The organism is Paenibacillus terreus (assembly GCF_042138595.1).
Taxonomy (GTDB): Bacteria; Bacillota; Bacilli; order Paenibacillales; family Paenibacillaceae; genus Paenibacillus; species Paenibacillus terreus.
In genome coordinates this window covers 1-57671 of record NZ_JBHIRX010000029.1, presented here as the reverse complement: position 1 = coordinate 57671, position 57671 = coordinate 1, and the positions used below count along the sequence as shown (strand labels likewise).

The 57671-nt window shown below is 48.2% G+C and carries 52 protein-coding genes and 1 pseudogene (1 of these 53 running past the window's edge); 39 read left to right on the top strand and 14 right to left on the bottom strand.

Annotation, left to right across the window (positions count from 1 at the left end):
* From pyrB to iolI, 6 genes are all read left to right on the top strand, one after another.
* Positions 1–465 carry the end of an aspartate carbamoyltransferase gene (gene pyrB, locus ACE5KN_RS29945; RefSeq protein WP_375528842.1) on the top strand. Its footprint begins 465 nt before the window's first position, so 465 of the gene's 930 nt are visible here — the last part of the coding sequence; its start codon lies beyond the left edge, outside the window; it ends in the stop codon at positions 463–465.
* Positions 466–512: 47 nt separating this feature from the next.
* Positions 513–1646 (top strand): DUF6155 family protein, encoded by a 1134-nt coding sequence (locus ACE5KN_RS29940; protein WP_375528841.1) that lies wholly within the window; start codon positions 513–515, stop codon positions 1644–1646.
* Positions 1647–2309: 663 nt separating this feature from the next.
* Complete coding sequence (gene iolE / locus ACE5KN_RS29935; protein WP_375528840.1) at positions 2310–3245, top strand: myo-inosose-2 dehydratase; 936 nt, start codon at positions 2310–2312, stop codon at positions 3243–3245.
* On the top strand, positions 3226–4662 hold the full coding sequence (locus tag ACE5KN_RS29930) for a sugar porter family MFS transporter (protein WP_375528845.1): 1437 nt from the start codon (positions 3226–3228) through the stop codon (positions 4660–4662). Before iolE ends, ACE5KN_RS29930 begins: the two co-directional genes overlap by 20 nt.
* A gap of 51 nt (positions 4663–4713) precedes the next feature.
* On the top strand, positions 4714–5754 hold the full coding sequence (iolG, locus tag ACE5KN_RS29925; protein ID WP_375528839.1) for a bifunctional inositol 2-dehydrogenase/D-chiro-inositol 1-dehydrogenase: 1041 nt from the start codon (positions 4714–4716) through the stop codon (positions 5752–5754).
* Between the two features lie 59 nt (positions 5755–5813).
* Entirely contained in the window at positions 5814–6659 is an 846-nt protein-coding gene (gene iolI / locus ACE5KN_RS29920; RefSeq protein WP_375528838.1) for a 2-keto-myo-inositol isomerase, read from the top strand.
* A gap of 127 nt (positions 6660–6786) precedes the next feature.
* On the opposite strand, the gene ACE5KN_RS29915 is transcribed toward iolI, so the two are convergent.
* Both ACE5KN_RS29915 and ACE5KN_RS29910 read right to left on the bottom strand, forming a co-directional pair.
* On the bottom strand, positions 6787–7176 hold the full coding sequence (locus tag ACE5KN_RS29915) for a tautomerase family protein (RefSeq protein WP_375528837.1): 390 nt from the start codon (positions 7174–7176) through the stop codon (positions 6787–6789).
* Positions 7177–7202: 26 nt separating this feature from the next.
* Positions 7203–7952: a DeoR/GlpR family DNA-binding transcription regulator gene (locus tag ACE5KN_RS29910; RefSeq protein ID WP_375528836.1), complete on the bottom strand. Its 750-nt coding sequence runs from the start codon at positions 7950–7952 to the stop codon at positions 7203–7205.
* Positions 7953–8290: 338 nt separating this feature from the next.
* Between ACE5KN_RS29910 and iolA the strand changes: the two genes are divergently transcribed.
* From iolA to fba, 6 genes are read left to right on the top strand one after another with little or no spacing between them, the layout of a single operon-like run.
* Positions 8291–9769, top strand: coding sequence for a methylmalonate-semialdehyde dehydrogenase (gene iolA / locus ACE5KN_RS29905; protein ID WP_375528835.1), 1479 nt, complete (start codon positions 8291–8293; stop codon positions 9767–9769).
* A 17-nt stretch (positions 9770–9786) separates the two neighbouring features.
* Positions 9787–10605: a 5-deoxy-glucuronate isomerase gene (gene iolB / locus ACE5KN_RS29900; protein ID WP_375528834.1), complete on the top strand. Its 819-nt coding sequence runs from the start codon at positions 9787–9789 to the stop codon at positions 10603–10605.
* A 20-nt stretch (positions 10606–10625) separates the two neighbouring features.
* Positions 10626–11615: a 5-dehydro-2-deoxygluconokinase gene (gene iolC, locus ACE5KN_RS29895; protein WP_375528833.1), complete on the top strand. Its 990-nt coding sequence runs from the start codon at positions 10626–10628 to the stop codon at positions 11613–11615.
* 37 nt (positions 11616–11652) lie between these two features.
* Positions 11653–13566 carry a 3D-(3,5/4)-trihydroxycyclohexane-1,2-dione acylhydrolase (decyclizing) gene (gene iolD / locus ACE5KN_RS29890; RefSeq protein ID WP_375528832.1) on the top strand — a complete coding sequence of 638 codons (1914 nt, stop codon included), beginning with the start codon at positions 11653–11655 and terminating at the stop codon, positions 13564–13566.
* Between the two features lie 37 nt (positions 13567–13603).
* Positions 13604–14470, top strand: a complete 867-nt coding sequence (locus ACE5KN_RS29885) for a sugar phosphate isomerase/epimerase family protein (protein WP_375528831.1) — start codon at positions 13604–13606, stop codon at positions 14468–14470.
* Between the two features lie 30 nt (positions 14471–14500).
* Positions 14501–15373, top strand: a complete 873-nt coding sequence (gene fba / locus ACE5KN_RS29880; RefSeq protein WP_375528830.1) for a class II fructose-1,6-bisphosphate aldolase — start codon at positions 14501–14503, stop codon at positions 15371–15373.
* Positions 15374–15453: 80 nt separating this feature from the next.
* On the opposite strand, the gene ACE5KN_RS29875 is transcribed toward fba, so the two are convergent.
* The gene (locus tag ACE5KN_RS29875) at positions 15454–16206 is read right to left on the bottom strand and encodes a DeoR/GlpR family DNA-binding transcription regulator (RefSeq protein WP_375528829.1); all 753 of its coding nucleotides are present in this window, start codon (positions 16204–16206) and stop codon (positions 15454–15456) included.
* A gap of 242 nt (positions 16207–16448) precedes the next feature.
* Between ACE5KN_RS29875 and sigK the strand changes: the two genes are divergently transcribed.
* The 3 genes and pseudogenes from sigK to ACE5KN_RS29860 form a co-directional block, all read left to right on the top strand.
* Positions 16449–17150 (top strand): RNA polymerase sporulation sigma factor SigK, encoded by a 702-nt coding sequence (sigK, locus tag ACE5KN_RS29870; RefSeq protein ID WP_375533315.1) that lies wholly within the window; start codon positions 16449–16451, stop codon positions 17148–17150.
* 239 nt (positions 17151–17389) lie between these two features.
* Positions 17390–18970, top strand: coding sequence for a leucine-rich repeat domain-containing protein (locus tag ACE5KN_RS29865; RefSeq protein ID WP_375528908.1), 1581 nt, complete (start codon positions 17390–17392; stop codon positions 18968–18970).
* 246 nt (positions 18971–19216) lie between these two features.
* Positions 19217–19453: pseudogene (locus ACE5KN_RS29860) on the top strand (sigma factor); the annotation flags it as partial.
* A gap of 474 nt (positions 19454–19927) precedes the next feature.
* Here the strand turns inward: ACE5KN_RS29860 and ACE5KN_RS29855 are convergent.
* From ACE5KN_RS29855 to ACE5KN_RS29845, 3 genes are all read right to left on the bottom strand, one after another.
* Positions 19928–20281 (bottom strand): hypothetical protein, encoded by a 354-nt coding sequence (locus ACE5KN_RS29855; RefSeq protein ID WP_375528722.1) that lies wholly within the window; start codon positions 20279–20281, stop codon positions 19928–19930.
* Positions 20282–20642: 361 nt separating this feature from the next.
* Complete coding sequence (locus ACE5KN_RS29850) at positions 20643–22031, bottom strand: glycoside-pentoside-hexuronide (GPH):cation symporter (protein WP_375528723.1); 1389 nt, start codon at positions 22029–22031, stop codon at positions 20643–20645.
* Positions 22032–22034: 3 nt separating this feature from the next.
* Positions 22035–24434, bottom strand: a complete 2400-nt coding sequence (locus ACE5KN_RS29845) for a hypothetical protein (protein ID WP_375528724.1) — start codon at positions 24432–24434, stop codon at positions 22035–22037.
* A gap of 241 nt (positions 24435–24675) precedes the next feature.
* Here ACE5KN_RS29845 and ACE5KN_RS29840 point away from each other — a divergent pair, with 241 nt between their 5' ends.
* Positions 24676–25548, top strand: a complete 873-nt coding sequence (locus tag ACE5KN_RS29840; protein WP_375528725.1) for an AraC family transcriptional regulator — start codon at positions 24676–24678, stop codon at positions 25546–25548.
* Between the two features lie 106 nt (positions 25549–25654).
* On the opposite strand, the gene ACE5KN_RS29835 is transcribed toward ACE5KN_RS29840, so the two are convergent.
* The 3 genes from ACE5KN_RS29835 to ACE5KN_RS29825 all read right to left on the bottom strand — a co-directional run bounded on the left by ACE5KN_RS29835 (position 25655) and on the right by ACE5KN_RS29825 (position 26937).
* The gene (locus tag ACE5KN_RS29835) at positions 25655–25975 is read right to left on the bottom strand and encodes a hypothetical protein (protein ID WP_375528726.1); all 321 of its coding nucleotides are present in this window, start codon (positions 25973–25975) and stop codon (positions 25655–25657) included.
* 65 nt (positions 25976–26040) lie between these two features.
* Positions 26041–26328 carry a hypothetical protein gene (locus ACE5KN_RS29830; RefSeq protein ID WP_375528727.1) on the bottom strand — a complete coding sequence of 96 codons (288 nt, stop codon included), beginning with the start codon at positions 26326–26328 and terminating at the stop codon, positions 26041–26043.
* A gap of 54 nt (positions 26329–26382) precedes the next feature.
* Positions 26383–26937, bottom strand: coding sequence for a hypothetical protein (locus ACE5KN_RS29825; RefSeq protein ID WP_375528728.1), 555 nt, complete (start codon positions 26935–26937; stop codon positions 26383–26385).
* A gap of 371 nt (positions 26938–27308) precedes the next feature.
* Between ACE5KN_RS29825 and nrdI the strand changes: the two genes are divergently transcribed.
* The 12 genes from nrdI (at position 27309) to ACE5KN_RS29765 (ending at position 41070) form a co-directional block, all read left to right on the top strand.
* Positions 27309–27668 carry a class Ib ribonucleoside-diphosphate reductase assembly flavoprotein NrdI gene (gene nrdI / locus ACE5KN_RS29820; RefSeq protein ID WP_375528729.1) on the top strand — a complete coding sequence of 120 codons (360 nt, stop codon included), beginning with the start codon at positions 27309–27311 and terminating at the stop codon, positions 27666–27668.
* Positions 27655–29739, top strand: coding sequence for a class 1b ribonucleoside-diphosphate reductase subunit alpha (gene nrdE / locus ACE5KN_RS29815; RefSeq protein ID WP_375528730.1), 2085 nt, complete (start codon positions 27655–27657; stop codon positions 29737–29739). Before nrdI ends, nrdE begins: the two co-directional genes overlap by 14 nt.
* A gap of 35 nt (positions 29740–29774) precedes the next feature.
* Complete coding sequence (nrdF, locus tag ACE5KN_RS29810) at positions 29775–30743, top strand: class 1b ribonucleoside-diphosphate reductase subunit beta (RefSeq protein ID WP_375528731.1); 969 nt, start codon at positions 29775–29777, stop codon at positions 30741–30743.
* A gap of 185 nt (positions 30744–30928) precedes the next feature.
* On the top strand, positions 30929–31654 hold the full coding sequence (locus ACE5KN_RS29805; RefSeq protein ID WP_375528732.1) for a FadR/GntR family transcriptional regulator: 726 nt from the start codon (positions 30929–30931) through the stop codon (positions 31652–31654).
* Positions 31655–31672: 18 nt separating this feature from the next.
* Complete coding sequence (locus ACE5KN_RS29800; protein WP_375528733.1) at positions 31673–32863, top strand: M20 metallopeptidase family protein; 1191 nt, start codon at positions 31673–31675, stop codon at positions 32861–32863.
* A gap of 12 nt (positions 32864–32875) precedes the next feature.
* A complete protein-coding gene (locus ACE5KN_RS29795; protein WP_375528734.1) occupies positions 32876–34438 on the top strand; it encodes an ABC transporter substrate-binding protein in 1563 nt (520 codons plus the stop codon).
* 148 nt (positions 34439–34586) lie between these two features.
* A complete protein-coding gene (locus tag ACE5KN_RS29790) occupies positions 34587–35504 on the top strand; it encodes an ABC transporter permease (RefSeq protein WP_375528735.1) in 918 nt (305 codons plus the stop codon).
* A 22-nt stretch (positions 35505–35526) separates the two neighbouring features.
* Positions 35527–36477, top strand: coding sequence for an ABC transporter permease (locus ACE5KN_RS29785; RefSeq protein ID WP_375528751.1), 951 nt, complete (start codon positions 35527–35529; stop codon positions 36475–36477).
* A 30-nt stretch (positions 36478–36507) separates the two neighbouring features.
* A complete protein-coding gene (locus ACE5KN_RS29780; RefSeq protein ID WP_375528736.1) occupies positions 36508–37485 on the top strand; it encodes an ABC transporter ATP-binding protein in 978 nt (325 codons plus the stop codon).
* A complete protein-coding gene (locus ACE5KN_RS29775; protein ID WP_375528737.1) occupies positions 37482–38576 on the top strand; it encodes an ABC transporter ATP-binding protein in 1095 nt (364 codons plus the stop codon). The genes ACE5KN_RS29780 and ACE5KN_RS29775 overlap by 4 nt, the downstream gene beginning before the upstream one ends.
* Positions 38577–38630: 54 nt before the next feature.
* Complete coding sequence (locus ACE5KN_RS29770; protein WP_375528738.1) at positions 38631–40619, top strand: S9 family peptidase; 1989 nt, start codon at positions 38631–38633, stop codon at positions 40617–40619.
* A gap of 16 nt (positions 40620–40635) precedes the next feature.
* A complete protein-coding gene (locus ACE5KN_RS29765) occupies positions 40636–41070 on the top strand; it encodes a hypothetical protein (RefSeq protein ID WP_375528739.1) in 435 nt (144 codons plus the stop codon).
* A gap of 132 nt (positions 41071–41202) precedes the next feature.
* Here the strand turns inward: ACE5KN_RS29765 and ACE5KN_RS29760 are convergent, their stop codons facing one another.
* Positions 41203–41766 (bottom strand): TetR/AcrR family transcriptional regulator, encoded by a 564-nt coding sequence (locus ACE5KN_RS29760; protein WP_375528740.1) that lies wholly within the window; start codon positions 41764–41766, stop codon positions 41203–41205.
* A 133-nt stretch (positions 41767–41899) separates the two neighbouring features.
* Between ACE5KN_RS29760 and ACE5KN_RS29755 the strand changes: the two genes are divergently transcribed.
* The 7 genes from ACE5KN_RS29755 (at position 41900) to ACE5KN_RS29725 (ending at position 49303) form a co-directional block, all read left to right on the top strand.
* Positions 41900–43150 (top strand): acyl-CoA dehydrogenase family protein, encoded by a 1251-nt coding sequence (locus ACE5KN_RS29755; RefSeq protein ID WP_375528741.1) that lies wholly within the window; start codon positions 41900–41902, stop codon positions 43148–43150.
* A gap of 17 nt (positions 43151–43167) precedes the next feature.
* Positions 43168–43725, top strand: coding sequence for an NADPH-dependent FMN reductase (ssuE, locus tag ACE5KN_RS29750; RefSeq protein WP_375528742.1), 558 nt, complete (start codon positions 43168–43170; stop codon positions 43723–43725).
* 63 nt (positions 43726–43788) lie between these two features.
* Complete coding sequence (locus ACE5KN_RS29745) at positions 43789–44820, top strand: DUF3231 family protein (RefSeq protein ID WP_375528743.1); 1032 nt, start codon at positions 43789–43791, stop codon at positions 44818–44820.
* A gap of 195 nt (positions 44821–45015) precedes the next feature.
* Positions 45016–45813, top strand: a complete 798-nt coding sequence (locus ACE5KN_RS29740) for an SDR family oxidoreductase (protein ID WP_375528744.1) — start codon at positions 45016–45018, stop codon at positions 45811–45813.
* A gap of 614 nt (positions 45814–46427) precedes the next feature.
* Positions 46428–47237, top strand: a complete 810-nt coding sequence (locus ACE5KN_RS29735; RefSeq protein ID WP_375528745.1) for a C40 family peptidase — start codon at positions 46428–46430, stop codon at positions 47235–47237.
* 131 nt (positions 47238–47368) lie between these two features.
* Entirely contained in the window at positions 47369–48391 is a 1023-nt protein-coding gene (locus ACE5KN_RS29730) for an AraC family transcriptional regulator ligand-binding domain-containing protein (protein ID WP_375528746.1), read from the top strand.
* A gap of 117 nt (positions 48392–48508) precedes the next feature.
* Complete coding sequence (locus tag ACE5KN_RS29725) at positions 48509–49303, top strand: SDR family NAD(P)-dependent oxidoreductase (protein ID WP_375528747.1); 795 nt, start codon at positions 48509–48511, stop codon at positions 49301–49303.
* 93 nt (positions 49304–49396) lie between these two features.
* On the opposite strand, the gene ACE5KN_RS29720 is transcribed toward ACE5KN_RS29725, so the two are convergent.
* Entirely contained in the window at positions 49397–50038 is a 642-nt protein-coding gene (locus ACE5KN_RS29720; protein WP_375528748.1) for a hypothetical protein, read from the bottom strand.
* A gap of 231 nt (positions 50039–50269) precedes the next feature.
* Between ACE5KN_RS29720 and tnpA the strand changes: the two genes are divergently transcribed.
* Both tnpA and tnpB read left to right on the top strand, forming a co-directional pair.
* A complete protein-coding gene (gene tnpA / locus ACE5KN_RS29715) occupies positions 50270–50671 on the top strand; it encodes an IS200/IS605 family transposase (protein WP_375528749.1) in 402 nt (133 codons plus the stop codon).
* Between the two features lie 4 nt (positions 50672–50675).
* Complete coding sequence (gene tnpB, locus ACE5KN_RS29710; RefSeq protein WP_375533314.1) at positions 50676–51779, top strand: IS200/IS605 family element RNA-guided endonuclease TnpB; 1104 nt, start codon at positions 50676–50678, stop codon at positions 51777–51779.
* A 109-nt stretch (positions 51780–51888) separates the two neighbouring features.
* Here the strand turns inward: tnpB and ACE5KN_RS29705 are convergent, their stop codons facing one another.
* The 3 genes from ACE5KN_RS29705 to ACE5KN_RS29695 form a co-directional block, all read right to left on the bottom strand.
* The gene (locus ACE5KN_RS29705) at positions 51889–52011 is read right to left on the bottom strand and encodes a hypothetical protein (RefSeq protein ID WP_375527445.1); all 123 of its coding nucleotides are present in this window, start codon (positions 52009–52011) and stop codon (positions 51889–51891) included.
* A 182-nt stretch (positions 52012–52193) separates the two neighbouring features.
* Positions 52194–54452 (bottom strand): alpha-galactosidase, encoded by a 2259-nt coding sequence (locus tag ACE5KN_RS29700; RefSeq protein ID WP_375527446.1) that lies wholly within the window; start codon positions 54450–54452, stop codon positions 52194–52196.
* Between the two features lie 52 nt (positions 54453–54504).
* Positions 54505–55491, bottom strand: a complete 987-nt coding sequence (locus tag ACE5KN_RS29695; RefSeq protein ID WP_375527447.1) for a LacI family DNA-binding transcriptional regulator — start codon at positions 55489–55491, stop codon at positions 54505–54507.
* A 203-nt stretch (positions 55492–55694) separates the two neighbouring features.
* Here ACE5KN_RS29695 and ACE5KN_RS29690 point away from each other — a divergent pair, with 203 nt between their 5' ends.
* Both ACE5KN_RS29690 and ACE5KN_RS29685 read left to right on the top strand, forming a co-directional pair.
* On the top strand, positions 55695–56387 hold the full coding sequence (locus ACE5KN_RS29690) for a FadR/GntR family transcriptional regulator (protein WP_375527448.1): 693 nt from the start codon (positions 55695–55697) through the stop codon (positions 56385–56387).
* Positions 56384–57592: a CynX/NimT family MFS transporter gene (locus ACE5KN_RS29685; protein WP_375527449.1), complete on the top strand. Its 1209-nt coding sequence runs from the start codon at positions 56384–56386 to the stop codon at positions 57590–57592. Before ACE5KN_RS29690 ends, ACE5KN_RS29685 begins: the two co-directional genes overlap by 4 nt.
* Positions 57593–57671 lie beyond the last annotated feature (79 nt).

Below are 57671 nucleotides of genomic sequence, written 5' to 3'. Positions count from 1 at the left end.
CTCGGGGATTTGAAAAACGGACGAACCATCCATTCCCTGCTGAAAGGGCTGGCCCTGTACAGCGATATCGAGGTGTTCGGCCTGAGCCGCAAGGGGCTGGAGCTGCCTGACGAATATATTCATTATTTAAATGAGCGCGGTATAACCTACCATGCGCTCTCTTCTCTTGAGGATATCCCCGCGTCCGTCGATATGCTGTATCATACGAGAACGCAGACGGAGCGAATGAACGGAGAACAGGCAGGCTCAGGAGAGATTATCATCGACCAGGCAGCCATGAACCGCTTTTCCGATCAGTCGCTGCTCATGCATCCTCTGCCGAGAAATCAGGAGATAACGCCGGAGGTGGATTCCGATCCCCGGGCCATTTATTTCAAGCAAAGCGAGAACGGGCTGTTTATTCGGATGGCTTTGCTGTATTCACTTCTGACAGATGAAGGCAAGAAAATGCGCGAGGAAGAGTGAAATTAATTAGACGGTTACAGAGTATTCGAAAAGGAGAACAGGTGATCATGGTTTATACATGCAGAATTGAACTGAACGAGATTACTCCGAAGATTTGGCGGGAATTTCAATATCATCCGGATGTAACGTTTCATCAGCTCCACAACATCATCCAAACGGTCATGGGATGGGAAAATTATCATTTGTACCAGTTTCATGTCAATGGACAAGTTATCGGGCTGCCCGATCCGACATTTGAAGATATAGAAGGGCGCAAGGAGTTGAATGCAAGGAGAGAAATGGTTCAGAAGCATGTTAACAAGGAAAATTCCGTGTTTACATACGTCTATGATTTTGGTGATGATTGGCAGCATACGATTACGTTGATCAAAAACGATTCATCGACATCCGATCCGGCGCCCTTGTGCTTGGATGGAGCTCGCAGTTGTCCCCAGGAAGACGTGGGAGGAGTTTGGGGATATCAGCATATGCTGGAAGTCTTGCTTACTCCCAACCATCCGGAACGGGATCAGTTTATTGACTGGATCAGAGAGGGATATGATCCTGAATCTTTTTCCTGTGAGGAAGTGAACCTTGAGCTTCAAAGGCAAAAGGGCAGGCTTATTCCCAAATCACTTGTCAAGCTGTCAGAGAGCAAGAAGCCTGTGAAGCTTACGAAGTCCGTTCTGAATAAACATCTGAAACAATTAAGTAATGACCAACTGATTGATTTGGTGAAGGCTTGTTATGGCGCCAGCAAAGAAATGGAGAAGTTTCTTGCAGTAAGAATATTAGGCGACGAAGCGGTGGAATCTCTGTTTCATGAGTATCGAAAAAAGGTGGAAAACGAATTTTTCCCTGAACGCGGTCATGGGAAGTTAAAACTTCAAGAGGCGAAACAAGCGATATCGGAATTCGAAAGATTGACCGGAAATGTCAAGTACAGTCTGGAACTGAAGCTGATCTATGTTGAAAATGGAGTTGATTTTACACTAACCTATGGGGATATTGATGAACGCTTCTATAACAGCATGGTGTCCATGTATGCCGATATCATTGATATCTTGAATGAGGATGAAACAGCGGAGCTGTTCGACGAATACGAGGAGCGCATCGAAGCGATTATGTTAAAAACGGATGGGATCGGTTGGGGTTTTCATGACGTATTGACTGATCTGCACGCTCAAATACGATGGTTTTAGGCGGAGAACATTAAAACGAAATGTGTCTGTATTAATGTTTCAGGACGCAGCAGCCATTGTTACAGAGAAATCCGCCCATACATTGTCTATATATCACCAGACGGTCAGTTTATAAAAGAACATAGCAATGGCAAGATTGAGCGAATCAATGAACAGGAACTTCACCGTGAGTGATCCGAGTGCAACGATGTTTATTTTCGCAGGTAACAATGGTAGTGGAAAGAGTACGATTCGAAATCTACTTATGGCGATTTTACCGGATTGGGTGCAAATTATTGATCGCCATTTGCAAAATAAAATTATCGATCATTAATAAACAGGCAATTGTCTAATCACAGTTGTCTGTTTATTCATGAGGTCCTGAGCCATTTTCAATGACTAAGGGACTGCCTCTTTTTTTGTATATCTTCTCACTATAAAATGATCATCTTTTGATTAAATTAAACCATTTAATCATTCAACAACTGATCAAGTTGTTTAATCGGATAGATGATAGGGAGTAAATTTAAAGGATAAACAAAGAAATTGTATTGACTGTAAGCGCTTTTAATATTACTATATAATCACATGATATTCAAAAGTTAATCATAACATCACCAACAGGCAGAAACAGAAGTTCAATGAGGCCAGGTCACATCAATTTTCACGAGAGGGAGAGCGTATATGGAGCAACAAGAAATCATATGGGGAATTGCTCCCATCGGTTGGCGGAATGACGACATTCCTGAAATCGGAGCGGGCAATACGCTGCAGCATCTGCTGAGCGATATTGTCGTTGCAGGGTTCCAGGGAACGGAGGTTGGCGGCTTTTTTCCGGAGGCAGAGGTGTTGAACAAGGAGCTTCAGCTTCGCGGGCTGCGGGTGGCCGGACAATGGTTCAGCAGCTATATTATCCGGGACGGCCTGGAACGGGTGGTTGAATCTTTCCGCACTCAATGCCGGTATCTGCAGGAAGTCCGCGCGGATGTGATCGTTGTGTCCGAGCAGACTGGCAGTGTGCAGGGCTTGGAGAAGAATGTGTTCACTGACAAGCCGCATTTTACGGATGCCGAATGGGAGGCCTTGTGTCAAGGGCTGAACCAGCTGGGGATTACAGCTGAAGAATATGGCCTGAAACTGGTGTATCATCATCATCTGGGCACAGGCGTTCAGACAACTGATGAGGTTAACCGGCTGATGGCCGGAACCGATCCGGAGCATGTACATCTGCTGTACGATACTGGCCATATCTTCGTATCTGATGGTGATTACATGACATTGCTGCGCCAGCACATCGGCCGCATCAAGCATGTGCATTTCAAGGACGCCAGGCTCCAGGTCATGAATGAATGCAAAAGTGCAGGCAAATCGTTTCTTCAATCTTTCCTGAGCGGGATGTTCACGGTTCCTGGCGATGGCTGCATTGATTTTACAGAGGTTTATAATGAGCTGCTGGCCAATCATTACCGAGGGTGGATTGTCATTGAAGCCGAACAGGACCCGGCCATAGCCAATCCACTTGAATATGCGCTGATCGCCCGGAAGTATATTAACGACTCACTGCTTGTTCAAACTCCAAATCAGGAGAGAGGCGATGAAAATGCAGCAGGAAGCGTCTAAGAAATCATTTTTGACGAAGATCATCTTAATTTCAACGCTGGGCGGACTGCTGTTCGGTTATGATACCGGAGTCATTAACGGTGCGCTTCCTTTTATGTCCGCTGAAGACCAGCTGAACCTGACTTCCTTCACAGAAGGGCTTGTCGCCAGCTCGCTTCTTTTCGGTGCTGCTTTGGGCGCTGTGCTGGGAGGCCGCCTGTCGGACTACAACGGGCGCAGAAAGAACATCATGTATCTGTCCATCCTGTTTTTCTTTGCTACGGTTGGTTGTGCGCTTGCGCCAAACGTAACGGTGATGATTATTTGCCGTTTTTTGCTCGGTTTGGCCGTCGGCGGCGCTTCCGTTACCGTTCCTTCCTACCTTGCCGAAATGGCTCCCGCTGACCGGCGCGGCGGTATTGTAACGCAGAACGAGCTGATGATCGTAAGCGGTCAGCTGCTGGCCTTTGTTATCAATGCGATTCTGGGCACAACGCTGGGGGATATCAGCCATGTGTGGAGATTCATGCTGATTGTTGCGGCCGTTCCGGCAGTTTTCCTGTTCATCGGCATATTCCGTGTTCCTGAAAGCCCGCGCTGGCTGATCTCCAAGCAGAAGAACGAACAGGCCCGGGGTGTGCTTAAGAAAATCCGCAGCGAAGACCAGGCTGAAGCAGAAATGACAGAGATTCAGGCCACCGTCAGCCAGGAGAAGCAGCTGCAGAAAGCCGGCTTCAAGGATTTAGCGACTCCATGGATTCGCCGGATCATGTTCATTGGCATCGGGATTGCGGTCGTTCAACAGATCACAGGCGTAAATTCCATCATGTATTATGGAACGGAAATTTTGAAAAATGCGGGCTTTGCCACCCAGGCTGCCCTGGTCGGTAATATTGCAAACGGTGTCATTTCAGTACTGGCTACCTTTGTGGGCATCTGGCTGCTGGGCAGGGTTGGCCGCAGGGCGATGCTGATCACGGGTTTGGCTGGAACGACATCGGCACTGCTGCTGATTGCCATCCTGTCCTCGGTTCTGCAAGGGTCGCCTGTGCTGCCATACATTGTACTGGGGCTGACGGTTACTTTTCTGGCCTTTCAGCAGGGAGCCATTTCACCTGTGACCTGGCTGATGCTGTCTGAAATTTTCCCGCTGCGTCTTCGCGGTTTTGGCATGGGACTTACCGTTTTCTTTCTGTGGATGGTGAACTTTGTGATTGGATTACTGTTTCCGGTGCTGCTCGGCAGTTTCGGGCTTTCGGCAACGTTCTATGTGTTCGTCATACTGGGTGTTCTGGCCATCCTGTTCGTGAAAAACTTCCTTCCTGAAACCAAAGGATTATCCCTTGAGCAATTGGAGCAGCATTTCCGCCGTTACGGAAGCAAAGAGCAGGGTGAATCAAAGCAGGGGTATGCGACCAAAGCAGCGTCAGCAGATTAAAACATTAATTTTGAAAGCGCTACTATTAAATGAACCAGGAGGAAGATAGAGATGACTTTAAAGATCGGTGTAATTGGAACAGGAGCGATTGGACGGGAGCATATCCGCAGAATTACCAATAATCTGTCCGGAGGAAAAATCGTAGCCGTAACGGATGTGAACAGCGAAGCAGCCAAAGCGGCTGTTGAACAATTTCAATTGGACGCGGAAGTATACCCGGATGATAAAACATTGATTGCATCCGAAAATGTGGATGCCATCCTGGTAACCAGCTGGGGACCTGCTCATCAGCAAAGTGTCATGGCAGGCATTGAGGCGGGCAAATATGTGTTCTGCGAAAAACCTTTGGCAACAACCGCCGAGGGGTGCATGGAGATTGTCCAGGCAGAGGTAAAGCATGGCAGGCGTCTCGTTCAAGTCGGATTCATGCGCCGTTATGACAGCGGTTACCAGCAATTGAAGGAAGCGATCGATAATCGTTTCATCGGCGAGCCGCTTATGATTCGCTGCGCTCACCGCAACCCCGAGGTCAACGACAGTTACACCACTGACATGGCGATCACGGATACGCTCATTCATGAAATCGATGTGCTGCATTGGCTTGTGAACGATGATTATAAATCCGTACAGGTGGCTTATCCGAAGAAAACCAGGCATGCATCCAGCCATTTGCGTGACCCCCAGGTCGTTACTTTGGAGACACAGGGAGGCATCCTGATCAACGCGGAGATCTTCGTGAACTGCAAATACGGTTACGACATTCAGTGTGAAGTCATTGGAGAGGAGGGCATTGTCAAGCTGCCTGAAGTGGCAAGCTTGCAGTACCGGAAAAACGGCCAGCTCGGGACGCATATTCTGATGGATTGGAAGGACCGCTTCTTGGATGCATACGACCGTGAACTGCAGGACTTCATGGATTCCATTCGGACGACAGGCGAACCGCAGGGGCCAACAGCATGGGACGGGTACATTGCGGCTGTCACCGCGGATGCGTGCGTCAAAGCCCAGGATTCCGGACAGCACGAAGCTGTTGAGCTTGGCGAGAAGCCGGAACTGTACCGCGGCACCGTCAACCGCGGCGTACAAGTCTAATTTTTAGCCGAGTTCCGGCATGGAGCCACTTCACAAACCACAGATAGGGGAGAAACCGCATGAAGCTTTGTTTTAACCAGGCAACCACATTGAACAACTCGAACCTGGTCAAGGATTTGGAGTATTGTGAAAAGCACGGCTATGATTATATTGAAATCCGCACGATGGATAAATTGCCGGAGTATTTGCAGGAGCATTCTCTCGATGATTTGGCCGATTATTTTCGAACCCATCATATCAAACCGTTGGCCTTTAATGCCCTGGTATTCTTCAACAACCGGGATGAAGAGGGTTATCAAGAGATCATCCGTGAATTTCGGCAGATGCTCGAAATGGGCTCAAAGCTGGGCGTTAAGTACATTGTTGCCGTCCCGCTGGTCACCGAGCAGAAAATCCTCAAATCAGACATCAAAGCAAGTTGTGTGGAAGTGCTGAAGGAGCTATCGGATCTGGCGGAGCCTTATGGCATAAGGATTGCCGTGGAATTTGTGGGCCACCCGCAGTGCACGGTGAATACCTTCGGCCAGGCGTACGAGATCGTTGAAGAGGTGGCGCGCGACAATGTGGGATTGGTGCTGGATTGCTTCCATTTTTATGCGATGGGCTCGAAGCGTGAGGATCTGGAGCGGACAGACGCCTCCAAAATATTCATTCTGCATATCGACGATACCGAGGATTATCCCATTGGCTTCCTGACGGACGAAGACCGGGTGTGGCCCGGGCATGGCGTTATTGATCTGGATTTCATACTCTCAACCATTCAGCGCAAGGGTTACTCCGATGTCGTATCGGTCGAGCTTTTTCGGCCGGAGTATTACCAGCTGGATGCCGAGGAAGCGATCCGCACAGCCAAAGAAACTACACTGCAGGTCATCTCAAAACATTACAACCTGCAGTTGACTTAATACTGGGGGAAATGGAACTTAGAAGTTTGAATAGTATTTGAAAGGAATTATGGAAAAATGTAAAATCCGGGGAAGTCTGAACCGTACAGGGACTGACCCGGATTTTTGAGCTGCAGAGATGGCAAGCCTAGAGGTCTCCTGTCAGGAATTGCGCCCGCCCAACCCCGAAGCTCCAATCGGCTTGTCCGTTTTCGACAATGGATACCATGACATCTGTCGGCTCAATACCGCATTCCTGCTGCAAACGCTCAGCCAGAAGTTTGTATAAGCGTTCTTTTTGTGCTGACGTTCGTTCCTTGCTGACAATGCTGATTACGACGACCTGCTTTGTACGCGGATATCCCAAACCGGTGTCTTCAATAATCATTTCATGGGCAGGATGCTGATGCACGATTTGGTACCGGTCTGTCACGGGCACCTGAAAGGCTTCAACCATCGCGTGATGGGCGGCGTCCAGCATTTTTTTCAATTGCTCCGGGCTGCGGCCCTCGATCACATCAAAACGCAATAATGGCATTTCAATCTCCTCCTGTAATTTAGCGGTCAGGACGTTCTGACTTCGATAGAGTGGGTTTTGCAAAAAGCCTGATAATTTCCTGGAAGCGGCTCAGAGGATATAATCATGTCCACATCCTCGAGCGATGCATACGTAAGAAGCGTGGATTTGTCAAATTTACTGGGGTCTGCCAATAAAATCAGTTTTTCAGCTTTTTGGGAAACCGCTTGTTTGATTTCATATTCCAGCAAATCCGAATTGGTAAGACCATGGGTCATGCTCACACCCGTGGCCGCCATAAACGCTTTGTTGACATTGTATTTTTCCCAAGCGCGTGGGCCGTCCATACCGACAAACGATTTGGTCTTCTGCTTAAAGGTATTGCCGATCACCAGCAGGTTCACATTGGCCAACCCGGCGGCTCCATTAATAATATCAAGACTGTTTGTCAGGATCGTCAGCGGAATGCTGTGTGGTAAAAAGTCGGCCATGTGACGGGTGGTTGTGCCTGAATCGATAAATACGAGGTCGTTTTCTTCGATGCAGGAGGCGGCGATGCGTGCGATGCCGTACTTCTCGGACGAATGTTTGCTGCCCCGGTTCTCGAACGGGATGAGTTCTGTTGCAGAGGTGACGCCACCATACACCTTCTCAATGGAACCCTTGCTGAGAATCTCGTTGATATCTCTCCTGATCGTATTTTTGGATACATCGAATTTCAGACACAGCTCATCCAGCGTGACGTTTTTGCGGGAGTGGATATATTGTTCGATATCCTGCAGACGTCTCGTTTTCATAAGGCATTCTCCTGTTAAATTTAATAATTTAAATATAATTTATAACCAAGACTTTATCAACACTTTATTTAAAATGCCCAAAAACATGCCAAAACAAACGATCGTATCCATACATGCCTGCAGTTCCGCAGTCCGTCTCCTTAGCGGTACAAATTGCTTGGGACATTGACGAAGCCATTTCCATTCCCTTTCGAGAAAGATTGATAACATTTACCCTTTTATAAGACTTGACGGCTAAAATCTTATTGGATATCATAAAAACATAACCAAAATATAATCAAAACCGTCCTTTTTTGTAACATCCGTTCCTAACAATAAGCTGCGAGAGGGGCTTGGCTATGTCAACTGTAGTGAAAACAACAGCAAGAAAACTGAAGAATTACATTGGCGGCAAATGGGTGGAGAGCCGGACAGACAATTATGAAGACGTTTACAATCCGGCAACGAAAGAGCTGATCTGTCAGGTTCCCATTTCAACCAAAGAGGATATTGAGCACGCGGCTCGGGTCGCCAAGGAAGCGTTTGATAAGTGGAAAAAGGTGGCCGTTCCAAGACGCGCGCGCATCCTGTTCAACTATCAGCAGCTGCTGATGAAGCATAAGGATGAATTGGCTCGCTTGATCACGATTGAGAATGGCAAAAGCTTAAACGAAGCATTGGGCGAGGTACAGCGCGGAATCGAGAATGTCGAGTTTGCGGCAGGCACACCTTCCCTGATGATGGGGGATTCGCTTTCTTCCATTGCCACAGACGTGGAGGCAGCAAACTACCGCTATCCCATTGGGGTTGTTGGCGGGATTGCTCCCTTTAATTTCCCGATGATGGTGCCATGCTGGATGTTCCCGATGGCCATTTCCCTGGGCAACTCCTTCATATTAAAGCCTTCCGAGCGGACACCGCTCCTGACGGAGAAGCTTGCCGAACTCTTCACCGAAGCGGGCCTGCCGGATGGCGTGTTCAACATCGTATACGGGGCGCATGATGTGGTGAACGGCATTTTGGAACACCCAGATATTAAAGCGATTTCATTTGTGGGATCGAAGCCTGTTGGCGAGTATGTGTATAAAAAAGGCAGCGAGCATTTAAAGCGGGTTCAGGCGCTGACGGGCGCGAAGAACCACACGATAGTACTGAATGACGCGAATCTGGATGACACGGTCACCAATGTGGTATCTGCAGCCTTCGGTTCAGCCGGCGAGCGGTGCATGGCCTGTGCAGTGGTTACGGTGGAAGAGGGGATTGCCGATGAGTTTATCGCCCGTCTCAAGGAGAAAGCGCAAAGTATCAAAATCGGAAACGGCTTGGACGACGGCGTGTTCCTGGGGCCGGTGATCCGCGAAGAGAACAAGGAGCGGACCATCCGCTACATCGAGAAGGGCATCGAAGAGGGAGCCAGACTGTTGATTGATGGACGTGATCAGATGCCGGAGGACGGTTATTTTATCGGCCCTACAATCTTTGAAGGTGTGACAACGGATATGACCATTTGGAAGGATGAAATTTTCGCGCCGGTATTATCGGTGATCAGGGTCAAAGACCTGAAAGAGGCCGTTGAAATTGCCAATCAATCGGAATTCGCCAATGGTGCGTGCCTGTTTACAACAAACGCTCATGCCATCCGTTATTTCCGAGAAAATATCGATGCAGGCATGCTGGGCATCAATCTGGGCGTACCGGCACCGATGGCATTCTTTCCGTTCTCGGGCTGGAAATCGTCATTTTACGGAACATTGCATGCCAACGGCAAAGACAGCGTAGATTTCTACACCCGCAAAAAAGTGGTAACCGCACGTTACACAGAACCTGCATTCGAATAAACGAGGAGGAATCATTCGTGGCCAGTCATCTGCTGCGCAAACCGGCTCAAGCTCAAGAAGGCGATGTCACAATTATCCATAACCTGCTGCCCCGGGACACCCGGCTGGAATATGTCGGCTTTAAAATGATTGATTTGAAGCCGGGGGGACGTTATGAAGAGACGCTGCAGGATCAGGAATGCTGTATCGTAGCGTTGACAGGCAAGATTAGCGTAACCGAAGGCGAACAGACCTTCAAGGAAATCGGGACAAGAGAGAGTGTGTTCGAGAAAAAGCCGACGGATAGTGTGTTTGTTTCCGGCGGCAAGCTGTTCGGGATCGAAGCGGTAACAAGCGCAACAGTCGCCCTTTGTTACGCTCCTTTCCTGGAACCGCTTCCGACCAGATGGATCAAGGCCGGTGATGTGGGTGTGGAGCAGCGTGGAAAATATCAGAACAAACGGATGGTGCACAACATTCTGCCTGACAGTGATCCCACGGCAAGCAGCCTGCTCGTCGTGGAAGTGTACACCGAAGGAGGGAACTTCTCCAGTTACCCGCCGCACAAGCATGATCAGGATCGCCTGCCGGATGAGTCGTTTCTTGAGGAAACCTACTACCATGAAATGGATCCAGGCTCGGGGTTTGTTTTTCAAAGAGTATATACCGATGACCGCAGGCTGGATGAGACGATGGCCGTGGAGCACAGGGATGTGGTGCTCGTTCCGGCTGGATACCACCCCGTGGGTGTGCCGGACGGATATACCTCTTACTATTTGAATGTCATGGCAGGGCCCAAGAGAATATGGAAATTCCACAACGATCCGGATCATGAGTGGATTTTGGAGCGTCAATAACCTAAAGGAGCTGGGAGACCATGAGCGGTGGAGCAAGCGCGGAAAAAAAGTTTGATTTAATTGCAATTGGAAGGGCCTGTATTGACCTGAATGCCGTGGAATATAACCGGCCGATGGAAGAAACGATGACGTTCTCCAAGTACGTTGGCGGTTCTCCCGCCAATATTGCCATTGGCGGTGCGCGGCTGGGGCTCAAGGCGGGGTTTATCGGCAAAATTGCGGACGATCAGCATGGCCGCTTTATCCGCAATTATATGAAAGAGGCGGGCATTGATACTTCACAGCTGAAGGTGGATCTTGAAGGACACAAGACCGGTCTGGCCTTTACGGAGATTAAAAGTCCGGAGGAGTGCAGCATTCTGATGTACCGTGACCAAGCAGCGGACCTGTATCTTCGGCCGGAGGAAGTGGATGAGGAATATATCAAACAGACGGGAATATTGCTCGTGTCGGGCACAGCCCTTGCGCAAAGTCCGTCCAGGGAGGCTGTATTGAAAGCTGTGCAGCTGGCCAAGCGCAACGGAGTTCAAGTTGTATTCGAGCTGGACTACCGCCCATATACGTGGAAGTCCACTGAAGAAACCGCCGTATACTACTCGCTGGTGGCGGAGCAATCCGATATTGTGATTGGCACGCGCGATGAATACGATATGCTGGAAAACCGGGAAGGCGGCTCAAACGAGGAGACGATCCGCTACTTGTTCAGTCACCGGCCCGAAATCGTGGTGATCAAGCACGGTGTTGAAGGCTCTTATGCATACACCAGATCCGGCGGTGTATTCCGGGCGCAGGCGTACAAAACAAAGGTGCTCAAAACGTTCGGTGCCGGCGACTCATATGCTTCAGCGTTCCTGTATGCCATCATTCGCGGCAAGGATATCGAAACCGCGCTGAAGTATGGCAGCGCTTCCGCTTCTATTGTTGTCAGCAAGCACAGCTCATCGGAAGCCATGCCAACCGTGGAGGAGATTGAATCATTAATGGCCAATCAGCCTGTCATCCATTCCTGAATCAAGATAACACTTCAATCCAAAGGTGGAGTTGTTCATGGGCAATAAAATCAGACTGACCACAGCACAAGCACTGATCAAGTTTCTTAATCAGCAGTATATTCACGTTGACGGCCGCGAGACCCTGTTTGTGGAGGGGATATTCACGATATTCGGTCACGGTAACGTGCTTGGCATTGGGCAGGCCTTGGAACAGGATGCCGGCCATTTGAAGGTATTTCAGGGCAAGAATGAACAAGGCATGGCGCATGCGGCCATTGCATACAGCAAAGAAAAGCTGCGGCAGAAAATTTATGCGGTCTCTACCTCGTCAGGTCCGGGATCGGCCAACCTGGTAACGGCGGCGGGCACGGCGCTGGCCAATAACCTTCCTGTTCTGTTCCTGCCTGCGGATACGTATGCAACAAGGCAGCCTGATCCGGTTCTGCAGCAGATTGAGCAGGAATACAGTACGGCCGTTACGACGAACGATGCACTGAAGCCGGTTTCCCGCTACTGGGACCGGGTTACCCGGCCGGAACAGCTGATGAGCAGCCTGATCCGGGCTTTCGAGGTGTTGACCGATCCGGCCAAGAGCGGCCCGGTCACGATCTGCATTTCCCAGGATGTCGAAGGGGAGGCCTTTGATTTCGAAGAAGCGTTCTTTCAGAAGCGTGTCCATTATGTAGATCGTCTGCAGCCGAGCGAAAGGGAACTGGCGGCCGCGGAGCAGCTGATCCGCAGCAGCCGGAAGCCGCTCATCCTTGTGGGAGGCGGTGTTAAATACTCGGAAGCGGGTGAGGAACTCAAGGCCTTCTCGGAAAAATACGGGATTCCGCTGGTGGAGACGCAGGCCGGCAAATCGGCGGTGGAAAGCACGTTTGTCAATAATTTGGGGGGCATGGGCGTTACAGGGACACTGGCTGCGAACAAGGCGGCCCGTCTGGCGGATCTGGTCATCGGCATTGGTACCCGCTATACCGATTTCGCCACCTCATCGAAGACTGCCTTCGACTTTGACCGCACGAAATTCCTGAATATTAACGTCAGCCGGATGCAGACTTATAAGCTGGATGGCCTGCAGGTTGTGGCGGATGCCAAAGCCGCGCTGGGCAAGCTGCATGACCGCCTGGAGGGTTACAGCAGCGAGTTTGGTCCGCTCATTCCGGAACTGCGTGAGGAATGGAATGCTGAGCGTGAACGGTTGAGCCGGATTGAATTTAAACGTTCGGGTTTTGTGCCTGAAATCAAAAAGCAGTTCACACAGGAGACCATGAACGAATATGCGGACGCCCTTGGAACGGAGCTGACGCAGACGACAGCGTTAGTTGCAATCAATGACACCATCGACAAGGACAGCATCATTATCTCCTCCGCCGGCTCGCTTCCAGGCGACTTGCAGCGTCTCTGGCATGCTGATGTGCCGAATACGTACCATCTGGAGTATGGCTACTCCTGTATGGGTTACGAGGTATCGGGAGCACTGGGCATCAAGCTCGCCCATCCGGATCGGGAGGTCTACTCCATCGTTGGCGACGGCAGCTTCCTGATGCTGCACTCCGAGCTGGTCACCGCTATTCAATATGGTCAGAAGATCAACATCCTGCTCTTTGACAACTCGGGTTTTGGCTGTATTAACAATTTGCAAATGGACCATGGCTCCGGCAGCTATTACTGTGAGTTCAGAACGGAAGACAACCGCATTATGAATATCGACTATGCCAAAGTGGCAGAAGCTTATGGAGCCAAGGTCTATCGTGCCCATACCGCCAGAGAGCTCAAGGAGGCCCTGCAGAATGCGAGGGAGCAAACAACCTCTACGCTGATCGATATGAAGGTGCTGCCAAAGACGATGACCGACGGATATGACAGCTGGTGGAATCTCGGGGTCGCTGAAGTGTCGAACAGGGAGAGCACTCAGAGGGCTTATCAACACAAAGTGGAGATGCTAAAAAAATCCAAGCAGTACTAATAGGTGAATAATTATTTGCATGGGGAGAGGAATAAGCATGAAGCTGGCGTACGATCCGACACATTTCAGAGATTCACTGTCACTGGAAGAAATGATCTTCAAGGTAGCCGATCTGGGCTATGAATACATTGAGCTGTCCCCGCGGGATGATTTCTGTCCATTCTATAAGTATCCGAAGGTCGACAAACAGAAGATCAAGCAGGTCAAGAAATGGATGAGCGAAGCGGGGGTGAAATTCTCCTCCCTGCTGCCGCTGTATCACTGGGCAGGCCCGGATGAAGAGAGAAGACAGGCGGCGGTACGCAACTGGAAGCGGGCGATTGAGATCGCCGTTGAACTGGACATTGATCTGATGAACAGTGAATTCAGCGGTTCCAAATACGAGCCATTCATTTGTGAAGAGAAGTTTGTGAAATCCATGGACGAGCTGATTCCGGTATTTGAAAAGGAAGGGATACGCCTGAATCTGCAGGCTCATCCGTATGATTTTATCGAGACAAACACAGGAGCCATTGATATGATCCGCGCGCTTGATCGTCCATGGATCAAGCTGGTGTATTCCGTTGCTCATACCTTCTTCTATGATGACGGCGTGGGCGATATAGCCAAAATGCTGGATGATGCGGGAGACCTGCTGGATCATGTGCTGTTCGCGGATACCTTTAACCATAAAGCGGCTTACGGGTTGCGCTACATCGTCAATCCGCCGGATGCCCAGGTAACGGTACATCAGCATCTGAATATCGGTGAAGGCGACGTAGATTTTGATACACTGTTCCGTAAGCTGCGTGAGATGAAATTCGACGGAATTGCAACCAATGCCGTATTTGCATACAGCGATAAAGCGGAAGAGTCGAGTGCCATCATGCTGAAGAAGATGAAGGAAGGGTTAGGCCTCAGCTAGAAGCGAAGATCAGGGATGGAGGTGTTGGGCATGCCCTTGGTATCCATGAAAGAAATGCTGCTGCAGGCCAAGCGGGAACAATACGCAGTCGGCCAATTCAATGTGAACGGGCTGTCCTGGGTTCATGCGATTCTGGATGCGGCGCAACAGGAGGAAGCGCCGGTCATTGTGGCGGCATCGGACCGGCTGATTGATTTTCTCGGGGGATACCGGACCGTTGCTGCAATGGTGAATGTGCTGCTGGAGGAAAAGAACATCCAGGTACCGGTGGCGCTGCACCTGGACCACGGCAAAACAGTAGAAAATTGCCTGCGGGCGATTGATGCGGGTTTCTCTTCCGTCATGTTCGACGGCTCTCACGGGCCGATCGAGGACAACATCAGAGATACGAAAAAAGTAACGGCATATGCCGCGAGCCGCGGCGTATCCGTGGAAGCCGAGGTGGGAACCGTTGGCGGTATGGAAGATGGCTTGATCGGCGGGATTCAGTATGCGGATCTGAACGAATGCATCCGGATTGTGGAAGAGACGGGAATTGACGCTCTTGCCGCTGCCCTGGGCTCCGTGCACGGCAAATATGCGGGCGAACCCAAGCTTGGCTTCACGGAGATGGAGGCGATTTCCCGAGCTGTTGGCATTCCGCTGGTGCTTCACGGGGCTTCCGGTATTCCGCTCCATCAATTGAAGAGGGCGATTGAGCTCGGTCATGCCAAAATTAATATCAACACCGAATGTGTCACCGCCTGGTCACTGCAGCTGCGAAAAACACTGGCGGAGAACTTGGAGATCACGGAGCCGAGACTCATCCTGACGCCTGCCAGGGAGGCGATCCGCGAGACCGTCCGCACCAAGATTCGCCAGTTTGGCTCCAGCGGCAAAGCTGCCAGTCTGCAAAACAAATAGAAGTTTAACGAAAAAGCGGCACAGCCCCGATATACTCTTGACGAGTTGGCGGGGTTGTGCCGCTTTCTTTGCTGCATGAATCAAGGCGTTACAATCGTAATGCCGTTTTCCGAAGCGTACTGCAGATAGCTGCTGTTCGGTACACTGTTTGTAATGAGGTAATCAATATCACTGAGAGCACAGTAGGTTGTGAGCGCATATTTGTCGAATTTGCTGTCATCAATCATTAAATAAACGTTTAAGCTTTTCTCTACCACCGTACTCTTGAGATCTGTTTCCAGTGGCGACGAGTTAGTCACACCATTCGTAAGGGAGATTCCGGTAGAAGCGACAAATGCTTTATTGATGTTATATTTTTTTAACAATTCGATGCTCTGAAAGCCTACAAAAGAATTGGTTTTGCGTTCCAGCATACCTCCGGTAGAAAAGATGGTCAGCGATGGGTAAGCTTTGGCTTCGTGAATAAAGTCAAAATTATTTGTAATCACTGTAAGCTGTTTGTCGTGTACATAAGGAAGAAGCTCCAACGTTGTTGTTCCGGAATCAACAAAGATCACATCCCCGTCCTCCACGAATTGGGAGGCAAGTTTGCCGATTTCCTGTTTTTTGGTCAGGTTTTGATCCCTTCGTTCATTGAAAACAACAAGAGTTGAATGATTTACGGAAACTCCCCCATATACTTTTTTTAAAATCCCTGATTCAACCAAAGGCTGTATGTCTCTGCGTATTGTATTCATGGAAACGCCAAATTTTTCAACAAGCTCCTCCAATGACACAGACTCATGTTCGAATACATATTCTTTAATCTGGTTAATGCGCTGCGATTTGATCATTTTTTGATTCTCCTAGTGATAAATTCAGTGAAACTCCTGATCAAGTATTAGTTAATTTTATTGTAAGCGAGAACAAGAAAAAAATCTAGAACAGACCCTCGGTACCTTGTTTTGGACAAAAGAAAAATTTTACTTTTTTCTAATACGTACAGGCACGGATGGGCAGGGGCCCACATACAATGAACAGACCGCAAAATGATACGAAAGGCCGGTATCATGCAAAAATTCAGGAGGTGTCATCCGTGCCCGGACTGTTTACTGCAATTGCCTTGTTTATCAAAGAACTGACGCTGCTTGTGTCGTATGTCAAAAACAATGCGTTTCCCCAGCCGCTCAGCGAGCAGGAAGAAGCCAAGCATTTAAAGCTGATGGCCGAGGGCAACGCATACTCCCGTAATATGCTGATCGAGCATAATCTGCGCTTAGTGGCACATATCGTCAAAAAATTCGATAACACCGGCGAAGACCTGGAGGATCTGATCTCCATCGGCACCATCGGGCTCATCAAGGCCATCGAAAGCTTCCAGACCGGCAAAGGCACCAAGTTGGCAACATTTGCGGCCAGGTGTATCGAAAACGAAATCCTCATGCACTTGCGTTCCCTCAAGAAAACCCGCAAGGACGTCTCCTTGCATGATCCTATAGGGACTGACAAAGAAGGCAATGAAATCACACTGATCGATATCCTCGGCTCGGAGGATGATGATGTGGTGAATACCGTGCAGCTTAAAATAGAGAAGAGTAAAATCTACCGCAACCTGGATATTTTAGATGACCGCGAGAAGGAAGTGGTGATCGGGCGCTTCGGCCTGGAGACGGGTGGCGAGGAACGGACCCAGCGCGAAATCGCCAAGGAGCTGGGCATCAGCCGCAGCTATGTGTCGCGGATCGAGAAGCGTGCGCTAATGAAGCTTTATCATGAGTTTTATAAGCAGAAGGGGTAAAGAAGAGTCGTTCGTCATATTGACAAGGAACATGCATATAGAACATTAAAGGCTATTGTTAGTCTCTAAATAGATAAGTGAAACACTCGCTTTTTATCATTAAGAAAGCGGGTGTTTTTTTGTTTCTTTTTCGAATCCCTGTTTAAGGCGTTGTGTTAACTGTTTAGGGTTATTTGACCGATACATAATAACATAATCTAATTGTTCTTGAACTAGTGAAAGATGTCGGAGGGATGGCTGTGAAGATTTGGATGCTTATAACAACTGATAAGTGCCTGAAAATAGATACACATACTCTAGAGGAATACGACGATAAAATCAGGGCTTACGTGAAGGGAGAGAAAAAAGAATGGGAACCTGTTCATATGGTCACCAAAAGAAAAGGAACAAAGAGTGATTGTGCCAAGTTTATATTTGGAGAGGCAGTCTTTAATAAAAAAGCAGTGGATTTTTTACAGCCATTGATTGAGGGCCAAGTGGAGTTTCTGCCCTTAACTCATGAAGAGCATGAACTGTTTTTTGTAAATGTAACCAGCAGACAAGATTTTGTGGACATGAGCAATCCCGTGCAGCATAAAATTTCTATTGGTTTCTTCTCTGAGTATATACATATTTTTCCTGATAAGATTGATCCAAATATACATATATTCAGAATTCCACAACATCATAGTTCACGTGTGTATGTATCTGATACATTTAAGTCAGAAGTTGAAAAACACAAATTGAAAGGTTTTGACTTTGTCCTAATCTGGGATACGGAAAATCTTGAAGAAATGAGAAAAGCCAAATTAAAACGATATGATAAATATCATGAAAGAATATCATCCCGACCACAGTTATCTTTTACCGATGCACTGCAAAAAGTTGAGCAGGAAGGTAATCTCATTCGAAGAGACGATAAAATCTTTATAAACCGTAATAGCAGATTATTATATGGTAATGTTAATGAAGATGAGTCAATTGAGTGGGGAGAACTTGTGTACATTCCGCCACTTTTTTTCGACTTGGAATGGATTGTATATGAGGAGAATAACGTAGAATTGGCAATACGAGAGTACCTGGCAGAGCTATCCTTTGACGTGAATGGGCCTAGGGGGAAACCGGTTCATATTCCAGATGAAAAATTAGAAACCTACTTTCGAAGGGAACTACAGATTTATAAGGAGGAACTAACTGACCTTCATCTAAAAAAGCTGCTGCATGTACGTCTGAACAAAAATGAGGGACCATTTAATTCATTAAAAGGTATTGAAGCAGCCGTAAATCTAAGGGGGCTTAGCATTTTGGATACCCCCAATTTTAATCTCAATGAGTTGTATTATGTAACTGAAAAAATAGGAAGTTTATCGCTAAGTGGCTGTAATTTATATGATATATCATACTTAGAGGAATTAAAGTTCCCACACTTAATTCAAATATATCTTTATGACAATCGTCTCAGTAATTTGTCACCACTTTCGAACTTCACAGGGTTAAGAAGTATTCATGTATCCAATAATTGGATAGAGGATATTAGCTCATTAAATCAGCTTTCTTCGCTGGATTATCTTCACATCGCTAATAATCCTATAAGGAACATAAGTGATTTAAAGCTGCCTAATCTTACGTATTTGTATATGGAAAATATTCAATCTGAGGATTGGAGTGGACTATTAAATAATTTTCCTTCATTGAAATACCTCCAGGTTTCTGATGAAGGGATGACAGAAGCTAACCGTAAAACAATAAGAGAAGTCATCAAGAAGAAATTTTGTACCGTGTCATGGAAAAAGGCTTCGGATGGGCTGTACCGAACTTACAATCCTAAATTCTCGGAATAATCAGATCAGGTGCTAAGAGGCTGCTAGAACCTAGAGATTTCTAAGCTCATGCAACTAAAATTTTTCCAATAAGATAAGAGCAAATTAATAAACCGGATCGTACAACGGGCGTCTGTTTTTTTAGACCAATTGATTGAAATAGAATGACTCCGGAATTACTGATGTCGATTATGAACTATTCTCAATCTATAATGTGAATTGGATGGTGGGTACTGAATGGTCTCTTAAACATCGTTTCGTGTCCATATCGTCAAAAAATTCGATAACACCGGTGAAGACCTGGAGGATCTGATCTCCATCGGCACCATCGGGCTCATCAAGGCCATCGAAAGCTTCCAGACCGGCAAAGGCACCAAGTTGGCAACATTTGCGGCCAGGTGTATCGAAAACGAAATCCTCATGCACTTGCGTTCCCTCAAGAAAACTCGCAAGGATGTCTCCTTGCATGATCAGATAGGGACTGACAAAGAAGGCAATGAAATAAGGTTTTTCAGCTTTTCTTGAAACCTCATATACAAAATGGATTACTTTCATAATTCTTCTGGCTCATCCATGAACCATGAAATGTAGGAGCATTTTTGACAAACCAATATGGTTGCATTGCGGTTGGCCCAGTCAAGTCCTAAGAAAGTAGCTCCTCTTGAATTTAGTTGTCGATAGTCTTTCTCGAAGGTATCGTTCCTGCAACATGGACAAAAAATTTTAGTGTTATTTATGTGAAATTCCATAAGAATCACCCTTTCCATTTTTTTATTATTACGTGCTGACCCAATAGTTGGTTTCTTAGTAACATCACGGCCCCGAGAAGTGGTTTTGGAGTATGTACTTTGGTTAAGAATCAGTTTTGATAAAACATAAAAAAAGCGGCGAACTAAGATAGTGGAAATCACTCTTTGTTTGCCGCTTTTTTAACTAATGTTTCCCATTGGTTCAATCGGTAAAACTTAATCTTAACTTTTATCTTTTCCGATTTTCTCTGGGAGATTTTTTGCGTGTATGACTTCTGTGCATTGTATTTTTCATACTGCTGCGCTTTTTATTTGTACTTAATATACCGACACCTGGCGCACCATATCCGAGACCGGGGAAATAACCTAATCCCGAACCTGGACCTCCAAAGCCAAGACCTGGTGCAAAGCCCACTCCCGAACCGGGGAGACCCACCCCTAAACCAAAACCTGGCGCACCATATCCGAGACCGGGGAAATAACCCAATCCTGAGCCAGGACCTCCAAAACCAAGGCCTGGAGCAAAGCCCACTCCCGAGCCAGGGAGACCAATAGCTTTTACTCGAGCTTTTTTTCGAGCCATTTTTCTCACTCACCTTTTATTTATTTTCCAAAGGAGATAAGACGCAGCGCTGTGGGCTTATTTTTAAGATGGATAGAAGCCAGAGATAGAATGATGAAGCTTTCGAAAGTGAAACTGCAGTCTCTGGTATCTGAATACGCTGTTTAGTCCCTCCTTTCAGATGGATGGTATAATTTATGTACAATTTGGAGCAATCGGACTAGGTTAGCGTATCAATTTTTATAGGCAATTGAGAAACAAAGCTTTTCCAATAGGAACAATCAGCCGGGTGATCGATTAGCTTTGCATGTCTGTAACTGTTTGTGTGGGCCAATAAAAAAACAGCTTCAAGCCATCCATAAGATGGCTTGAAGCCGCATGATCAATCGTTCGCGCTCAATCTTGCTTCCAATTCTTGTCTGATGTTGCTTTCGTTTTTCTCATATTTTACATACTTCAACATAATCATTGCTCCAACCGCAAAGAAAATGGCCGGCAGCCAGGTGAAGCAAAATTTAATGGCCGCCAAGGATTGAGGTGTCTGGGTTGCATTTGCCACATAACCTGCACTATCCAAAATCAAGGAAGGAATAAAGCTGCCTAGTCCAGCACCCAGCTTGATGCAGAATGAAATTCCGACGGCCGTCAAAAAGCCGCTGGCTCTAATGCCATTTTTCCATTCCCCATAGTCGACAGTATCCGAAAGCATGGCAAAAGGCAAGGTAACGGCAATACCCGTTCCTAGTGAAGCTATGATCCATCCCACGATAATCAGCGTAATGTTACTGCCGGAGAACCCGATAATCATTTGGCCCAAGGCTGCCAGTGACAACCCGATAATTTGGGTATGGGACTTGATCAGACGCTTGACCAGATATGGCAGCACCGTGATTGAGATCATTTGCACAACGACAAGACCATTTAATAAAGCGGCCCAATTCTTTTGGCCCAAATTATATTCGGTGTAATAAATTACAGTCGACGTTCTCGCAGTGTTGCCTAACCAATAAAAAATGAAGACTAAAACAAGTGTAATCCAAGGCCAATTCCCTTTAATGGCGCGAAAGCTTTGACGAATGGAGATGGATTTCGCTTTCTCGGTAATCCCGATTTCCTTTGTTCCGCTAAAAGCGAATAGAAGAAGCAGAATAGCTGCGACTGCAAATATGCCAACGGTCATGCTAAATCCTAATTGATCGTTTCCTTGTCCGAAGAAACCCACTAATGGGAGCGCAAAGGAAGCGGTAATTAAATACCCGATCATTCCTCCATTGCTTCTCCAGGAATTTAACCGGACTCTTTCATCGGAATCGTAGGTCAGATTTGGCAGCGCGGACGACATGGAAGCACTGATGCCTGTATAAATAACACCGGCTAAAATATAGGTTACCAATGCGTAAATCGTTTTTGCGCCTTGCGATAGGTCCGGAGTCAGAAAAGCCAGAAAAACGGAAATTCCAAAAGGAACTGAAAGCCATAACCAGTAGGGGCGGCTTTGTCCCCATTTTGTACGCGTATGATCAATCACAATTCCCCAAATCGGAGCATCGAGAGCATCAACAAACCGTGCTATAAGCAAAATCATACCTGCTGCGGCTACGGAAATACCAAACACGTCTGTGTAAAAATACATGATGAAGCTCGTAAGGGTACAGTAGAGCAAATTTCCCGCCGTATCCGTGCTGGCAAAGGCCAGTATTCGTTTTAAGGATAACTTTGATGGTTTTGAATCCGTAATGCTATCTTTTTCGAATTTGAGAGCATTTTCCATTTGTTATCTTGCCTCCTCTACTGTTTTTAAAGGAATAAAACGGCCTTCGGAATACAGAATTTTCTTTGCCATTTCTCCATTAAGAGCAATAAAATGAGCACCAGCCTCGTAAAAATGGTATTCTGTCGGGTATGGAGCGTAGCTGTGAATTAAAAGCCCTTCCTGGGTATGTTCAATACAGCCATTCATTGCTTTGATTTGATTGTCTTCTTTGTACAAGAAGGTTTTTTTGCCAAAGCCATCGAGATACGCTGCAAGCTCTTCTCCCATATCCCAGTCAGCGGTTTCTTCTTCTTGGTTAAACAGCTTCGAAAAAATGCCGGCATCTCGATAGAAGGTGGATTGTCCAAAACGGTTTCTTGATAAATCGGGACGATTGATATGAGGGCCCGCGACACTATAGGTGGATGCTGCTTCCCCGGTATTCAGCCTCTTGTCGGTAGCTTTTGCGTCGGTATCATAGCAGTATAAAATGCCTGCAGTAGCTCTATAAGCAGCTTTCAAATACCGGGTATCCTGCAATTTCTCGTATACTTTCAGAGCAGCCGCCGCCGTTAATCCCCCCCACAAGGAGTGAATCATGTAAGAGAGCGCTTCCCACCATCGATCCGGATTTTGGGCTCTGAAGTCATTTGAGAAACCGATGTTGGCGAGCAGCAGCTCTCCATACTTTTTGGCGGCTTCGATATGGCCGGAGCTTGCCAATGCGCCTGCCGCCGGGCCAAATCCGGCATTGTCATAAAAGTGCTCGGTTACCGCCGCTTTATATGCATCGCTGTCTTCTGCGACTTTTGCAGCGATATCAGACCATAATGCCTGTATTTCTTTATACTTATCTGTTAATCCCCGCTTTTTGATTTCATCCAGCAAACCATCAATATACAGGAAGAAGGTACCCAGCATTTTGGCTTCTTCTTTTCCTCTAACCGTGTGGTGAAGGTCTGGGTTTACCCGTAACCGAAATACTTCCGCCGCCCACTCTAAATAAGTCTCAGGGGTGTTATATTTTAATAGGCTTTGATCAAAACGCGACAATAAATAGAAAACATGTCCTATATATTCATAATCCATGCAGCGATAGAACTCGCCATAAAGGAAGGAAGGCTTTAAAAAGTCTCCATTAACAAACCATTTGGGGCGAATATACTTTACGCAGCTTTCTTCCACCTTTTGCACTTCAGTAATATTAGGGAGGTCATCCAATAGATTCTTTTTCAGGACAAAACTCAGCTTTCCGAGCGACTCTCCCTGATTGGAAACAGGAGAATAGGAATACGGAGCATTCCCATCGGGACCGCTGTAAAGTACATTGCTGATATATTCTGCTCTATTGTTGATCATGCTTTGGATAGGCTTCATCACATTAATAACAATGCTATCCACTTTTCCGTTATCGAGCTCTATTGAAAGTTTATGTTCACCGGGTACCTCGAATATCATAGTAGCTTGATAACTGCTGTCGCTTTTATTCATGAATGACATGATATTTTGTGTCTTACTGGTTTCATTTGAATCCTTGTATTCTACGAAAGCATCTTTTAAAGAAAGATGGGAGGGTAATGTAAAAGAGAAATCATAAGGCTGCTTGGTTATGGCAAGCGGTTCAAAATAATAGACAGGATGTCCATATTTTTTCCCTACTTCATAGAAATGTTCTTGATTCTCAAATGGCTCGAGCACAAATTGCCAAGTCTTTTTTTCATCCGCTTTCATTAAGAACCCATCTTTGGCATAAATCCAGTCGGAGTTCGTAAATCCTTGAGGGTATCCGCCTGCTAAAACCAACTGGTGAAATAAAACGCCATCCAAGGAAGGGGAAACGTTTTCAAAGAAACGATTTTCATATTGGCAGTAGGTTCCTACCGATTTGGTTTCGCCATCCAGCTGGTAAAGACCCAGATGGGGTGCCGTATGGCTTCTTCTCACACACGCTAATTTCGTGAAATTCTTTGAAATGGACGGAAAAACAGCTGCTGAATGATTGGTTTGAAGATTTAAATCGTTCATACGATACATCACATAAGCAAATGAGGCCCAGACTCTGAAATCGGAAACGGAGACATCATGCTGTGTACGATTGATCAATTGAATCGTCCAAAATAAGGAATCGGCAGACTGTTGCAAATCATAAGTAAAAAGGACTTTCACTTCATCCAAAACATAGGTTATCGTTGCGACTTCTTCATTTATACTCAAATTCCCGACCCATTCATTGCTGTTATATTTTTTATCGTTTATGGCAACACAGAAGCTCCCAAATAATTTATCCTTATCCTTATAGTCTACGCTTTCTAAATATTTCTCATCGACAACCCAATTCATCTGGTGGGGATCATTCTTCAGGATTAGTTTTGATACATTTCCATTCGCACAGAAATCAATGATGAAATTCTGGTTCTCCACCCCGAGCCCTCCTTTGTTTTATCTGGTTGAAATACTGATCAAGATAATGGTAGAAAAATGAAGAAAATTTAAGATAATTGAAGAAAATGATTATTTATTGAAGCGTTTACTGTAATCGCTTACTATTAAGTATAATTAAAAGCAGTTTTAATTAAATAAACGATTACAATAGGTTTTTATACATTTTCACTTTTGGCGATCCTAATTTACGATCAAGGCATATCTATTGGAGGGAAGATTCATGAATGAGGATTTGATTGTATCGATCGCGATTCCGCCCTTTCCCATATTTATTGAAGGAAACTTAACCGAGTATGGAATAGGTGCTTTACATCCGGATCGAAGGAACCTGGACTATTTTGACATTATCCTTGTTAAAGAAGGGGCTTTGTACTTAGGAGAAGAAGGGGTCGAATATACGGTGAGGAAAAATGAAATGTTGGTCTTGCTGCCCAATAAACACCATTATCCATTAAAGCCGACGGATGAAATAACAAAATTTTATTGGATTCACGTTTTTACCACTGGCAACTACGAACAAAGCAATCAAGCAAAACAACTGGAATCCAATATTCCAATTCCTTCGCTTCATTTTCATAATAAGTTTCATACCATTCATCTTTCTAAAAAATGTAAGCTCATTGATACAGATGATATTTACGAAAAAATACAAGAGCTGCTGGTTGGTACAACGAAAAAAGACACAAATATATCGTTTTGGGATATCCAACAACGATTCTTTTCTCTATTAAATCTCTTGGACGGACACAACCAGGCCAAAGATACAAGCGTTTTGGTTGCTGAAAAGGTAGAACAATTTATTCGTGCGAATTTTGATAAAGATATTACAAACGACACGTTAGCGGCCAAATTTAATTTGCATGAAAATACGCTTGCTAAATATTTGAAACAGTATTACGGATATACACCCATGGAATATTTAAAGGAATACAGGTTAGAGCAGGCTAGAAATCTCTTGCTTAAAACAGATTATCCCATAGAAAAAGTAGCTGAACTTTGCGGTTATAACTGGGTTCCTTATTTCTCCAGATTATTCAAACAGAAATTTAATATTTCTCCGCTGCAATATCGAAAGAATCATATCGGGAAGTAAAATCTAATATTATGTAGGAAATGCGACTAAAGCTGGCTAAAGTGACGAGGGTCTCTTGGCCAGCTTTGCTTTTCAGAAACCGTGCTCAGAATTATCTTTACAGAACTCACTGTTCCGGTTGTTTTAGGACGTGACTGAGCGTGAACTGAACCCGGGATAGAAGCTTTTCGTTAACGTCCCTGTTCAGCTGTAAAGCGAAGCTTGGAAGCCTTACTCGAGTATCACTTGTCCCCGCTTCATGGTGAACCTCTATCGGCATATCGATCCGAATGTCTTTGATTCGCAGATGGGTGCTCGCATCCCCCGTGCCGGCCAATTTGTCTTGGGCACTTTGCACGGAGCGGGCTAAACCTTCGACCAGATCGTCGAATCCCATCCAGCCGTTTTTCATTGAAAATACATCTTTACGGGATCCATAGTAGGTCATGGCTTTCTCTCCTGATTCGATTATTTAATGAGGAAGGATAAAAAAACGTGTGTAAAAAAGTGACATTAGCTGTCTTGTGTAAGCGTCGCACTAGGCACAATTGTGCATTTGACCTCTAGGCCCCAATGCTCTTTGTAATCAATGGTCAGCTTATCTTTTAACGACATTCTCCAGTAAGTGAGACCGACATCGGTTTGATTGTTGATATTAAAATCCGTCGTCAGATTGGCAGTAAAGCTGTACTCTTTGATCGTCATTGGATCTTCTCCGCTTGCCATTACTTTCTGGGCGGCTTTGGCCGCTCCCGCAAAAGATACAATCGCTCCCGACAGTTCCAGTTCTTGACCTGGCATAGGATCACTCTCCGATTTTATTTTATTTATGGAAAGACTGGATGAAAGATTGGCTTACTTCACAGTCCAATAAAAAACAGCCGCTTTTCCGCTAGCAGTAGACGACCGGCTGAGCTTCTGTGGCTGGGAGATGTCGTCCCCCACAACGAAGTAATAGATGCGCTCGAAATCAATAAACTCGCTGGTCAAACCGTTGATTACATCATCGGCTTTTACAGGTGCAACCAGAATAGCACCCAAAGTATCCTCGCTGCCTATAGAATTTTTGACCTCGTTTTTCGTAATTTTGGTGATGTCTTCCATAAACTCTTTGACAGCTGTATCCGCATCTTCGTTGCGAAGAACCTTTAATTCTACCCAAGTTTTCGTATTCGAAGCATTTGTGGGAACAAAGGTGAAGTCGGAACGAGTTAAGAGACCCGGATAATACTCCTCCCGAGTGAAGGACTGTGTACCCACCTCACCATCTTTATTTAGGCGCAAATAGATTTGAACCTGCAGCCAGCCCTCCCAGCCGCCTTTAATATTACGGGCAAGATCGACCATCGTACTATATTTGGTCTTCACTTCTCCGCATACATCTTTCCTGACAAAATTATTGAACCGCATTAAAGAACATTCCCTCCCCTTCGTTTATTGGATTGTCCCAGGGCTCACTGCCGAACCCCTTAAGATTGTATGGGGGAAATCTTGAAATATGATACTAAATGGGAGTTATAAACAGTGACCTGTAAGATGACACTTTGCCAAGTGTCTCTCTTACAGGTTATTTTGTTTAAACGAATACAGAGATGAGCGTAATAAGAGTAAAAAAATATTTTGGTATATTTTCCTGCTCCCCATAAAGCCTGGCCACTGATTTGTCACGTTTATCCCACTTATGAATCATTGACTTTTCAATATATAGTTATAAAATAGATGGAGTCATCTAAATGTAGTATCTGTCATCATTTTTCATAGTAGTTAAGGAGGCGCTAACGATGCTCATTGTTTATGATTCCAAGACCGGCAACGTTAAAAGATTTATTTCCAAGCTTAAACTCCCAGCCGTTCAAATTGAAGAGCAGATGACGATTGATGAACCCTATGTGCTCATTACATATACAACAGGATTTGGCCAGGTACCCGGGAAGGTATCTTCTTTTTTGCAGCAAAATGCTAAAAACATGGTTGGTGTAGCTGCCAGCGGCAACCGCAACTGGGGAGAATGCTTTGCCAAAAGCGCAGATTTGATTGCAGAGTCTTATCATGTTCCGGTCCTTAGCAAATTTGAGCTGTCCGGGACTTCGACCGATGTAGAACGCTTTAAAAGGGAGGTGAGCCGGGTTGCGTCATATTGAATTGAACAACATGTTAATGAAACGTGATGCGGACGGATTCTTTCAATTGGAAAAGGATCAAGAGGCTGTGGCCGAGTTTATGAAAGAAGTGGAAGCAAGAAGCTTGAAATTTGCCGATTTTGCGGAGCAAGTCCGGTATATGATCGAACAGGATTATTACGAAGATTTTTATAAAAATTATTCTTCCGAAGAAGTCACAGAAATTTTCGATATTACGCACAGCTATCCGTTCAAGTTTCCCTCTTATATGGCGGTGTCGAAATTTTATACCGATTATGCTGTCAAAAGCAATGACCGTAAGCTGTATCTTGAGCATTATCCGGACCGGGTGGCGGCCGTAGCTCTCCATTTGGGACGCGGCAACATCGGCACAGCCCGTCTGCTCGCACGATCGATGATGGAGCAGCGGCTGCAGCCTGCAACTCCGACTTTTTTGAATGCAGGAAAAAGCCGCCGTGGAGAAATGGTGTCCTGCTTCCTGTTAGAGATGGATGATTCACTTAATTCGATCAACTACGTATTAAACACATGCATGCAGCTGTCCAAGATTGGCGGCGGCGTAGCGGTTAACCTGTCCAAACTGCGGGCCCGCGGAGAAGCAATCAAAGGTGTTGAAGGTGCGGCAAAAGGAATCATGCCTGTGCTGAAGCTGATGGAAGACGGCTTTTCCTACGCTGATCAAATGGGCCAGCGCAAAGGCTCGGGAGCAGCATACTACAATATTTTCGGATGGGATGTTGTAGAGTTCCTGGACAGTAAAAAGATCAATGCTGATGAGAGAGTACGCCTGAAGACCCTTTCGATCGGTCTGATTGTTCCCAACCGCTTCTATAAGCTGGCTCAAGATAACGAGCTGTTGTACGTTTTTGCGCCTTATAGTGTATACAAGGCTTATGGCACACATCTGGACGATATGGACCTTGACGACATGTACGATACGCTGCTCGCTGACGACCGTGTCAAGAAAAAAGCAGTGATGAGCGCCCGTGACATGCTGACGAAAATTGCAATGATTCAGCTTGAATCCGGATATCCGTATATCATGAACAAGAGTAATGCCAATCAGGCGCATGCATTGAAAAATGTGGGCCAAATCAAGATGTCCAATCTCTGTACCGAGATTTTCCAGCTGCAGGAGACGTCCGAAATAACGGATTACGGCCAGCCGGATATCATCCGCAGAGATATCAGCTGCAATCTGGCATCCCTGAATATCGTCAATGTCATGGAACACGGGAAAATCAAGGAATCCGTTCACGAAGGCATGATTGCACTGACCGCCGTCAGCGATATGACGCATGTGGTGAATGCACCGGGGGTTGCCAAAGCCAATCGGGAAATGCATTCGGTCGGTCTCGGAGTGATGAATCTGCATGGTTTCCTTGCCAAAAATAAAATTGCCTATGAGAGCAATGAAGCCAAAGATTTTGTGCGTACCTTCTTCATGACCATGAACTACCACTCCCTGGAGAAAAGCATGGAAATAGCCAAAGAAACAGGGCAGCGCTTCTATGGATTTGAAGACTCGGATTATGCAACGGGTGTATATTTCGACCGTTATCTTGACACAGACTATCGGCCGACAACGGAGCGAGTGCAAGAACTGTTTGCCGGCATGGATATACCGGGACCTGAGGATTGGAAGGTGCTGAAAGAGAACGTGATGGAGTACGGACTTTATCACGCATATCGTCTGGCGATTGCGCCGACGGCCAGCATTTCTTATATCCAAAATGCGACATCCAGCGTAATGCCAATCGTAGAACAGGTGGAAACCCGCACCTATGCCAACTCGACAACCTATTACCCGATGCCTTACCTGCAAAAGGATAACATTTTCTTTTATAAGTCGGCGTATCAAATGGATCAATTCAAGGTGATTGATTTGATTGCAGAAATTCAGCCTCACATCGATCAGGGAATTTCGGCCGTGCTGCATGTAAACAGCGACGTAACGACACGACAGCTGGCACGCTGTTATCTGTATGCCGCACATAAGGGTTTAAAATCGTTGTATTATACACGTACCAAAAAGCTGTCTGTGGAAGAATGTCTTACCTGCTCGGTCTAAAGCCATTTCAATTATAATGAAGGAGATTGGATGTTATGCCAGGAATTCAAGCGGTCAACTGGAACCGCCCAGACGACGACTTCACCATGATGTTCTGGAACCAGAATATCATGCAGTTTTGGACAGATGATGAAATTCCGTTATCCGACGATAAAATGACCTGGGTGACTCTTAGCAGCCAGGAAAAAGAAGCCTACATGAAGGTGTTGGGCGGTTTAACTCTGCTTGATACTATCCAGGGTGGCGTGGGCATGCCGCAGATTATGGAGCATGTTGACGGGCTGCAGCGCAAGGCGGTATTGGGTTTTATGGCCATGATGGAGCAAATTCATGCCAAATCGTACAGCAGCATTTTTACAACACTGGCTTCCACGGAAGAAATTGACGGTGTATTCCGTTGGGTGGAGGAAAATCCGTATCTCCAAACTAAAGCAGAAACCATTCAGCAGTATTACAAGAATATCAGCACGAAAAAAGATCTTTTTATGGCCATGGCCGCCTCCGTGCTGCTGGAAAGCTACTTGTTCTACAGCGGATTTTTCTATCCGCTCTATCTGGCGGGTCAAGGAAAACTTACATGCAGCGGAGAGATTATTGACCTGATCTTGCGTGATGAAAGCATCCACGGTGTGTATGTCGGGGTATTGGCCCAGGAAATTTATGCTGAACTGAATGAGGAAGAACAACAAGAATTGTACCAGTCCCTGGTAAAACTGCTGCGCTTCTTGCATGCCAATGAAGAGCAGTATACGGAGCAGATTTATAGTTCCATTCATTTGGTGGAGGATGTAAAAGTTTTCTTGCGGTACAACGCCAACAAAGCGATGATGAATCTCGGCTTCGACCCTCTATTCGAAGATGAAGAAGTCAATCCGATCGTGTTCAACGGCATCAGTACGCATACCAAACAGCATGACTTCTTCTCCAAGAAGGGCAATGGTTATGTTCGGGCTCTGAATGTAGAGTCTTTACGGGACGAAGATTTCAATTTCGAGCTCTCTTGAATACAGACTTCAGAAGATAAAATATGCAAGCATAACAAGCCGCCGAGTTGCGGCTTTTTTTCATTTTAGCGGTACTAAATGCAAAGAAGCAGCTTGGTGGAGTGAAAAAAATATTGCATATAGGTTTACTAGGTATTATATTAAATGGTATAAGGTCTAGACCATATATAGATCGGAGTGGTTACATGTCGATTCAGTCTCCTTGGAGCTTTGAGAAAGTATCGACCAAAAAGGTAAGCGAATTTATCAGGGAGCAGCTGGAGGAAGCGATCATACTCAAGGAATTAATGAGCGAGGATCAGCTTCCCTCCGAGAGGGAGCTTTCGCAAATTTTCAATGCGAGCCGGATTACGGTGCGCGAGGCGCTGGCTTCCCTGGAGAGCAAGGGCCTGATTGAAAAGCGGGTCGGAGCAAAAGGGGGGACATTCGTCCTTCCCGTTACGGCCAATTCGCATAAAAGGACACGGGAGGAAATCAAGCGGGACTGGGAACAGATGCTGAAGGTGTTCGAGTACCGTTCGATTGTTGAGCCAGAGAGCGCTTTTTTGGCTGCTGAGCGGATCACCGCAGGCGAGCTGGAACTTCTGCAAAGCTATGTGGATCAGAGTATGGAGCCGGAATGCACGCGTGAATGGTTCCGGGCGCTGGATGTCAAGTTTCACCTGACTATCGCCAAGGCTTCGGGCAACCCCTACTGCGAGGCGGCTGTCCGAAAGATTCGGACCAAGATTAATCCGGCGCTTGACCTTATGCCTTATGACGAAAATGTACGTTCGGTTAACTGCGATGTGCATATGGAGATTCTTGAGGCGCTTAAAGCACGCGACAGGAACAAATCCCGCGACGTGATGAAACGTCATGTCAGCTTTGCCGCAGAGGCTATTTACTCCCGCTTGGTAGCCGGAGACTAGGAAGGAGACTGAGATTTTATGGAGATCAATGAGCTTTTGCAACTCGCCAAACCGCTTCAGGAGCAGCTGACGGCCTGGCGCAGGGACTTCCACCGTCATCCGGAAACGGGATATGAGGAGTTCCGCACGTCGGCGCTCGTTGCCGAGCACCTGGAGAAGCTGGGGCTGGAAGTGACCCGGAACGTGGGCGGGACCGGCGTCGTGGGACTCCTGCGGGGCGAAAGGCCCGGGCCGACGATCGGGTTGAGAGCAGACATGGATGCGCTCCCGATCCAGGATCAGAAGACGGTGGACTACAGTTCGCAGGTGGCGGGAAAAGCGCATTTATGCGGTCATGATGCACACACGGCGATTTTGATGGGCACCGCCCAGCTGCTGACAGAGCTTGGGAAGCCGAAAGCAGGAAATATCAAATTTATTTTTCAGCCGGCGGAAGAGGGCTTGGCAGGAGCACGAGCGATGATCGAAGACGGCGTGCTGGAAAATCCCAAGGTCGAAGCCATCGCGGGGCTGCATATGTTCCCTGACTTGGATACGGGGAAGCTGGGCGTGAGCAAAGGCGTCGCGTTTGCCTCGGCGGATGCTTTTACCGTTAAGGTACTGGGGAAAGGGGGTCATGCGGCCCGCCCGCATGAAGGGATCGACGCCATTGCGGTGTCCGCGCAGGTGATCAGCGCACTGCAAAATATCTCCAGCCGCATGGTCGATCCACTGGAGCCGGTTGTCGTGACCATCGGTAAAATTTCCGGAGGATACATGGGAACGGCCATCGCGCCCGAGGTGGAGATGACGGGGACGATCCGCACGTTGTCCCGTGAGCTGCGGGAACGGATGCCCGGGCTGGTCGATCAGGTGGTTGGCGGTGTGTGCGCTTCTTTTGGCGCCGGATATGAGCTGAAGTTCGGAGCCGGTTATCCGATTGTCATCAACGATCCGGGCATGGTCGATTTGATGACCGAGACCAGCGAGCAGGTATACGGCTCCAAGCAATGGAGCTACATCAAACCGTCCACGGGCGGAGAGGATTTCGCTTTTTACTGCGAGCATGTCCCGGGCGTATTTTTTCGGCTGGGGTCTGGCAACGGTGAAGAGCGGACACGGTATCCGCTGCACCACCCGATGTTTGATCTGGACGAAACGGCTTTGCCATATGGAGTGAGTCTGCTGTCGGCCATTGCACTGAATTTTTTGAACAGAAATGAATGGTGAGGAGAGGAAGAGATGAGAAAACATAAATGGACAAGTGTCTTGTCAACGCTGCTGATCGCGATGGTGGTGTTGACGGCTTGCGGCGGAAATGCTTCGACTCCTGATGCGGCGAACGATAATGGCAGTGCGGCGGAGACAAACGCCAAAACGCTGACGATTGCGAACGGCACCGACATTGAAAGCTTCGACCCGCACAACAACAACAACACGGCCAGCGAAGCGGTGCTGGTCAACGTATTTGACTATCTGCTGAAAAATGACGGCGGAAAAGACAAAGCTCCCGGGCTAGCCACCTCGTGGGAGCAGGTGAACGACACGACCTGGCGGTTCAAGCTGCGCGAAGGCGTGACATTTCATAACGGAGACCCGTTCACCGCCGAGGACGTGAAATTTACGATTGAACGGGTGGCCAAAGACAGCTCCTTGAAGCAGCACTCTTATTTTAAAAATATTGTGGAAGTGAAGGTCGTGGACGAGCATACGGTGGATATCGTGACAGACGGGCCCGACCCGCTGCTGCTGAACCGGCTGTCGAAGATGGGGGCGGGAATTTTGCCGGCCAAATATATTCAGGAGAACGGCATGGAAGCGTTCCTGAAGCAGCCGGTAGGTACGGGGCCTTACAAAGTCAGCAAATGGCTCAAGGACGACCGGGTGGAGCTGGTCAAGAACGACAGCTACTTCGGTGGACAGCCGAAATGGGATACCGTCGTGTTCCGCGTGATTCCTGAAGCATCGACTCGCGTATCCGAGCTGCTGGCCGGGGGCGTGGATATCATCTCGGGCGTTCCGTCCACGGACATTGAGCGAATCGAGAGCACGGAAGGGAAACAAATTGTCAAAACGCCGACCCAGCGTGTGCTGCAGCTGATCTTGCGTCAGACCGAAGGCACCGCGACCGCCGATCCGAAGGTGAGGGAAGCGATTGATCTGGCAATCGACAAGCAGGGCATTGTGGACAGCATTGCCGGGGGTGCGGGCATTGTGACCCGGACCTCTGTAACACCGGGTAATTTCGGAGCCGATCCTTCCCTGTACGAACAGACATTGTATGACCAGGAGAAAGCCAAGCAGCTGCTGAAAGAAGCAGGCTTCACGAACGGCGGTCCGGAACTGACCCTTTCCGTATCTTCACAATATAAGGAACAGGCCGAAGTGGTGGCTGCCATGCTGGATCAGGCCGGATTCAAAATCAATCTGGATGTGCTGGAGCCAAGCGCATTCAGCGAGCGCTACAGCTCCAAATCGTTTAAAGAATTGTATATGATCGGAATCGGCAATTCGCTGTTCGACGCCTCCAACAACTACAACCGCTATCTGTTCGAGGAAGCGAAGGGCGAGACGGATTACAATAACCCGGAGGTGGAGAAGCTGCTGCAATCGGCTTTGGTCAATATGGACCCTGCTGCCCGGGAAAAAGAGTACCAGCAGGTGCAGCAAATCTTGGCGGAAGAACGCCCTGCGGTGTATTTGTATCAAATGGAAGGGGTATACGGTACGGATGCCCGCGTAAACTTCCAGCCGCGCAGCGACGAATTGTTTTTTGCCGAGGAAATCACGCCTGCAGCTAAATAACTGCACCTGCAGCATGATGTGACTAAAAGCGGAGCAGAAACGGCGGGGACTCCGAACTCGGGTTCCCGCCGTCTTTTGTATAGAGGGGGCGCGGTATGCCAATAACCTGCCGGAGTCTGCCTGTGATGGTAATGGAGGTGAGTACAGCTTGGGAAAATATATCGTCAAATCGCTGCTGCAGGTCATTCCCGTCCTGCTGATCGTCTCCCTGATTGTTTTTATTCTGGTCAGGGTAACCGGCGACCCCGTCGCGCTCATGCTGCCGGAGACGGCTACCGCAGAGGACCGCGCGGTGCTTACGCAGGCGCTGGGACTGGATCAGCCCTTATATACGCAATATTTAAAATTTCTGGGGAGCGCACTCAAAGGGGATTTCGGCAACTCGTTCCGCTATGGCGAATCAGCGCTGCCGCTGGTGCTGGAACGGCTGCCAGCCAGCTTCGAGCTGGCCGCTGCAGCCATGCTGTTCGCGGTGCTGATGGCGGTTCCGCTGGGTGTAGCCTCAGCTGTCAAACGCAATACGCTGCTGGATCTGGTCATTTCGGGGCTGTCGGTTATCGGCAAGGCGATGCCTAATTTCTGGATGGGCATTATGCTGATTTTGTTGTTTTCTGTAATGCTGGGTGTGCTGCCGGTGTCCGGCCGGGGCGGATTTGAACATCTGATCCTGCCTGCGTTTACCCTTGGGGTAGGGCTCGCTGCGCAAATGACCCGGCTGATTCGCTCCAGTATGCTGGATATTCTGAATCAAGATTTTATCCGCACCGCCCGCGGCAAAGGCATCAGTGAACTGCTGGTGATCGGCAAGCACGCCTTCAGGACCGGACTGATTCCGGTGGTCACCATTATGGGCCTGCAATTTACGAGCCTGATCGGCGGAACGCTGATCACCGAAACCGTATTTGCATGGCCAGGCCTGGGTCAATTGCTGGTCGTTGCGGTCAATACGCATGATATGGCGATCGTGCAGGCATCGGTATTTGTGATCGCTTTTATTGTGGTGGTTACCAATATCTTGACGGACGTGGTGTACCGGCTGCTTGATCCGCGTATTAAATACAACTAGGGGGCGAGGATCTGTGGCAGCGATGAATGAAAGTGCAATTCAGGCTGTAGTTCCGGAAGGGCCGGTGCAGGAAGGACCGGGGCGTGCGGGTCCGGAACAAGAGCGCAAACGGGCAGGGTTTCGGGTCATTTTGAAACGGCTGCTGCGAAGCAAGACCGGAACGGTCGGCGCGGTGCTGGTGCTGATCGTGTGCCTGACGGCGCTGTTCGCACCACTCTTGACCAGCCATGATCCGGCTGCTGTCGATCCGCTGAACCGACTGAAACCCCCGGTGTGGCTTGAAGGCGGGACCAAAGAACACTGGCTCGGCACCGACAATCTGGGCCGGGACATGTGGAGCCGGATCGTCTACGGTGCGAGAGTTTCACTGATCGTGGGAATTGGCGCGGTACTGGTGTCGGGGGCCATCGGCGCGGTGCTTGGTCTCATGTCGGGCTTTTACGGCAGATGGATCGACGCCGTTATTATGCGGGTAGCTGACAGCTTTATGGCCATTCCGACGATCCTGTTCATGCTGGTCGTAATGGCGGTGGTCGGGCCTGGCCTGACGACGTTGATTTTTGTGATCGGCGTGACAAATTGGGTGTCTTACACAAGGGTAGTACGCGGAGAAGTCCTGAGTGTCAAGGAGCGGGATTTCGTCAAAGCGGCCAAAGCGGTCGGGGCTAGAGACGGACGAATTATTCTGAAGCATATTTTGCCGAACATTTTGTCTTCATTTATTGTCATTTCCGGCATGAATGTAGCGACGACGATTATTATGGAAGCCTCGCTCAGTTTTTTGGGGCTGGGCATCAAGCCGCCGGACGTTTCCTGGGGAGGAATGCTCAGCGACGGCAGACAATATGTGGCGACAAGCTGGTGGGTGGCGACATTCCCGGGGCTGGCGATTACGTTGACCGTGCTGGGCGTTATTTTTCTGGGAGACTGGCTGCGCGACGTCCTGGACCCTCGCATGAAAAGCAAAGCATAAAAGCCATGAAGAAAGGGGGCTCAGAACCTTATGACCGCGGAATTACTCGAGGTAAACAATCTGAAAACTTCGTTCAAAACGGAAAAAGGGATGATTCCCTCCGTACGTGGCGTAAGTTTTACCGTAAGCCGGGGCGAGACATTGGCTATCGTCGGGGAGTCCGGATCGGGCAAAAGCGTAACGTCCCTGTCGATCATGGGGCTGATCGGGGCGCCGGGAAAGATCACGGATGGCGAAATTCGCTTCGAGGGCCGGAACCTGCTTGGATTGTCCAAAAAAGGACTGCGCAGCATTCGCGGCAATGAAATTGCGATGATTTACCAGGAACCGATGAGCTCGCTGAATCCGGTGTTCACGATCGGCAACCAGGTGCGTGAGGCGATTCTTCAACATTTGAAGGTGGGCAAAACGGAGGCGGCGCGCTTAAGCGTCGAGATGCTTGAGCGGGTAGGTATTCCGGATGCGGCCAAGGTGGCGCGGAGCTTTCCGCATCAGCTGTCTGGGGGCATGCGGCAGCGGGTCATGATTGCCATGGCGCTTGCCTGCCGGCCGAAGCTGCTGATTGCCGACGAACCGACCACAGCGCTGGACGTGACGATTCAGGCGCAAATTTTACAATTGATCGCGGAGCTGAGCCGTGAAGAGAACACTGGCGTCATCCTGATTACACATGATCTGGGTGTGGTGGCGGAAATGGCTGACCGGGTGGCCGTGATGTATGCTGGTGAAATCGTCGAGGAAGCGGATGTGTTCGATTTGTTTGCAAAGCCGGGACACCCGTACACGATCGGACTTCTGGGTTCACTGCCCCGGCTGGATGAGCAGAAGGACAAGCTGGACTCCATTCCGGGTACTGTGCCGGATATGTTCAATATGCCGGACGGCTGCCCGTTTCGTCCGCGCTGCCCATATGCGCAGGAGCAATGCGCGAAGGAATATCCCGAACTGCGCGTGAAGCAGGCGGATCATAAGGTCAGATGCCTGCGGATGGAGGAGGTGTCGCCATGAATAAAGCCGGAGCGGACGGACGATCTGCGGAAATGACGGCAGGGCTGCCCGAAGCGGAGATCGGGCAGGCTGCAAACGCACAGGAGGAATCGGCGCGCCGATACGGGACGAACGAACCCCCGCTGCTTGAAGTGAGCGGGCTGAAGAAGTATTATCCCCTGAACAAGGGCTGGTTTTTTAAAAAAAGCGGCTCCGTCAAAGCCGTTGACGGCGTAAGCTTTCGGGTCATGCCGGGCGAAACGCTCGGGATCGTCGGCGAGTCGGGCTGCGGTAAATCGACAACCGGACAGCTGATTACCCGGCTGCAAATGCCGACGGAAGGCCGTATTGTCTTTCAGGGCCGGGATTTGAACGAGCTGTCGGAGGAAGAAATCCGCAAAGCGCGGAGGGATTTGCAGTTTGTGTTTCAGGATCCGTTTTCGTCGCTGAATCCGCGCATGAAGATATTCGACATCGTGGCCGAACCGCTTCAGGTGCATGGTCTGGCCAAAGGAGAGGCGCTCAAGAACGAAGTTTACCGGCTGCTGGAGACCGTCGGCCTCGGAGCACATCTGGCGGATCGCCATCCGCATGAATTCAGCGGCGGACAGCGCCAGCGAATCGGGATTGCCCGCGCCCTGGCGATGAAGCCGAAGCTCATCGTCTGCGATGAGCCGGTATCCGCGCTGGACGTATCGATTCAGGCCCAGATTCTCAATTTGCTGAAGGATCTGCAGCAGCAGTTTCAACTGACTTACATTTTTATCGCTCACGGCCTGCCTACAGTCAAGCATATCAGCGACCGTATCGCGGTTATGTATCTGGGTAAAATTGTCGAACTGGCCGGGCGCGATGAATTATTCGCCAAGCCGCGGCATCCTTATACAGAGGCGCTGCTCGAGGCGGTGCCCGTACCAGATCCGACGCTGCGCCGGGAGCGGATTTTGCTGACCGGGGAGATTCCGGGTCCATCGAATCCGCCTTCCGGCTGCGTTTTCCATCCGCGTTGCCCTTATGCGCAGGAGATTTGCCGGACGCAGGCGCCGCTTCTGACGGAGCATGGCGCGGGGCATTTCGCAGCCTGTCATTTCCCGTTAAGCGGCTTGAAATAGAGTTCAAAAGATGACTTTTTGAACTACCTCTTATAGAGAAAGGGAGAGATCAGAATGGATAAAAAGCCGATTATGCCGGACGATTTGTACGGATACCAGTGGGTCAGCCAGCCGTCGGTCAGCCCGCATGGCAGGGTGGCTTACGTGAATCAAGCGGTGGACCGGGAAAAAAACGACTATACGACGCATATTCGCGCTGTCGCGCTGGACGGAAGCGACGACCAGCGTTTGACCGGCGGCGACCAGGACTCCGCGCCGTTTTGGTCACCGGATGGGGGCCGGCTCGCTTTTCTGCGCGTATCCGAAGGAATAAAGCAGCTGTATACCGTTCCGGCGGAAGGAGAATCGGCGCCGTCGCGTCTGGCCGTGCAGCTTACATCGTTAGCACGCGGGGTGAGCGCCTTTGTCTGGTCGCCGGACGGGCAGCATATCGCTTTTACAAGCCGGGTTCCCGCAGACGAAGAGTGTGAACCGGCCGGCTTGCGGGGCCGGGTTTTTGAGCGGACCACCCCCAAGGCGGAAGGCACCGGGTGGTGGGACGGGTTGCACAGCCAATTATTTGTGGTGAATCTGGAGAGCGGCGAGATTACGCAAGTGACTTCCGGTCCCTGGGATGCTGCCGCTCCGGTCTGGTCGCCGGACAGCGGAGCCTTGTCGTTCGTCTCGAAGCGGGTCACGGATGAGGGACAGGATGCTGATTTGCTGCATTTTGCCGATGTGTACACTGTGAAGCTTGGCGGCGGCGAACCGGTAAAAATCACGTCGTCCGATCTGTTGATCAGCCAGTTTGTCTATTCGCCGGACGGGCAGCAGCTCCTGATCATCGCCAGTGACCGCGCATACGGCAGCGGCAGCCATAACCGGCTGTACAGGGTGCCCGCCACGGGAGGTGCGCCGGAGCCACTCGCTCCTGAACTGGACATGCAAATCGGCAACGCTGCACTCGGTGATATGAAATCGGCGGGAGCAAGCGTATCCCCGATATATGATCCCCGCAATCCGCAGCTCGGGGTATATGTGCTCGGCACCCATCAGGGCAGTGTGCACGTATACCGGATCGACGGGACGGGCAACTGCACGGCGGTGACGGGTGGCGGCGAAAAGGATGTATATCAATATACGTTATCCCCTGACGGCCGCCATATCGTGACAGCCGCTTTGACGGCCGAGCGGCCGGGTGAATTGTACCGGGTGGATATCCAGACCGGAGAGGAGCTGCGGCTCACGCGGCGCAATGATGAATTGCTGGCCGGGCTTGAGGTTCGTGTGCCAGAACGGATCATGTTTAAGGCTTCAGACGGGATTGACATTCATGGCTGGCTGCTGAGGCCTGCCGAACTGAGCAAAAGCGTGAAGGTGCCGCTCATTTTGCAAATTCACGGAGGGCCGCATGCGATGTACACCGGTGTGTTCAGCCATGAAATGCAAACCCTTGCCGCACAGGGCTATGCCGTGTTATGGGTCAATCCGCGTGGAAGCATGGGCTACGGGCAGGACTTTGCCAAGGCTTGCCGCGGTGATTTCGGCGGCGGAGACTGCCGTGATTTGCTGGAGGCCGTCGATTATGCGCTTGCCGAATTCGACTTCGTCGACGAAACGCGGCTCGGAATTGGCGGCGGGAGCTACGGCGGCGTCATGACCAACTGGATCGTCGCCCATACGAACCGCTTCCGGGCAGCTGTTACACAGCGCTGCATTTCCAATTGGTTGTCCTTGTACGGAACGAGCGATATCGGCATCTCGTATGTCGAAGGGGTGATCGGCGGCAATCCGCAGGAGCACGCAGAGCTGCTCTGGTCCAAATCACCACTGGCCCATGCCCATCGGATCGACACGCCGCTGCTCATTTTGCATGGTGAAAATGATTATCGTACCCCGGTCTCCCAGGCCGAGGAGCTCTATACCGCTCTGAAGCGGTACGGAAAAACGACAAGGCTTATCCGCTATCCCGGCTCCAACCATTCTCTGTTGAAAAGCGGGAAGCCCTCGCTGCGCGTCGACAGCTTCGAACAGGTGAACGCGTGGTACGGGCAATTTTTATGAGAGGAAGTGCTCTAAAATGAGCAATGTGCAGTTGTCCATTCCCGTAGCGATGCTTGTGGAAAACGCATTGACCAGCGGCGAGCCGATAGAGGCGATTATTGCATGTATGCGGAGCGGCGACTTTTCTTCTTTGCTGGGCAAGGTCAAGGACCCGGCGATGGATTTTGCGGAAAGGCTGCAGACGGCGGAAGAGATCGGCGACGATTGGGAGAAAGCCCTCCGTGGGGGCTATGAATTTAAATTTTTGCACATTAACGGGCTGAAAAGACTGCTGGCTTTCCGTTTCGGGAAGGAGGCAGACCGCGACTATATACAGGAGGGCTTGTCTCTGCGTCGGCTGCAGCTTGGGCCTCAGGATGCAGAAACCCTTCGTGCGCTGATTGGCCGGCAATGGCGGGTATTTGAAGAAGAGGCACATAGTGAAGTGGGGATAGAGTTAAAGTACAAGTGATAAATTGGCTTTAAGGGGATTGATTACTTAACAGGCGAACCGGTAACGGTCGTCTGTTTTTCTATTCATCATTTAAGGAAGTAAGCTAACTTTGGAATAGAATACAGCAGAATCACACCCATCATGGGATACTTATTTGTTATTCAGGAAATTCCAATCAGTTAATATTTCCAGCTTTTTATATATGTCTTCTTGATCAATAGGCATATTATTATCAAGCCACCAATTCAACACTCCAAGAACACACCCAATATAAGCCTCCAAATTAATCTGAAGATCAATAGAGTTGTATTCAATTGAAATATGATTATCCTCCAAGTATTTCATCATGCCTGCTTTCATTTCTCTTCTCAACAGATTCCTCAGAGAATCCCTCTCCTCCGTTAAAAGCTGTGAAAACAACCTTTTATGTTTAATTGCTGCTGAAAATACCTCCTTAAAACTCTCAGATGGAGAAATCGAAGCGGTAGCAATGTTCAATTCTTCCTCGGCAATTTGTCTTAAGGCACGAGTAAGCAAATCAAATTTGTCATTAAAATGAGTATAGAACGTGGTGCGATGTACCATGGCTGAATCACATATCTGCTTCACAGTAATATTTTCAAAGGGTTGTTTCTCCATTAAATCTAACAAAGCATTGTAAAGAAGCTTATGGGTTCTTCTCACCCGCAGGTCTTCGTTTGTTTTATTGTCCATACAATTTCCTCTCTCTGTATCGTTATTCGACACATCCATGATTTTATCGGTTGATACAAGTTATTATACATCATACTATATATTCTACAAACGAATATTAAATATACATCTGTAGAATTGAGGAGAGATATTTATGGCCCATTTAAGTACAGAAAATCAGCTCACTGCAAGTGAACAACAATTGCTCAAGAATGCTGCAGAGTTAGTTCCCTATCTTCAAAAGTTCGCAGGCAGAATTGATGAAGAAAGACATATTCCTGAAGAAGTTATTCAGAAAGTATCGGATGCCGGATTATTTAAGCTTGGTACTCCAAAAAAGTACGGAGGTCATGAAGTTAGTATCCGTGCAATGGTCGAGATTATTTCTGAAGTGGCTAAGGGGAATGGATCGGTTGGTTGGGTCGTTCAAATCATAAACGGAAATAACTACACTGTTTCATTGTCTTTACCTGCGGAAGCATTGGATTCGATCTTTAATCAAGAAGAGGAAGTACGTTTTTGTTCTGTTCTGGGTCCAAGGAAAGCAGTTGTAAAAAAGGTAGACGGAGGTTATTTGGTAGAGGATGGCTTCTGGGGATTCGCTTCGGGCTCCAAACATGCAACACATGCATTTTTAAATTTAATAGATGGTAACTCCATGCAAAAAAACAAAAATACAGGAATGATGCTGGCTGTTGTTCCGATGAGTGAAGTCACGATTGTAGATGATTGGTACACCATGAGTCTAAAAGGCTCTGCAAGCAATAGTTTAACAGTAAAAAATGTGTTTATTCCAGAAAAGTACGTAACACTCCAGGACCCGAGTCAGGTAAAAGCTTTGCCAGCCGAATTAAAAGGGATTGACAGATATAAACCTTATGTACAGGTTATTACTAGTATAACAACCGGAATAAGCGCAATCCTTGGCCTTGCCAGGGGGGCAGTCGAGTATTTTGTTGAAAAAGCGCCTAATAAGGGGATTACGATGACAATCCATACTTCTCAGGCAGAAGTGGGACATATTCAGTATAAAGTAGGACTTGCGGCTATGAAGGTTGAATCCGCTCATCTTCATATCAGCCGTACGATTGATAATTTAGAGAATCACGTGCAAAGCGGAAAAGCATTCAGTGTGAAAGAATTTGCACAACTCCAAACGGATATGACGTATGCAGCTATGCTGTGCTGGGAGGCAGTAGATATGCTAATGGCAGAAAGCGGAGGGGGCGTCATTGCCGATTCGAATCGATTGTCTCAAATATTCCGGGACATTAGAGGCGGGGCCAATCATGCGCTTACTACTGCATCCACTGGACTGGAGTTATACGGAAGGGTACTCATGGGTTTGCCGCCACAACATATAATGACACTGGGTGCAGCTGGCTCTCAAAAAAATAACGAGTAGAGCAGGAGTAGTAGCTGATGATGAAGATCGCGATCATTTCAGGAAGTCCAAATGAAAAATCCCGCATAAACGGAGTTATCCATTATGCAAAGTTAAAATTGGAACAAAACGGTTGTGAAGTGTCGATTATTGATGTGTATTCATTACCTCCGAAAGATTTAATGCATGCAAATTTTAATAGTAAGCCTATCCTGAGTGCAAATACTAAAGTGGAAGAAGCAGCAGGAATCATTATTGCCAGTCCCGTTTATAAAACAACTTATACCGGAGTTCTTAAAGCTTATATTGATTTATTACCGCAAAAAGGTTTTAAAGATAAAATAGTAGCAGCTTATTTTGTAGGAGGAACCATTTCGAACTTGCTGTCGATCGATTATGCGTTAAAACCTTTATTAGCATCCATGGGAGCCAAATGCTTTGCCGATAATGTGTTTGCGGTAGACAATCAAATCGAACGTACTGAAGATCATGAACAAAAAATTACATTCCAATTATCAGATGAGGTGAAACAACGTATTGAAGCTTCTGCTTTGGATCTGATTTCCTCAAGGGTATTAACTAAGCAAAATCGGTGAAATTGCTCGCATAAAAAAAAGGGATTGACGCACCCTAAAGCAAAAAAAGGTGGCAAAAGTTTTATGAGCAAGCTTGAAGAAGTGAACAAAAGCCCCATGAAAGGAAACACGTCCGATAAATTAACGTCCGCTGAAGTGGGGAAATTGTGGGCAACTTATATGGGGAACAGCATGGCCCGCTGCGTACTGCGCTACTTTCTTCGACATGTGGATGATGAAGAAATCCAAAGTGTCTTGGAGGAGGGGCTTCAGCTGGCTGATCGATTCGCGCAAACCGTTTCGGACATCTTCACCCGGGACAATCATCCGGTTCCAGTCGGCTTCACGGAGGACGATGTTAATCTTGAAGCCCCCCGGTTGTTTGCCGATGAGTTTTACCTGCACTACTTGAAATACACCGGCAAAGCCGGGATCAGCATTTACGGGATTGCTGTACCATTGATGAGCCGGAAGGACATCCGCGATTTTTTTTCCGATTGCCTCGCTTCTACGGTCAAACTGTTAAACGATGTTAACGATTTGCTCGACGCGAAAGGCTTTTTGGTCAAACCGCCTTACATCCCGGTGCCGAAGAAAATCGATTTCGTGAAAAAGCAGGGGTATTTGAATGGTTTCTTTGGGGATGTCCGTCCGCTTCAAGGGCTGGAAATCACGCATCTCTACGATAACATCCAGAACAACGCAGTCAGCATTGCAGTGTTGCTTGGCTTCTGCCAGTCAGCCGAACTTCAGCAGGCGCGGGATTATTTTAAAAGAGGAAAGGCAATCGCCAGCAAGGAATACGAAATTTTAAGCAAGCTGTTGGTCAAAGATGATTTGCCTACTCACCCGCTCATCAATCATCTGGTCACCGATTCCACTTCATCACCATTTTCTGATAAATTGATGATTTCCCACAAAATAGACATGTACTCGATGCGAATTCGAACGTATGGCAATGCCTTGGCCTTCAGCGCTAGACATGACGTAGCGGCCACATACGCAAGATTCATAGTCGAGGTAGGAAATTACGTAGAAGACGGAGCCAACATCATGATCGATTTGGGGTGGATGGAACAACCTCCAGAAGCGGCGGATCGCGACGCATTGTCTTGACAGCAGTATCTTTTTGAACCATAACTTAAGAACAAAAGAGAAATTGCAGTCTGGGCTATCGAAATTTCCCAGGCTGCTTTTTCGCGTCCATCTAAATTTATAGCACTTCAATAAATGGGGAGGAAAATTTAACTATATAGAGAAGTATTTAAAATTGAAATTACGAAAGGTTTCTTAACGGGAGGTATATTTAAATTGACCAGATTGCAAGGAAAAATTGCCATTGTTACGGGTGCAAGCCGCCAAGGTGGAATTGGGGCTGCGATCTGCCGGGCATTGGCTAAAGAAGGTGCCAGCCTGTTCTTCACACACCTGTACGACTACGATAAAGAAATTAATCCAAATGATGCTGATGAGAATTGGCCCAGTTTTTTCGCGGGAGAATTACGACAATTAGGCGTTCAAGTTGCACACATGAAATTGGACCTCGCCGAACCGAATTCCGCATCCTATTTGTTGGATGAAGCCCGGAAAGCGCTTGGCCTTCCAACTATCCTTGTCAATAATGCTACGTATAGCGTTGATGCTGATTTTCGTCAATTAAATGAGTCTCTCATCGATGCCCATTGTGCTGTAAACATCAGGGGTACCTTCATGTTGTCCGCCGAATTCGCACGCATGCTTGAGGCAGAGAATAACGCTCGTTCCTCCAATAGTGTGCTTGGTGGACGAATCATCAACCTCACTTCCGGCCAAGGTAAGGGCCCTATGCCTGGCAATCTTGCCTATGCTGCGACAAAAGGTGCCATCTCCGTTTTTACCGAATCACTGGCCGCAGAGCTGGCACCACTTCACATTACGGTTAACGCGGTTGATCCAGGACCTACCGATTCGGGTTGGATGTCCGAAGAGGCGAAAAATGCACTGCTGCCACGATTCCCGATGGGCCGGATCGGTCTTCCGGAAGATGCGGCCCGTCTGATCGCTTTTCTGGCAAGCGACGATTCCGAGTGGATTACCGGCCAAATCATTCATTCTAGAGGTGGTTTCTAAAGGAGTAGACACGACTTTTCATTACACTAGCGGTTACGATAGTTTGTCTGGTTGCAACTGGAATCTATGAAGTAAGGACCTGAGGATTGGTTTTCCATCTTCGATAGTGGACTAAAGGATTATTTTGGGGACTTTGTTCTTGGGACAGCCAAGCAGCGGCTTTACCTGAAAGGCCGCAACTGTCCTACAATTATTGTAATTATTTTATATGATATTACTAATTTGGGTGAAGCTAATGTGTGGCTCTATGAATGAACCGACCCCAATGAGTATGTTGGGGTGTGTAATTTTTACCAATTTGAGCTTCACAAAATGTTGATTTTAGGACACAGGGCCCGTCGTCCCAGGCGGGGAATTGAACCTGCTCGCAGTTCATAAAAAACGTAATGGTATCAAATAGTTACAAGAATTTAACCTTTATAAAAAGCAGCGATTTGTGATGCTTTTAGCAATCTAATCATGCCTCCTTCACTGATTCCTTGTGCTCAAGCGTGCCGGGGTCCATGCAGGACCCGGGACTGATGATCGATTCCGGATGGTCCGTTTACAATGGGACAAGCCCGGTGCACGACAGGCCAGGTGAGAATCTGTGAAATCAGGAGGAATGCGAAAACATGAATTGGAAAGGCAAGATCATTACATTGGGTGTAACAGCAGCGATGCTGACAGCAAGTCTAACAGCAGGAGCATTCTCGGCGTCCGTATCGGCCGCCGCGGTTGAATATTCAAAAGCAAAGGTTATCTGGGGGGTCAATCTGCGCACATCACCTTCGACTTCTGCAAGCATTATTCGTCAGGTGCCTAAAGGTGATACAGTAACGATCCTTGGAAAGTCCGGATCATTATGGTACAAGGTACAGGATTCCGCCAACCAGACAGGATATATATCAGCTTCATCAAAATATACACAAGCCATCAACGGCAGCGCCAGCTCAGATAATACAAGCACTTCGGACTTGGATAGTACTTCCGCCGCCAAAGGCAGCGAAGCTGTTGAAAAGGTAATCGCTGCAGGCATGAAATATTTGGGTACACCTTATGAATATGGGGCAAGCCGCAACAGCACAAAAACATTTGACTGCTCAAGCTTTGTGCGCCGGGCCTTCCTGGATGCGCTTGGCGTCAAGCTGCCATCCGATTCCCGCCAGCAGGGGGATTATGTAAAAGCGAAAGGACCGGTTCAGACCGATTGGAGGAAGCTGAAGCGGGGGGATCTGATGTATTTTATGTCCTATAAAGGAACCAAGGCTTCTGCTTATGCCGGTGTGAACAAGGCCAGTCAACGGATTACACACACGGGCATTTATCTGGGGAACGGCAAAGTGCTGCATACGTATTCCAATGAAGGCGGCGGCGTAACCATCAGCGACATTGCCGGCAAGCATTGGGAATATCGTTTCCTGTTTGGAGGAAGCGCGCTGTAAAGAAATTCAACAGGCGAACCGGACAACGGTCGTCTGTTTTTTCTATTTATCTACACGAAGTGCAGTGGTCTCTGCTTTGCTATATAGATTATGATATACTCTCTTAAGCAACAAAAAGGAGGCCCGTAGATATGAACTCTCATACCTCTGACCGCATAAAAATCCATCCGGGATTATGGGAAACATTTCGTCAATTAGGGATTTCCGCTCATGATATAGCACGCAAAGCACGGCTGCCGCTCACCATCAATACTAAACCGGCAGTATCCACATCTCAATATTTTGCGATCTGGCAGGCCTATGCTGATCTCATTGGTGATCCTGCCCAAGGAATCATCAAGATGGCGACTGCCTTCGAAACGACAAAGTACCCACCGAATGTCTTGGCGACTTACCATGCTCGCGACTACCGCGACGCTCTAAACCGACTGGCCCGGTACAAGCAGCTTTGTCCTCCCGAAAGCTTGCGTATCACCGAGGAGGGGGAGCGCTGTGCCATCGAACTGGAATGGCTGCATACAGAACAACCCTGCCCGCCGATGCTGGTTGGTGTTACGCTGGCTTTTCTTCTGGAGCTTGGGCGCCGGGGCACAGGTCAGCCTATTACGGCGCAGTTTGTCGAATTTTCTCACTCCATGGGGGAAGTGCATGCCCTTGAAGCTTACTTTGGCTGCCAAATCCGGATGGGTGCAAAATGCAACCGGTTGACGCTGCATCGAAGAGATCTGGATCGCCCTTTTCTTTCATACAATGAAGAGCTGCTGGAGATCCTGACCCCTGTTCTGGACCGATCGCTTAACGAGCAGCAGCACAGCCGCTCAATGGCCGCGACGGTTAAATGGATTATGAAACGTTGCCTTACAGGAGGGACGCCTGACATTCAGGCTGTTGCGAAGGAGCTAGGGATGAGTGATCGCACCCTGCAGCGCCGGCTTACTGACGAAAACACGAGCTTCAAGCATCTGTTGGCACAAGCGAGACATGAGCAGGCACGAGATTACCTGGTAGACCCTTCGCTTGATATTAAGGAAGTGGCTTTCTTGCTTGGATATAAAGACCAGAATTCGTTCTACCGCGCCTTTCGCCTTTGGGAGGGGGATACTCCTTCAAATTGGCGTAATGAGCATCTGGGTACAAGCCCAAGCATTTACTGAGTTTATTATTTGGCGTGTTCAACAAGAACTTTGGCGTTATATGCTAGTTACTAAACTGTGACTGCGCGGTAATATAATCTCTGTCCGGAGCACAAGAATGTAAAGGAGAACTGCATGATGGATATGGGATTGAAGAATAAAACCGCTTTAGTTACAGGATCAACGAAAGGCATAGGCAAAGCAATTGCCATTGAACTTGCCAAAGAAGGCGTTAATGTACTCATTAATGGACGAAATTACGAAGAGGTAGAACAAGTTGTAAATGAAATCAAGTCAAATTTCCCGGACACCGCTCCTCAAAATGCTGCAGCCGATCTTGTGGATATTGAGCAAAGGGAAGCTTTGTTTGAAAGATTCCCCAGTGTTGATATTTTAGTAAATAATATGGGCATCTATGAAATTATGCAGTATGAAGACGTTGACGATGAAATATGGGAAAAATACTTCCGTACCAACGTTCTTGCTGCCAATGGTTTATCTAAATTTTATTTGCCTGCGATGTTGAAGAATGATTTTGGCCGCATTATTTTTATTGCAAGTGAAGAAGCAGTTATGCCATCAGGGCAAATGCCCCAGTATGCAGTCACAAAATCGATGTTATTATCCTTGTCCAAAAGCCTGTCCAAATTAACAAAAGGGACAGAAGTTACCGTCAATACAATCATGCCGGGACCCACACTCTCTGAAAATGTGCATCAAATCATTGAGAGTATTTATCCTGATGAAAATATGACTTTTTCCGATAAAGAGAAAGATTTCATGGCCACAAATCTGCCCCAATCCGAACTGCAGCGATTTATCAGGCCTGCTGAAATAGGCAGACTGGCCGCATTTGTGTGCAGTCCTTATGCATCCGCGTTTAAAGGCTCTCCAATCCGTATGGATGGCGGGATGGTGCCTACTATTTTTTAGTATTTTAAAAAGCACCCACTGGGTGCTTTTTAACTTATTTGTAGAATTGTTAGAGCGACTGGCATCTGACATGTTTGAAGATTTTAAAAAGATCTAGGCTTGTGTTGTCGGATTATACGGCAGCGGCTCCCAGTATTCCAGGGAGTGAACGCCGACACCTTCATAAGAAGCGTAACTTTGATAACGATTGTTAATGAGTTCAAGATTTCTTAGCAGCGCAGCTTCACCTAAATGAGCATACGTTAGTTTGTCCGGGGTTACGGGCTTGGTCTCTTGACCAACAATAATGCTTTTCCGTTTACCCAGCTCTTCAGCAAGCGCAATAAAGGGGTCTACAATACTTGCAATAGAATCCGGGCCTTCTAAAAAGTTACGATAAGCCATAATTGCAATTTTGTCATGCAAACGAATCATTTCAGAAGCAGCAGCTGAAAATTGTTCATTTTTCAATGCTAAGGGTAAAGCAGCGGATAATTCGATACCGAGATATTGCTTGACAAAATTGGAATACGATCGAACGTTGGTTAACCAATCTTTAAGAACTTGATGAGGGGTTGTTTCCCATTCATCAAGTGTATGAGGTTCAATATCAATATGAATTCCAGTAAAAAGCTCTGCCGGAGCTGATGCCGATTGATAATTCATAATTCTTGATAATTTTTCTTGAATGTAGTGATACTGATCAGGGTGATACCACGTTTTTTCTCCGAAAGCAGCATGAACCTTAATATTCAATACGCTGGCATCTCTAATAAAAGAACGATACGTCTGATCATTAATTTGATAAAGAGTTTTCGCAAACTCGCGACTTTAGTCATGAGTAAGAAAACTTCGGTTCAGGCATGTCATTTGACATGTCAATGAACCGACATATGGTATACATGATTTTAAATATAATCTACATTTTATCAATATTTACGATGTGTTTTTCTATGACGTATGGTAAAATAATCTTGGTGATAAACTATGGCAGAAACTAGACGTGGCAGAGGGTATGTTTACGCCCTTGAATACCATATCGTATGGTGCGTGAAATACCGACACCGAGTCCTCACGGATAAAGTGGACGCTAGACTCAAGGAAATTCTCCTGCAAGTCGCGTCCGACTACAACTTTACCATCTCTGAAATGGAAACAGATCAAGACCATATCCATGTTCTGGTCGAATGCACGCCACAACATTCCATACCCAACATGGTCAAAGTGTTAAAAGGGATTTCCGCAAGACTTCTGTTTAAAGAATTTCCGCAGCTCAAAAACAAGCTGGGAGGAGACCACCTGTGGAATCCCTCTTACTTTGTGGCGACCGTCAGCGAACATACCGAAGAACAAATCCGGAAGTATATTCAAGATCAGAAAGTGAAGTGAGAATATGCTTGTTCATAAAGCCTACAGGTTTCGTATCTATCCCAACCAGGATCAGATCGTTCTCATTAACAAGACGCTCGGCTGTTCCCGTTTTGTCTTTAATCATTTTCTGGGACTATGGAATGAAACATACTACAGTACAGGCAAAGGATTGTCGTATACCAAATGCTCTGCTAAATTAACCAAATTGAAGCAAGAACTCGTATGGCTCAAAGAACCGGATAAATTTTCTTTGCAAAATGCTCTGCAACATCTGGCCGATTCCTTTGAGAAATTTTTCAGGAAACAAAATGATGCGCCAAGATTTAAGAGTAAAAAGAATCCGGTACAGTCGTATCAAACCAACTACACCAATGGCAATATTTCGATCATAGGTAATAAAGTGAAACTACCCAAATTAGGGCTGGTGAAATTTGCGAAGTCCAGAGAAGTCGAAGGTCGCATCATCAGTGCAACGATTAGGCGCAATCCTTCAGGTAAATACTTTGTTTCGCTGTTAGTGGAAACCGACATAGAGTCCCTCCAAAAAACCAACCGGGAAGTCGGGATTGACGTGGGGATTAAAGATTTCGCAGTTCTATCTAACGGTGAAGTGTTTGAGAATCCGAAATTTCTACGGAAGATGGAGCAAAAACTCATTCGTGAACAACGCATTCTTTCCAGACGGGTGGGAGGTTCCGCCAACTGGAATAAACAACGGGTGAAGGTGGCACGCATCCATGAACGTATTACCAATGCCCGAACAGACTACCTGCAAAAGATTTCAACGCATATCGTCAAAAGCCACGACCTGATTGCGATGGAAGATTTGCAGGTATCTAACCTGATGAAGAATCACAAACTGGCCAAAGCCATTAGCGAAGTATCCTGGAAGCGATTTAGGAAAATGCTTGAATATAAGGCTAAATGGTACGGACGCAGGTTTGTAGCCGTAGGTAAAACCTTCGCCTCGTCTCAAATCTGTTCGTGTTGCGGCTACCAACATAAAGAGGTCAAGGATCTTCGTCTGCGTGAGTGGGAATGTCCAGCATGCCACAGCCACCATGACCGGGATGTCAATGCAAGCAGAAACATTCTTGCCGAAGGCAAAAGACTTCTGTATGAATAGTTGCAAGAACCGCAGGGACTGCGGGGATAGCCTGGCGGCATATCAAATGCTAATTCTGTTCAGTAGAATGGATTACCCAGGAATCTCGTGGCTTTAGCCATGAGAGGTTTCAATGGACAGGAACAAATAAATAACGGAAACATTTTTTTTTGCTGCAAAAGCTTAAGTGCTGCTTCACTAATACCGGGTCAGTAAGGTCCGCTGCTTGCCATAACCATGTTTTTCTGCTCATCTTTTTTTCCTCCCGATATTGTTGTTTATGTTGAGCATTTTCATGCTCTCATCTATATAGGAAGGTTCAGTTGTAAATTAACAACCACATTTATAAATTTTATTAAGATGACTGGTTACAACAGCTTACAAAGAAGAGAGCGCCGGCCCCGGCGCTCTCTTTGCATTATTCATATGTTATCGTTATTCAGCAGGCAGTCCCTTTAACCGGAAGGTTATGCTGGCGAAGTCCCCTTTCAGATCAGAGACGGTGAGACCGATGTTCATTAAGCGGTCCCCGCCAAAGGCTTCGCCGCCGAACGCGAGGCTGAAGGGGGAAGCAGTATCTCCCGCCAAGCTGTTGCCTGTTACCCCGGTTTCGATCTTATATTTTAGCTGCGGGTCCAATCCTCTAAGCGTTAATCGCCGGATCGGGCCGTTTGGCTCAGCCAGCACGCGGAAGTAAGCGACAAATGCTTCGGACCGGTCCGCGCTGACGAACATCCAGGCCGTATCGCCCCGGCCTTCAAAGGGACTGAGGAGCCGGTACATATCCCCTTGCTGCACAAGGGAACGAATTTCCTTGTACTGGGCAATTTGGCTGGCGGCGAGCTCTTTTTCTTCCTTTGTAAAAGCGGTAAGGTCAAGCTCATAGCCAAAGTTGCCGCTCATCGCCACGTCACCGCGGATTGCAAGCGAGGTCATTCTTCCCACCTGGTGGTTCGGAACGCTTGAGACATGTGCGCCCATGGAGCTGGCTGGATACACGATGCTGGTTCCGTATTGGATCGCCAATCTTTCGATGGCGTCGGTATCATCGCTGGTCCAGGTTTGCGGCATATAATACAGCATTCCCGGATCAAACCGTCCGCCCCCGCCGGAACAGCTTTCAAACAGGATGTCCGGGAAACGGGAGGTGAGCCGGTCCATCAGATCGTACAGTCCGAGCATGTAACGGTGTGCGGTTTCTTTTTGCCGTAGGGCCGGAGCTGCTGCCGAAGCAATCTCCGTCATGTTCCGGTTCATGTCCCATTTCACGTAAGTGATCGGAGCGGAAGAAAATACAGCGCTTAGCGTGTCGTATAAATAATCGCATACTTCCTTGCGGGAGAGATCGAGCACCAGCTGGGACCGTGCCTCTGTCCGCCGCCGGCCTTCGGCATGCAGACACCAGTCCGGATGCTTGCGGTACAATTCGCTGTTCGGAGATATCATCTCCGGTTCTACCCAAAGACCAAATTGCAGGCCTTGTTTATTCACTCGTTTCGCGAGGTCGGCAAGCCCGCCAGGCAGCTTGCGGCGGTCCTCAAACCAATCCCCAAGGGAGCTGTCGTCGTTGTCGCGTTTTCCGAACCAGCCGTCGTCAAGCACAAAGAGCTCGATACCGAGGGGACCTGCTTCCTTGGCAATCGCTTCAATTTTATCTGCGTCAAAATTGAAATATGTGGCTTCCCAATTGTTCACCAGGATCGGGCGTTCTTTGTCACGATAGACACCCCGGCACAGGCGTGTGCGGTAGAGCCGGTGATAGGTGCGTGACATGCCGCCAATGCCTTCTCCGGAATAGACCATGACAGCTTCAGGGGTTTGAAAGGACTGCCCCGGTTCAAGCTGCCAGGAGAAGTCAAAGGGATTGATGCCAATGCTTACACGGGTCTGGCTGAACTGCTCCACTTCCGCCTGGGCGATAAAGCTGCCGCTATAAACGAGACTGAAGCCATACACATCACCGTGATCCTCCGTTGCATCAGGTCGAAGCAGGGCCAGAAAAGGATTCATCTGGTGACTGCTTGATCCCCGCCGGCTCTCCAGCCGAATGGCACCTGGGCCGAGCTCGCGGCGCTGGACATGCCGTTCCCGCACCCAGGCTCCGGACAGATAGAGGGCATGGTAATTGGCATCGGCAAAATCGACCGAGGCGCTCAAAGCTTGCTCAAGCGTCATGGCAGCGCTTCCTTTATTCTCAATCATAGCTGAGCGGGCAATAACGCTGTGATTTGCAAATACGGTATACAGAAGCGTGACCTGCAGGCCCGAATATTTGTCCTCAAGGATCAAATAAAGAGTGGCCGCTTCATCATCCGATTCCGTGTAGACGGCAGGCAGTCCTTCGAGCTTGGGTTTCCCCGATGCAATGCGGTAACCGGCATATTTCAGCTCCGTAATCCGGCTACCGTCCTCAAGTATCAGCTGGTAAGCAGGCTGCCGGAAGTCGCTTGTTCCATATTGGGGGTATTCCTGGGGAAGCGTGTCCAGGGAAATCGAGCGGTCGGACGGAACGGGATTCGGAGAGAAGGAGCTGCGCTCCCTAAACTCCAGTATACTGGCCAGATTACTGTCATGATGCAGCTGGGCCCCCCAATAGACATGGGCGGGATATCCTTCCACGAGCTGAATAATATAGCTGGAATCCTTGGACTGCAGGTGAAACAAGCCAAGCGTTTCGTCTACGTGAATATGCATGGAAATTCACTCCTTTAGGGATTCATAAAATAGATTGGGTGCAGGCGCCCGTTTAGCTGTTACCGCACGAGCTCTCCCGTATGATCAGTTTTGTTCCGATGACGCTGTGAGCGGGGGCTTCACGGCCCTCAAACCGTTCGGCCAGCAGCTGGACGGCAGCTTTTCCCATCTGTTCGGGATAGGCACGCACCGTGGTCAGCGGGGGCTGCACGAAGGCGGCCATCTCAATGTCATCAAAGCCCACGATCGCCATCTCCTCCGGCACTTGGACTCCATGTCCATGAAGGGCGCGCAGGGCGCCAATGGCGAGCGGGTCGCTGGCTGCGAAGCAGGCCGTCGGGCGTTCCCGTTCGGCCAAAAGCTCGTTCATCATCCGGTATCCGTCAGCCGTGCTCCAGGCTCCCGTACGGATGAATTGAGGATGATACAGTCCCCGTTCCCGCATGAACCGTTCAAAATAATGCGCCCGCCGCTCTCCGTCGCTCCCGCCGCCGATAAATCCGATGTGGCGGTGGCCCAGCTCCAGCAGATGTCCGAGCGCCTGGTCTACAGCCTGCCGGAAATGGAGCCGCACTGAATCGTATTCCAGCTGCTCCTGATACTGGTCAACCAGAACGATGGTATTTTTGTCGGGATGCAGCTTGAAGGCCTCTTCCGGATCAACGCCGCCCACCACAATCAATCCGTCCGTCTTCTGCAGAGTAGTGATGGAGGAGCGGCCCCGCAGGGTCTGTCCCAGCGTCAAGCCGAGCTCTTCACAGCGCAGTTCGATTCCCCGCCGGATCGAGGCATAATACGGATCGTCCCGCTCTTCTTCGATGGAGCACCATAGGAGGAGGGAGACCGTTTTTCCGGCACGTTCCGTATTTTGCTTCAGCTGTCGCAGCCTGGAAGGTTTATAGCCAAGCTGTTCGGCAACTGCAAAAATGCGGTTTTTCGTATCCGGGCTTACAGCCAGGGACAGGTCGTTGTTCAGAACCCGTGAAACGGTTGCAGCGGACACCCCCGCTTCGCGGGCAATGTCTTTAATGGTTGCCAATGAAGCTCACGCCTTTTTAGTTAATAATTTTACTAAAATAGAACTGAATTCATCCTAGCACACCCTTTTAGTACTTTCAAGAATAAATGGAATTTTAGACGATTACGAACGGACAGGGAGTTGTCTAAATGAAATAGATATGATAGAGTACCAATTAACCAAACATCCTATGTTTGATAAATAGATGAAGAGAGGGTAGACACATGCTTGAGAAAACAAACCGGCTGACGCTGGTTGAGCAAGTCGCACTGCAAATGGAAAGTCTGATCGAATCAGGCAAGTGGGCTGTCGGGATGCGCATTCCGGCCGAGCCGGAGTTGATGGCTGAGTTGAATGTTAGCCGCAATACATTAAGGGAAGCCATTCGGGCATTGATACACGCGGGACTCTTGAAGACGAAGCAAGGGGACGGGACTTATGTCTGCTCTGCGAGCGCTTTGGGGGTCGTGCTGCAAAAACGCTTTTTGCGCTCTGATACGCTGCAGACGTTAGAAGTCCGGCATGCGCTTGAACGTGAGGGAGCCCATCTGGCTGCGCAGCGCAGAACGAGCGACGAGGCGAATGAGCTTCTTCTCCAACTGGAACGCTGGGAGGCGGCGGCAGCACGCGGAGACATGGATGGCTTTGTAACGGAGGATATTCGTCTTCACCAAAGCATCATCGCGGCGTCTCATAATGAAATTTTGATCGAATTATACAACCATATCACGGAAGCGTCACAAGATTTGATTACAAGCCTGACTCGTTATGAAGCCGGTGCGGATTTCATGGAGATGCACCGGCAGCTGGTCGAAGCGATTGTCGGTCAGGAATCCGATCGCGCTGTGGCAGCGGTTCACCGTTATATTGCGGAATCGAAAGCTGTTCTCGATGCCAAAGGAGGGGAACGGCCATGAGCGTACAAAGCAATACAAAGTCAATGATCATGAAGAAGTCGTTGGCGTCGAGTTGGCCGATTATCATAGGCATCGTTCTGATCGCACTGACTATGCGATCACCGCTAACGTCGGTAGGCCCATTGGTTGGCTCGATTCGTGAATCCCTTGGATTGTCGAACACTGCAGCAGGTCTGCTCACGACATTGCCGCTGCTTGCTTTCTCGCTTCTTTCACCGTTCACGCCCGTTCTGGCGCGCCGCTTCGGGGTGGAACGGGCCATGCTTTATGCGTTGGTCCTGCTCATGGCGGGTATTGCTATCCGCTCGCTCGGCGCAGCAGCTTCCTTAATGGCAGGCACTGTTTTGCTTGGGCTTGCCATTGCAGTATGCAACGTACTCCTTCCGAGCCTGGTTAAACGGGATTTTTCCAGTCAGGTCGGCCTCATGACAGGAGTGTACTCCGTGTCGATGAATTTATTCGGGGCGATAGCATCTGGTGTCAGTATTCCGCTCGCCCGCAATCTCGGTTTCGGCTGGACTGGCGCGCTCGGAATCTGGGGTGCACTCGCTCTGCTAGCCGCCCTATTCTGGTTTCCTCAAGCCCGTGCAAGTCACGCGTCCGCCAGGGCAGCAACTAGCGGTGTTTCATCACGGCGAAGTCTGTGGCGTTCACCGCTGGCATGGATGGTCACGCTTTTTATGGGTATGCAGTCGCTCCTGTTCTATGTCTTGATCGCCTGGCTGCCTGAAATCATGACAAGCCGGGGCTTGAGTGAAGATAGCGCTGGTTGGATGTTATCGCTGTTTCAAATCGCAGCGCTGCCCGTATCGTTCATCGTTCCCATCGTTGCGGGACGCATGAAGAACCAGCGTTTGCTGGTCATCATCATGACGATCCTGTTGCTTGTTTCTTTGGCAGGCCTTTATTTCGGGGGAAATGCATTCATTGCGTTATGGACAATTTTACTCGGAATTGGCGCGGGATGTGCGTTCAGCTTGGCCATGATCTTTTTAAGCCTGCGGACGAAAGATGCCCACGATGCAGCCTCTTTGTCCGGCATGTCGCAATCCGTTGGATATTTACTGGCAGCAACCGGACCGACCTTATTTGGTTTGCTCCATGACTTCACGGCAAGTTGGAACGTTCCGCTGCTGCTGTTGTTTGTCGTTAGCGCTCTGCTGCTTATACCCGGCTTAGGTGCCTCAAAAAATCAAACAGTATAAGGGGTAGTTCAAAAAGTCATCTTTTGATCACGAAGGAAGTCAGGAAGCGGACTCGACATCGAATCTTGAATTCAGCCGG

Bases quoted from the DNA above. Each gene is read 5' to 3' on its own strand.
- ACE5KN_RS29725 (WP_375528747.1), top strand. From the start codon at position 48,509: ATGGATATGGGATTGAAGAATAAAACCGCTTTAGTTACAGGATCAACG.
- fba (WP_375528830.1), top strand. From the start codon at position 14,501: ATGCCCTTGGTATCCATGAAAGAAATGCTGCTGCAGGCCAAGCGGGAA.
- ACE5KN_RS29795 (WP_375528734.1), top strand. From the start codon at position 32,876: ATGAGAAAACATAAATGGACAAGTGTCTTGTCAACGCTGCTGATCGCG.
- iolA (WP_375528835.1), top strand. From the start codon at position 8,291: ATGTCAACTGTAGTGAAAACAACAGCAAGAAAACTGAAGAATTACATT.
- ssuE (WP_375528742.1), top strand. From the start codon at position 43,168: ATGATGAAGATCGCGATCATTTCAGGAAGTCCAAATGAAAAATCCCGC.
- iolE (WP_375528840.1), top strand. From the start codon at position 2,310: ATGGAGCAACAAGAAATCATATGGGGAATTGCTCCCATCGGTTGGCGG.
- ACE5KN_RS29730 (WP_375528746.1), top strand. From the start codon at position 47,369: ATGAACTCTCATACCTCTGACCGCATAAAAATCCATCCGGGATTATGG.
- ACE5KN_RS29760 (WP_375528740.1), bottom strand. From the start codon at position 41,766: ATGGACAATAAAACAAACGAAGACCTGCGGGTGAGAAGAACCCATAAG.
- ACE5KN_RS29690 (WP_375527448.1), top strand. From the start codon at position 55,695: ATGCTTGAGAAAACAAACCGGCTGACGCTGGTTGAGCAAGTCGCACTG.
- ACE5KN_RS29855 (WP_375528722.1), bottom strand. From the start codon at position 20,281: ATGGCTCGAAAAAAAGCTCGAGTAAAAGCTATTGGTCTCCCTGGCTCG.
- ACE5KN_RS29805 (WP_375528732.1), top strand. From the start codon at position 30,929: ATGTCGATTCAGTCTCCTTGGAGCTTTGAGAAAGTATCGACCAAAAAG.
- ACE5KN_RS29770 (WP_375528738.1), top strand. From the start codon at position 38,631: ATGGATAAAAAGCCGATTATGCCGGACGATTTGTACGGATACCAGTGG.
- ACE5KN_RS29700 (WP_375527446.1), bottom strand. From the start codon at position 54,452: ATGCATATTCACGTAGACGAAACGCTTGGCTTGTTTCACCTGCAGTCC.
- ACE5KN_RS29840 (WP_375528725.1), top strand. From the start codon at position 24,676: ATGAATGAGGATTTGATTGTATCGATCGCGATTCCGCCCTTTCCCATA.
- ACE5KN_RS29930 (WP_375528845.1), top strand. From the start codon at position 3,226: ATGCAGCAGGAAGCGTCTAAGAAATCATTTTTGACGAAGATCATCTTA.
- iolG (WP_375528839.1), top strand. From the start codon at position 4,714: ATGACTTTAAAGATCGGTGTAATTGGAACAGGAGCGATTGGACGGGAG.
- ACE5KN_RS29850 (WP_375528723.1), bottom strand. From the start codon at position 22,031: ATGGAAAATGCTCTCAAATTCGAAAAAGATAGCATTACGGATTCAAAA.
- nrdF (WP_375528731.1), top strand. From the start codon at position 29,775: ATGCCAGGAATTCAAGCGGTCAACTGGAACCGCCCAGACGACGACTTC.
- tnpB (WP_375533314.1), top strand. From the start codon at position 50,676: ATGCTTGTTCATAAAGCCTACAGGTTTCGTATCTATCCCAACCAGGAT.
- tnpA (WP_375528749.1), top strand. From the start codon at position 50,270: ATGGCAGAAACTAGACGTGGCAGAGGGTATGTTTACGCCCTTGAATAC.
- ACE5KN_RS29685 (WP_375527449.1), top strand. From the start codon at position 56,384: ATGAGCGTACAAAGCAATACAAAGTCAATGATCATGAAGAAGTCGTTG.
- iolI (WP_375528838.1), top strand. From the start codon at position 5,814: ATGAAGCTTTGTTTTAACCAGGCAACCACATTGAACAACTCGAACCTG.
- nrdI (WP_375528729.1), top strand. From the start codon at position 27,309: ATGCTCATTGTTTATGATTCCAAGACCGGCAACGTTAAAAGATTTATT.
- ACE5KN_RS29775 (WP_375528737.1), top strand. From the start codon at position 37,482: ATGAATAAAGCCGGAGCGGACGGACGATCTGCGGAAATGACGGCAGGG.
- ACE5KN_RS29705 (WP_375527445.1), bottom strand. From the start codon at position 52,011: ATGAGCAGAAAAACATGGTTATGGCAAGCAGCGGACCTTACTGACCCG.
- ACE5KN_RS29830 (WP_375528727.1), bottom strand. From the start codon at position 26,328: ATGCCAGGTCAAGAACTGGAACTGTCGGGAGCGATTGTATCTTTTGCG.
- ACE5KN_RS29785 (WP_375528751.1), top strand. From the start codon at position 35,527: ATGAATGAAAGTGCAATTCAGGCTGTAGTTCCGGAAGGGCCGGTGCAG.
- ACE5KN_RS29800 (WP_375528733.1), top strand. From the start codon at position 31,673: ATGGAGATCAATGAGCTTTTGCAACTCGCCAAACCGCTTCAGGAGCAG.
- ACE5KN_RS29885 (WP_375528831.1), top strand. From the start codon at position 13,604: ATGAAGCTGGCGTACGATCCGACACATTTCAGAGATTCACTGTCACTG.
- ACE5KN_RS29940 (WP_375528841.1), top strand. From the start codon at position 513: ATGGTTTATACATGCAGAATTGAACTGAACGAGATTACTCCGAAGATT.
- iolC (WP_375528833.1), top strand. From the start codon at position 10,626: ATGAGCGGTGGAGCAAGCGCGGAAAAAAAGTTTGATTTAATTGCAATT.
- ACE5KN_RS29825 (WP_375528728.1), bottom strand. From the start codon at position 26,937: ATGCGGTTCAATAATTTTGTCAGGAAAGATGTATGCGGAGAAGTGAAG.
- ACE5KN_RS29875 (WP_375528829.1), bottom strand. From the start codon at position 16,206: ATGATCAAATCGCAGCGCATTAACCAGATTAAAGAATATGTATTCGAA.
- ACE5KN_RS29735 (WP_375528745.1), top strand. From the start codon at position 46,428: ATGAATTGGAAAGGCAAGATCATTACATTGGGTGTAACAGCAGCGATG.
- iolD (WP_375528832.1), top strand. From the start codon at position 11,653: ATGGGCAATAAAATCAGACTGACCACAGCACAAGCACTGATCAAGTTT.
- ACE5KN_RS29835 (WP_375528726.1), bottom strand. From the start codon at position 25,975: ATGACCTACTATGGATCCCGTAAAGATGTATTTTCAATGAAAAACGGC.
- ACE5KN_RS29765 (WP_375528739.1), top strand. From the start codon at position 40,636: ATGAGCAATGTGCAGTTGTCCATTCCCGTAGCGATGCTTGTGGAAAAC.
- ACE5KN_RS29755 (WP_375528741.1), top strand. From the start codon at position 41,900: ATGGCCCATTTAAGTACAGAAAATCAGCTCACTGCAAGTGAACAACAA.
- ACE5KN_RS29780 (WP_375528736.1), top strand. From the start codon at position 36,508: ATGACCGCGGAATTACTCGAGGTAAACAATCTGAAAACTTCGTTCAAA.
- ACE5KN_RS29915 (WP_375528837.1), bottom strand. From the start codon at position 7,176: ATGCCATTATTGCGTTTTGATGTGATCGAGGGCCGCAGCCCGGAGCAA.
- ACE5KN_RS29910 (WP_375528836.1), bottom strand. From the start codon at position 7,952: ATGAAAACGAGACGTCTGCAGGATATCGAACAATATATCCACTCCCGC.
- ACE5KN_RS29745 (WP_375528743.1), top strand. From the start codon at position 43,789: ATGAGCAAGCTTGAAGAAGTGAACAAAAGCCCCATGAAAGGAAACACG.